Consider the following 57,671-nt stretch of genomic DNA (forward strand, 5'->3'; position numbering starts at 1 on the left):
CGGCCAGGGAGGGCCGATCCCCGAACGGTTCGTCGGCACGACGTCAAAGCCGAAGGTACCGCGAGAGCGGCGCGAGGACGGCCCGGCAGCAGCAGAGATGCGCTGGCACGCACTGCGGCTCGCTCGCCCATAAAAAAAGCTGCCACGTTTGACCGTGACAGCCTTTACAAATCTAATCTTAACTGACCAGCATTACCGCTGTGCGGGCCTTTCTTGTTTTATCTTTACCGCAGCGCCGGAACACTACTCTTTCTTCTCGTCGTCCTCATCCCGATCCTCTTTCACCGGTGTACTGGCGGTGAGCAGGAATGGCGACTGCTGCCAGCGGGTGCGGCGGTGGCGCAGCAGGGTGCGTGAGAGAATAATGCCGATAGCCAGCGCAAGCAGCATCATCAGACGCAGAATATTGGTGGTGTTATCGACCTGATGCGAGTCGGTGACCAGCACATGGGTATCCAGCGTCACGCGCAAAAAGCCCAGCGGACCCTCGTTTCCGGCCAGCGGCTGCACAATCTGATGGTTGAAATAGCTGCCCGCGCGCTGGCCGTCGAGCGCCAGCCGATCGCGTACATTGATGTTTTCACCGCTGTGCGCCACCAGGCTGCCGTCGCCGTCATAGACCGATGCATCCAGAATACGGCTGTTAGCCGTCATCTGATTAAGGATGGCTTCTATCTGAGTCCGGTTATTTTCACTGTTGTCCATCAACGGCTTAAGGCTGAACGCCACCTGGCTGGTCAGCGTATGCGCCAGCTCCTCGACCTGTTCAGAACGCGCCGCCTGATGACCGAGGCTGAACCAGGATGCGCCCTGCATCAGCACGACCAGCAGCGCCATCGAGATGAGAACGATCACGGTACGATGTAAGCGAAATTTCAGTGCGGTTTTAGCCATTAATCATCCGGGTCATATCACAACAGAAAGCCTGGAGATTATGTTGCCAGAAGCGGCGCAGACAAGGTAGCCTCTTGCGTGGTTTTGTTGTCCCTACAGGAGCTCTGATGCCAAATCGTTTAACCTGGTGCGATCTTCCCGCCGATGTCTCTCTCTGGCCGGGTTTGCCCCTTTCTCTTAGCGGTGATGAAGTGATGCCGCTGGATTATCGCGCTGGCCGTACCGGCTGGCTGCTGTATGGCCGCGGGCTGGATAAGCAGCGGCTGACCGATTACCAGCACCAGCTGGGTGCCGCCATGGTGATCGTCAGCGCCTGGAACGTCGATGAGTATCAGGTGATTCGTCTGGCGGGATCGCTGACGCCGTTTGCCAGCAAGCTGGCGCACGAGGCCGGACTGGATGTCGCGCCGCTGGGCAAAATCCCACATCTCAAGACGCCAGGCCTGCTGGTGATGGATATGGACTCCACCGCGATTCAGATCGAGTGCATTGATGAGATTGCAAAACTGGCGGGCTGCGGCGAGCAGGTGGCGGAAGTCACGGAACGCGCGATGCGCGGCGAACTCGACTTCACCGCCAGCCTGCGTCAGCGCGTGGCCACGCTGCAGGGGGCGGACGCCAATATTCTGAAACAGGTGCGTGATGCCCTGCCGCTGATGCCAGGCTTAACCACCCTGACGCAGAAGCTGCAGGCGCTGGGCTGGCAGGTTGCCATCGCGTCTGGCGGCTTTACCTACTACGCCGAATATCTGCGCGACAAGCTGCATCTGTCGGCGGTGGTCGCTAATGAACTCGAAATTCGCGACGGCAAACTGACCGGCAACGTGCTGGGACCGATTGTCGACGCACAATACAAAGCCGATACCCTGAAGAAGCTGGCGCAGCGTTTTGACATCGCGCCGGAACAGACGGTGGCGATCGGCGATGGTGCCAATGACCTGCTGATGATCAAAGCCTCAGCACTGGGCATTGCGTTCCATGCTAAACCTAAGGTGAATGAGCAGACTGCGGTCACCATTCGCCATGCCGATTTAATGGGGGTGTTCTGCATCCTCACCGGCAGCCTGATCCACGAAGAGCGTTAACTGAGGTATTGATTTGGCCAAAGCGGCAAAACGCGCATTTGTCTGTAACGAATGTGGCGCAGATTACCCACGCTGGCAGGGGCAGTGCAGCGCCTGTCACGCCTGGAACACCATCACTGAGGTGCGCATTGCCGCCTCGCCCGCGGCTGCGCGTAACGAGCGCCTGAGTGGCTATGCCGGCAGCGCCGGAACCAGCCGGGTGCAGAAGCTCTCTGAAATCAGTTTAGAGGCGTTACCGCGCTTCTCTACCAGCTTCAAAGAGTTTGACCGGGTGCTGGGCGGCGGGGTGGTGCCGGGCAGCGCCATTCTGATTGGCGGCAGCCCCGGCGCAGGCAAATCCACGCTGCTGCTGCAGGTGATGTGCCGGTTGTCAGAGGGCATGAAAACCCTGTATGTCACCGGTGAAGAGTCACTACAACAGGTGGCGATGCGCGCCCATCGTCTGGGATTACCTACCGAAAATGTGAATATGCTGTCGGAAACCAGCATTGAGCAGATCTGCCTGATCGCCGAACAGGAGCAGCCGCAACTGATGGTGATCGACTCGATCCAGGTGATGCACATGGCGGAGATCCAGTCATCGCCTGGCAGCGTCGCCCAGGTGCGTGAAACCGCCGCTTACCTGACGCGCTTCGCCAAAACGCGCGGTGTGGCGATCATCATGGTCGGTCACGTCACCAAAGATGGCTCCCTGGCCGGACCGAAAGTACTGGAGCACTGTATCGACTGTTCGGTACTGCTGGATGGCGATGCCGATTCCCGCTTCCGCACCCTGCGCAGTCATAAAAACCGCTTCGGCGCGGTCAATGAACTGGGTGTGTTTGCCATGACCGAGCAGGGCATGCGTGAAGTCAGCAACCCGTCAGCTATTTTCCTGTCGCGCGGCGAAGAGGTCACCTCGGGCAGTTCGGTGATGGTGCTGTGGGAAGGAACGCGACCGCTGCTGGTGGAGATTCAGGCGCTGGTCGATCACTCGATGATGGGCAATCCACGCCGCGTGGCAGTGGGTCTGGAGCAGAACCGTCTGGCGATTCTGCTGGCGGTGCTGCACCGGCACGGCGGATTGCAGATGGCGGATCAGGATGTGTTCGTTAACGTGGTCGGCGGCGTCAAAGTCACCGAAACCAGTGCAGACCTGGCGCTGATGCTGTCGATGGTGTCGAGCCTACGCGATCGTCCGTTGCCGCAGGATCTGGTGATCTTCGGCGAAGTGGGACTGGCGGGCGAAATCCGTCCGGTGCCCAGCGGTCAGGAGCGCATCGCTGAAGCGGCGAAGCATGGCTTCAAACGCGCTATTGTACCGGCAGGGAATGCACCGAAAAAACCGATTGCCGGGATGCAGGTTTTCAGCGCGAAGAAGCTGGCCGATGCGCTGGCGATTCTGGACGATCTGTAACGCGCCTGCGGCCGCCAGCGAAAAACCGCTGGCAGGCCGCTCCCACCTTAACCGCATTGATGCAGGAGGCACGACATGTCGTCGTTTGATTATCTGAAAACGGCCATTCGCCAGCAGGGCCACACGCTGCAACAGGTCGCTGATGCCAGCGGCATGACCAAAGGCTATCTGAGCCAGTTGCTCAATGCCAAAATCAAAAGCCCCAGCGCGCAAAAGCTGGAGGCGCTGCACCGTTTTCTGGGGCTGGAGTTTCCGCGCCGCGATAAAACGGTGGGCGTGGTGTTTGGTAAGTTCTATCCGCTGCACACCGGCCATATCTATCTGATTCAGCGCGCCTGTAGCCAGGTCGATGAGCTGCATATCATCATGGGCTACGACGAGCCACGTGACCGCGAGCTGTTTGAGAACAGCGCGATGTCACAACAGCCCACGGTCAGCGATCGCCTGCGCTGGCTGTTGCAGACCTTTAAGTATCAGAAAAATATCCGCATTCACGCCTTTGATGAGGAGGGGATTGAGCCCTATCCGCACGGCTGGGATGTCTGGAGTAAGGGCGTCAGCGCGTTTCTCAGCGAGCATGGTATTGCGCCGGACTGCATCTACACCAGCGAAGCGCCCGATGCGGAGATGTATCAGCAGCATCTTGGCATTCAGACCGTACTGGTCGATCCCAGCCGATCCTTTATGAGCATCAGCGGCGCGCAGATCCGTCAGGATCCGTTCCGCTTCTGGGATTATATCCCGACCGAAGTGAAACCCTTTTTTGTGCGCACCGTGGCGATCCTCGGCGGGGAATCGAGCGGTAAATCGACGCTGGTGAATAAACTCGCCAACATCTTCAACACCACCAGTGCCTGGGAATATGGCCGCGACTATGTCTTCTCCCACCTGGGCGGTGATGAAATGGCGCTGCAATATTCTGATTACGACAAGATCGCGCTGGGCCAGGCGCAGTACATCGATTTCGCGGTTAAATACGCCAATAAAGTAGCCTTTATCGACACCGACTTTGTGACCACGCAGGCGTTTTGTCTGAAGTATGAAGGGCGTGAACATCCGTTTGTGCAGGCGCTGATTGATGAATATCGCTTTGATCTGGTGATTCTGCTGGAGAACAACGTGCCGTGGGTTGCCGATGGCTTGCGCAGCCTGGGCAGTTCCGTTGATCGACGGGAGTTTCAGTCGATGCTGGTGACGATGCTGCGTGAAAACAACATCGAATTCCTGCACGTGCAGGAAGATGATTATGACACCCGGTTCCTGCGCTGCATTGAACTGGTGAAAGCGATGCTGGGCGAGAAAAACGCCCAGCCGTAGCGCATGCTGTGACCCGGTCTGCCGCAGGGCAGCCGGGTCAGCGCATTAATACACCATCACCACTTTGCCGCGCATGTGGCCTTCCAGCACGCGCTGATGGGCAGCGGTTAAGGTCTCAACGCTTAAGCCGTGCAGCGTCTCGCTCAGTGTGGTTTGCAGCTTCCCTTCATCCAGCAACGCCGAGACGGCATCCAGAATCTCACCCTGACGCGCCATATCCGGCGTGTTAAACATGCTGCGGGTGTACATCAGCTCGAAATGCAGTGCGGCACTCTTCAGCTTCAGCTGATCCATTGACAGCGGATGTTCGTTTTCCACAATGGTACAGATATGGCCCTGCGGGGCGATAAGCTTTGCCATGGTCTCCCAGTGGCCGTCGGTATCATTCAGGCAGAAGATATAGTCGACCTGCTTAATACCCTGTTTTTCCAGCTCTCCAATCATATCTTTGTAGTTGATCACCAGATCGGCGCCACGATCGCGGCACCACTGCGCGGAATCTTCACGCGAAGCGGTGGCAATGATCTTCACCTTGCTGCGCAGCTTCGCCAGCGGGATCGCCAGCGATCCGACGCCGCCTGCGCCGCCGACGATCAGCAGCGTCTGATCTTCCGTTGCTGACTCCAGGTTCAGTCGCTCAAACAATCCTTCCCAGGCGGTCAGGGCCGTCAGCGGGATCGCAGCGGACTGCGCCCAGTCCAGGCTCTCTGGCTTGTGACCGGTGATGCGTGAGTCAACCAGCTGCTCGGTGCTGTTACTGCCGGGACGGGTCAGGTCGCCCGCATAAAAAACTTTATCGCCTGGCTTAAAGTTGCTGACTTTGCTGCCCACTTCCAGCACCACACCGCTGGCATCCCAGCCGAGGATGCGAGGCTGCTGCAGGCCGTTCTTCATCGCCCCTTTGTGCACCTTGGTATCAACCGGATTGACCGACGCGGCTTTAACTTCGACCCGCAGGTCATACTCACCTGGCGCTGGGGTTTCAGGGAAAATGTCAGTGAAGTTTTCAGGACTTTCCGGATTAATTGCGATAGCGCGAATAGACATAAATTTTTCCTGTTTAGTCAGGCTGGAAGCCTGGATCTTGTGGTTGCCATTCTGGCCCTGGATAGTGCTCACATTCCGCAGGGGCTGTGCCACGCTGTTCGCGGCAGACTGGCTGATGATTCGGAACAGGCTTTAAGTGTAGAACCTGATTTTAGCGGTGATAAGATGGACAATCTTTCATAGAGTGTTCGTCTGAGGTGAACAATGGCGTTTCGTCAGTGGCAGGATATGGCACTGTTTGCGCTGGTGGCGGAGTGCGGCAGCTTTACCGGCGCGGCAGAACGCGCAGGGCTGCCAAAATCGAGCGTCAGTCAGCGCATCAGCCAGCTGGAGCAGCGGCTGGGGATTCGTCTGCTGAACCGTACCACCCGCCAGCTCAATCTGACCTTTGCCGGTGAGCGCTATCTGCTGCATTGTCAGGAGATGATGCAGGCCAGTGAACGCGCCGATCAGGCGATCGCCAGCCTGCGCGAAAACCCCAGCGGGCGTCTGCGCATCACCAGCCCGGCGGGGATTGGTGCCACGCTGCTGGCGCGCTGTAACGCGGCGTTTTTACGTCTCTATCCCGATGTGACGCTGGATGTCTCGATCTCCGATGAGATGCGTGATCTGGTGCAGGAGGGCTTTGATGTGGCGCTGCGCACCGGTCAGCCGCAGGAGTCCTCGCTGATTGGCCGCCGGATAGGCAACTGCCCGCGACTGCTGGTCGCTTCACAGCGCTATCTTGATCAGCATCCGCCGCTGGTTCATCCACAGCAGTTGTCGGCCCACCGCTGTATTGCGCATCGCGCCTGGAATGAATGGGTGTTGCAGCGCGATGACGAGTTCTATCGCTGGCTGCTGCCGCCGGGCCATCTCACCGACAATTTGCTCTATGCGCGCGAATCTGCGTTGGGCGATGCGGGCATTACGCTGCTGCCGCACTTTCTGACCGATGGGGCGATGGCGGATCCCCGGCTGGTGCCGGTACTGCCGGAATGGGAAATCGAGGGGAATGAGCTCTGGCTGGTCTATCCGGGCCGTAAACTGAATTCACCTGCGCTGGCGCGGTTTATTGAGTTCGCGCTGCAGTCACCGGTGTTCAGGGAGTTTTATCGCTGACCGGCACAATGTGGCGCAGGAAGAGCGCCGCCATTTTTTCCGGGCCACTCTGATAACCCGCGATATTTGCCGCTAACCAGTCGCTGGGGCTCACGCCTTCCCAGTTCACCTGATAGCCTGCATGAAGAATGATATGTTCGAACAGAATGCGTAATGCCCGACCGTTTCCTTCCCGAAAGGGATGCAGAATATTGAACTCGCAGTAATACCAGGAAACCTGATGACAAAAAGCTTCATGGTCAGCCTGCTCCAGCCATCTTTCGCACGCCAGTTTTGCAAATAATTTCTCCGCTTCACGCAGAATACAAGCGGGCTGGCAAAAGCGGGTCTCTCCTTTGCTGATAGAGATATCGCGTATCTGGCCCGCCCAGCTATAAAGCTCGTTAAACAGGCAGTAATGAATGTGACACAGTGACTGGAGGGTAAAAGGAGGATGAGAGAGCTTAATGTGGTGAATTGTCAGCGCGGTAACATCACGCTCAGCCTGATCCAGCAGTGTTTGTTCGCGGATATCATAACGATTGATCAGCACATCGGAATCGGGATAACAGTAGTGATCTCGCCAGACAAGATAACGATTCACGTTGGCTTCCTGTTACTGCTTATAGCGGCGCCGAACCTGTTCCAGGGTCGATAATTCAGCATCTGCTGAAATACGTATCCCCTCCAGCAGGGAACTTGCGGCAAAGTTTGCGACTTTAGTGGCTTCATAAATCGCTTCAGCTTTTTTAGCCACTGGCCGCTCAGCTTTTTTCTTCATTGCGTTCAGCCCTTAAAACGTCACTGGTGAAGCAGGAGGAGGCCTGAGCCTCCCCCTGACATCGTTACTTCGTCATACGCTTGTACTTGATGCGCTTCGGCTCCAGCGCTTCGGCGCCGAGAGTACGCTTCTTGTACTCTTCATATTCGGTAAAGTTACCTTCGAAGAATTCGATGTTGCCCTCATCCTGATAATCCAGAATGTGCGTGGCGATACGGTCCAGGAACCAGCGGTCATGCGAGATCACCATGGCACAACCCGGGAACTCCAGCAGGGCGTTTTCCAGCGCGCGCAGGGTTTCAATGTCCAGGTCGTTGGTTGGTTCATCGAGCAGCAGCATGTTGCCGCCAACCTGCAGCAGCTTCGCGAGATGCAGACGACCACGCTCACCACCCGACAGTTCGCCTACGCGTTTGCCCTGATCGACACCTTTAAAGTTAAAGCGGCCGACATAGGCGCGGCTTGGCATCTCGGTGTTACCGATGCGCATGATGTCCTGACCGCCGGAAACCTCTTCCCACACGGTTTTGGCGTTATCCATGCTGTCGCGGAACTGATCCACGGACGCCAGCTTCACGGTTTCACCCAGTACAATCTCGCCCGAATCAGGTTGTTCCTGACCAGACATCATGCGGAACAGCGTCGATTTACCCGCGCCGTTCGGACCGATAATGCCGACAATCGCGCCTTTCGGGACCGAGAACGAAAGATCGTCAATCAGCACACGGTCGCCATAGGACTTACGCAGATTGCTGACTTCCAGCACTTTGTCACCCAGACGGGCACCTGGCGGAATGAACAGTTCGTTGGTTTCGTTACGTTTCTGATAGTCGGTGTTGTTCAGCTCTTCAAAGCGTGCCAGACGGGCTTTGCCTTTAGACTGCTGGCCTTTTGGCCCTTTGCGCACCCACTCCAGCTCTTTCTCAATCGACTTACGACGAGCGGCTTCAGAAGAGGCTTCCTGCGCCAGACGCGCATCTTTCTGCTCCAGCCAGGAGGAGTAGTTACCTTCCCACGGAATCCCTTCACCGCGGTCAAGTTCCAGAATCCAGCCTGCAACGTTATCCAGGAAGTAACGGTCATGCGTAATCGCGACGACGGTGCCTTCGAAGTCGTGCAGGAAGCGCTCCAGCCAGGCGACAGATTCGGCGTCCAGGTGGTTCGTCGGTTCGTCCAGCAGCAGCATGTCTGGTTTTTCCAGCAGCAGGCGGCAGAGGGCGACGCGACGACGTTCACCACCGGAAAGGGTGGCGATTTTCGCGTCCCAGTCAGGCAGGCGCAGCGCATCGGCAGCACGTTCCAGCTGGGTATTCAGGTTGTGACCATCGTGAGCCTGGATGATCTCTTCCAGACGGCCCTGTTCAGCGGCCAGTTTGTCGAAGTCTGCATCTTCTTCAGCATAGAGCGCATAGACTTCGTCGAGACGCTTCAGTGCGCCAACGACTTCTGACAGCGCTTCTTCTACCGACTCACGCACGGTGTGTTCAAGGTTAAGCTGCGGTTCCTGCGGCAGGTAGCCAATCTTGAGGCCTGGCTGCGGACGCGCTTCCCCTTCGATATCTTTATCGATGCCGGCCATGATGCGCAGCAGGGTAGATTTACCCGCGCCGTTCAGGCCGAGTACGCCAATTTTTGCGCCAGGGAAGAAGCTGAGCGAGATGTTTTTCAGGATATGTCGCTTCGGCGGAACCACTTTGCCGACGCGATGCATGCTATAGACGAATTGAGCCACGTTGGTTTGAGCCTCTGGGTCTGTTGGTCGTTGGAATGATGTCGAAGTTTAGCCTTTTTCACCGTTTAATCCCAGCCGGGGGGCGGCGAATATTAGCGTGGCGGAGCCGATGCCGGGCGATGCCAGGCATAACTGACTGATTTCCACACTCAATCGCTGACAGAGTCAGGAGAGGATGTCAGAAAGAGGCGTCAGGGCAGACGCAGCGGGATCGCCTGCTGGGCCAGCCAGTTTTGCAACGCCTGATCGGGCGCGCTGTCACTCACCAGCAGATCAAAACGCTGCAGCTCGGCGATGCGGGCAGGCAGCACCTTGCCATATTTACTGCTGTCAGCCACCAGCACCGATTTTCGGGCGCGCAGCATGGCGTGATGCTTCATCATCAGCTCATTGGTGTTGTAGCAGGTCGCGCCCTGATCTTTGTCGATGCCTGCCGCGGAGATAAAGGCCAGCGTCGGGCAGAGATCGTCAAGGATGGTATGCACGCCAATCGGCGTAAACAGGGCGTTGTCGGCATGAAATTCACCGCCGCTGAGAATCACGTTACAGGCCGGTTTCTCTTTCAGCGTCAGAAAGGTATTCATGGCGCAGCAGATGGCAGTAAACGACAGGGTGTCGGGAATCGCATCCACGATGTAGGGCAGGGTGGTGCCGCAGTCAAAAAAGACCGTATCGTTCTCGTTGATCAGGCTGGCGGCCGCCTGTGCCAGTCGCTGCTTTCTGGCGGCATTCTGGCCATGCTGGTCGCTGACAAAATAGTGGCTGGCATGACTTTTCGGATCGCTGACGATATAGCCGCCCAGCAGGACCACGCTGGAGCCCGGCTCGGTTAAATCGCGGCGAACCGTCATCTCTGAGACGCCAAGCAGCTGGGCCGCATCTTTCAGATGCAGTTTGTCGGTGCGTTTCAGCGCCTGCGTCAGCTTGTGAATGCGTTCGTCGCGCCGGGTTTCCATGGTCATCTCTCTGTTCCCTATCCTGCAGTGCGGAGGAAAGACGCCGGGATCGACGTCAATACGCTACAAACCTCACAGATTTGAATGAGTTGCGTCTCATCCGCCAGGCTGGCAGTCAATCTTACCCGCAATCCGTGAGGGCCGCAAACCTCCGCCATGCTGTCAGCGCGTGGTGATATCGGTACGTCACCGCGGGCGGTTGTGGCTTTCACCATCCGCGTTCAATGATGTTAGATTGTTATAATAATAACACTGAAAGTCCCATTGCATGCCGTTATTCGCCCATCACCACCGTGTCAGGATGTGGTTTTTGTCACATATTTAACCTTTAAGAATTGTTATTGTTACTTTAATAACATTTTAAGTTTAAAAAACATCCGGGAGAAAAGGTCATGACAATTGCGGTCATCGGCTCAAACATGGTCGATCTGATTACCTATACCAACAGCCTGCCGAAAGCGGGTGAAACCCTTGAAGCGCCCGACTTTGCCATTGGCTGCGGCGGTAAAGGGGCCAACCAGGCGGTCGCGGCGGCAAAAATGGGCGGCAACGTGATGATGGTCAGCAAGGTCGGTGACGATCTCTTTGCTCCGAACACCGTTGCAAACCTTCAACAGCAGGGCGTGGACACGCGCTTCGTCACCACGGCGGCGGGCACCTCCAGCGGCGTGGCACCGATTTTTGTCGATGACCAGTCGCAGAACCGCATTCTGATTATCAAGGGCGCAAACCAGCAGCTGAAACCGGCCGATATCGACGACGCGGCAGAGGCGCTGAAAGCCTGCCAGCTGATCATTCTGCAGCTGGAGATCCCGCTGGAGACGGTCTATTACGCCATCGATTTTGCCCGCCAGCATCAGATCAAAGTGATCCTTAATCCGGCGCCGGCCGTCGCCACGCTTGATATTGATTACGCCTGCAAATGCGACTTCTTTATGCCCAACGAAACCGAGCTGGAGATCCTAACCGGCCTGCCGGTCAGCAGCGATGAAGAGGTGATCGTCGCCGGACAGTCGCTGCTGAAGCGCGGCCTTAAAAATCTGATCATCACCCTGGGCAGCCGGGGATCGGTCTGGATGAGCGGCGAAGAGGTCCATCGCGTGGCTGCCACACCGGTTCAGGCGGTCGACACCAGCGGCGCGGGCGATGCCTTTATCGGCTGCTTTGCTTATCTGCTGGTGAAAACCGGTGATGTGGCCGCCGCCATGACCCAGGCGTCTGCCTATGCCGCCTGCAGCGTCACCGGGCGCGGCACCCAGCGCGCCTATCCCGACGCAGAGAGTTTCCAGCGTTTTCTCAACCGTAACTGAGGTTCTGCCATGCAACAGAAAATTGTTCAGCAATCTGATGGCTATCTGAATAAAACGCCGCTGTTCCAGTTCATTCTGCTGTCGTGCCTCTTTCCGCTCTGGGGCTGTGCGGCGAGTCTTAACGATATCCTGATCACCCAGTTTAAAAGCGTATTTGCCCTGAGCGACTTTGCCAGTGCGCTGGTGCAGAGTGCCTTTTATGGCGGCTATTTTCTGATTGCGATCCCCGCGTCGCTGGTGATCCGCAAGACCAGTTACAAGATGGCGATCATGATCGGCCTGGCGCTCTACATTGCCGGCTGTATCGCCTTCTATCCCGCCTCGCACATGGCGACCTACACCATGTTCCTGGCGGCGATATTTGCCATCGCCATCGGCCTGAGTTTCCTGGAAACCGCCGCCAACACTTACAGTTCGATGATTGGCCATCGTGATCACGCCACGCTGCGCCTCAACGTCAGTCAGACCTTCTATCCGATCGGGGCGCTGATGGGGATCGTGCTGGGCAAATATCTGGTGTTTCAGGAGGGTGAAAGCCTGGAGAGTCAGATGGCGACTATGACGGCAGAGCAGGCACATGCGTTCCGCCTGACGATGCTGGAACACACGCTGGAGCCCTACAAATATCTGGTGATGGTGCTGGTGGTGGTGATGCTGCTGTTTATGTTCACCCGCTATCCGCGCTGTAAACCCGAAAGCAGCGAGAGATCGCGCCCTTCGCTGGGCGAGACGTTCCGCTATCTGGCTGGCAACCGACACTTTAAACGTGGAATTGTGACCCAGTTTCTCTATGTCGGCATGCAGGTCGCGGTCTGGTCGTTTACCATTCGTCTGGCGCTGACGCTGGGGGCAACTAATGAACGTCACGCCTCGAACTTTATGATCTACAGCTTCATCTGCTTCTTTATCGGCAAGTTCGTGGCGAACTTCCTGATGACCCGTTTCCGCGCCGGGAAGGTGCTGATTGCCTATTCGGTGCTGGGCGTGCTGACGCTGGCTTATGTGATGCTGGTGCCGAACTTTACCGCCGTCTACGCCGCCGTCTTTGTCAGCGTGCTGTTTGGTCCCTGCTGGGCGACGATCTACGCGGGAACGCTGGCGAAGGTCGATAATAAATACACCGAAGTCGCGGGCGCGTTTATCGTGATGGCGATTGTCGGTGCGGCCTTTGTCCCGGCGCTGCAGGGCCTGGTTTCGGACTCACTGGGTTCAATGCAGCTGGCATTTGGCGTCTCGCTGCTCTGTTTCGCCTGGGTCGGATTCTACTTCTATGGCGAACTGCGCCATAAAAAACAGCCGGTTGCGACCGGTCGTCTGGCGGAGGAGTTACCATGAAAACCCGTTTACCCTTAGCGCGTGAACAGTTTCACACCACACCCTGGGTGCTGCTGGAGAGCGATGATTTCCGGGTTGAGCTGTTTCGCTATCCGGCGGGCATTGAGGCGGTACGCATTCATAACCGGCGCGGCAACGTGACCGTGCTGCCGTTTCTCGGGCAGATGATCTGGGACGCAGAGTTCGACGATCATAACCTGACCATGGGCCACAGTTTTAAGCAGCCGCTGCCCGCAAATTCGATCATCGACACCTATGGCTGTTTCGCGTTTCATGCAGGGCTGCTGGCCAACGGCTGTCCCGCACCAGAGGACGATCATCCGCTGCATGGTGAGATGGCCTGCGCCCGTATGGACAGCGCCTGGCTGGTGCTGGAGGATCAGACGCTGTCGCTGGAAGGGGAGTGTGAATATGTCAAAGGCTTCGGCCATCACTACCTGGCCGCACCCGCCGTCCGCATCGCGGCCGACCAGCCTCGGCTGACGATCGAGATGACGGTCACTAATCTGGCTGGCGCGCCGATGCCGCTGCAGTATATGTGTCACCTCAACAGTGCGTGGATCGATCAGGGCCGCTTTCGGCAGTCGATCCCCGAACAGGCATTCCAGCTGCGTCGCTCGATCCCGGCGCATCTGCGACCAACGCCCGCCTGGCGGGATTACACCGATCGGCTGGCGCGCGACCCGCAGGCGTTACAGCAGCTCGATCAGCCGCAGCTCTGCGATCCGGAGATCGTCTTTTTCGCGGACGATCTGCCGCAGTATGGCGATGAGGTGCAGTTTGAGCTGCATGCGCCGCAGGGCTATGCGCTGATGACGCGCTTCTCTACCGCGCAGTTCCCGCATGCCACTCGCTGGCTGCTGCACAACCACGATCAGCAGGTGGCGGCCTATATTCTGCCCGCCACCTGCCGGCCAGAGGGCTTTCTTGCCGCGCAGCAGGCTGGCACGCTGATCACCCTGGCGCACGGTGAACAGCGCCACTTTTCTGTCGAGACCGGCTTACTCTGAGCCGGATTTAAATCGCCACCAGGCCGCGCACACCCTCTGCTTCCATGGTGTCGCCGCGGCCACGCTGCACAATTTCTCCGCGCGACATCACCAGATAGCTGTCCGCCAGCTCCGCCGCGAAGTCATAAAACTGCTCTACCAGCAGGATCGCCATATCTCCCCGCTGTGCCAGCTGGCGGATCACCGCGCCGATCTCTTTGATCACCGAAGGCTGGATCCCTTCGGTCGGCTCATCAAGGATCAACAGCTGGGGCCGACAGGCCAGCGCCCGGCCAATCGCCAGCTGCTGCTGCTGACCGCCAGAGAGGTCGCCGCCCCGGCGTGACTTCATCGCCAGCAGCACCGGAAAGAGCTGGTAGATCTCCTCCGGCACTTCACGCGCCTGGGCAGCCGGAAAGCGTGACAGCCCCATCAGCAGATTCTCTTCCACCGTCAGACGCGGAAAGATTTCCCGCCCCTGGGGCACCCAGGCGATGCCAGCCTGCACCCGCTGGTGCGGCTTGCGGCCATTCATGCGCTGCTGCTGCCAGTGAATCTCGCCCGATTTCGCCGGGATCAGCCCCATCAGGCATTTCAGCAGCGTGGTCTTCCCAACGCCATTGCGCCCCAGCAGACAGGTAATTTCGCCAATCTTTACCTCAAACGACAGGCCCCGCAGAATATGACTGCCGCCATAATATTGATTCAGTTCAGTAACCTGTAACATTTCAGCGCCCCAGATAAACGTCGATAACCTGCTCATTGGCCTGCACGTCACGCAGCGAACCCTCAGCCAGCACCTGACCCTGATGCAGCACCGTCACGTGGTCGGCAATGGTTTCGACAAAGCCCATATCATGCTCCACCACCATCAGCGAATGCTTGCCCGCCAGGCTGCGGAACAGCTCGGCGGTGTAGTCCGTTTCGGCATCGGTCATGCCCGCGGCCGGTTCATCCAGCAGCAGCAGATGCGGCTCCTGCACCAGCAGCATGCCGATCTCCAGAAACTGCTTCTGGCCATGCGACAGCAGGCCCGCGCGACGCTGGCGTTCGCCGCCCAGCCGCAGCAGTTTCAGCACCTCATCAATGCGATCACGCTGTTCGCCGCTGAGGCGGGCGCGCAGGCTGGCCCAGACCGATTTATCGGCTTTGAGCGCGATCTCCAGATTTTCGAACACGGTTAACGCCTCAAACACCGTGGGCTTCTGGAACTTGCGGCCGATCCCGGCGCGGGCGATCTCCACCGGTGAGAGACGGGTCAGATCGCTGTCCTGGTCGTAGATCACCCGGCCGGTATCGGGCCGGGTTTTGCCGGTGATCACATCCATCAGCGTGGTTTTGCCCGCGCCGTTGGGGCCGATCACGCAGCGCAGTTCCCCGACGCCAATCTGCAGCGAAAGATCGGTCAGCGCCCGGAAGCCTTCAAACGACACGCTGATCTTCTCCAGTTGCAGCACCGGATCGCGCTGCACCCGATGGCGATCCGCCAGCTGAGTTTGGGTAAACAGGACATCACTCATTTTTTCCTCCGGCGCAACAGGCCAATCACGCCGTGCGGCAGAAACAGCGTGACCAGGATAAACATCAGCCCCAGGAAAAAGAGCCAGTATTCGGGAAAGGCGACGGTGAAGAAGCTGCGTGCGCCGTTAACAATCGCCGCGCCCAGCAGCGGGCCAATCAGCGTGCCGCGTCCGCCCAGCGCCACCCAGATCGCCGCTTCAATCGAGTTGGCCGGTGACATCTCGCCCGGATTGATAATGCCGACCTGCGGCACATAGAGCGCCCCGGCCAGGCCGCACAGCACGGCGGAGAGCGTCCAGACAAACAGCTTGAAACCGCGCGGGTCGTAACCACAGAACATCAGGCGGTTCTCCGCATCCCGCACCGCAGTCAGCACCCGGCCAAATTTGCTGCGCGCCAGGGCGAAGCCGATCGCCAGGCTCAGCAGCAGCAGCAGCACCGTGGCGATAAACAGCCCGATACGGGTGGGGGTTGCCGTCACCGAAAAGCCGAGCAGGGTGGTAAAGCCGGTAAAGCCATTGTTGCCGCCAAAACCGGTTTCGTTACGGAAGAACAGCAGCATCCCGGCGTAGGTCAGCGCCTGGGTCATGATGGAGAAGTAGACGCCTTTGATCTTCGAGCGAAAGGCAAAAAAGCCAAAAATCAGCGCCAGCAGGCCCGGCACCAGCATGCTCAGGCAGAGCGCCCAGACGAAATAGTCGGTGCCGGTCCAGAACCAGGGCAGTTCACGCCAGGAGAGAAAGGACATAAAGGCGGGTAAACCCTCGCCTGCGGCCTGGCGCATCAGATACATGCCCATGGCATATCCACCCAGGGCGAAAAAGAGGCCGTGGCCCAGCGACAGCAATCCGGCGTAGCCCCACACCAGATCCAGCGCCACCGCGACCACCGCGTAGCAGAGGATTTTGCCGACCAGCGTCAGGGTATAGGTGGAGATCGCCAGCGGATGCGTGGCGGGCAGCAGCGCCAGAAACGGCATCACCAGGAGCGCCACGGTAATTGCCAGGCCAATGCTGATGGTCAGGCGCGGCGCGGTGCGCGCCACGCGAAGCGTGATGGGTTGCGTCATCAGTCAGTCACCCTTCCTTTTACCGCAAACAGCCCCTGCGGACGTTTCTGAATAAACAGCACGATAATCACCAGAATCAGGATCTTGCCCAGCACGGCGCCAATCTGCGGCTCCAGCACTTTGTTGATAATGCCCAGGCTGAACGCGGCAACCACGGTGCCCGCCAGCTGGCCGACGCCACCCAGCACCACCACCAGGAACGAGTCGATAATGTAGCCCTGGCCCAGCTCCGGTCCGACGTTACCGAGCTGCGATAGCGCCACGCCGCCCAGCCCGGCAATCCCCGAGCCAAGGCCAAAAGCCAGCATATCGACGCGACCAGTCGGCACGCCGCAGCAATCCGCCATGGCGCGGTTCTGGGTCACGGCGCGCACGTTCATGCCAAGGCGGGTCCGGTTCAGCAGCAGCCAGGTGAGCGCCAGCACAAACACCACAAACAGGATCACCGCGATGCGGTTCCACGGCAGCACCAGATTGGGCAGCAGCTGCAAGCCACCCGAAAGCCACGCCGGATTCGCCACCTCCAGGTTTTGTGCCCCGAACAGCACCCGCACCAGCTGGATCAGCATCAGGCTGATCCCCCAGGTGGCGAGCAGCGTCTCCAGCGGACGGCCATAGAGATGGCGGATCACCGTGCGTTCCAGCGCCATGCCGATGGCGGCGGTAACCAGAAAGGCGACCGGCAGCGCCAGCAGCGGATACCAGGCTAAATAGTGCGGCGCAAACTGCTGAAACAGGCTCTGTACCCACCAGGTGGCGTAAGCGCCGAGCATCAGCATTTCACCGTGCGCCATGTTGATCACCCCGAGCAGGCCATAGGTGATCGCCAGGCCCAGCGCGGCCAGCAGCAGGATGGAACCCAGCGACAGGCCGCTGAAGGCCTGCCCCAGCAGATCGCCCCACATCAGCCGTTTCTGAATCTGTTGCAGACTTTCCGCCGCGGCGGCCCGCACCGTGGCGTCCGGTTCATTCGCGGGCTGAGTCAGGCGTTGCAGGCTGGCCTGCGTATTGGGATCGCTGGACTCACCCAGCAGTTTCACCGCCCGCAGACGCACCATCGGCTCGCCATCTGCCAGTTGCAGGTTCGCCAGCGCCAGCGCCAGTGCGGCATGGACCCGGCTGTCCTGCTCGGCGGCAAAACGCTGCTCCAGCAGCGGCAGCTGGTCGGCAACGCCCTCACTTTGCAGCTGCTGCGCTGCGCGCAGACGCAGGGTCGTATCAGTGCTGACAAGCTGGTGGGCGGCCAGCGCATTGTTAACCAGCACGCGCAGACGATTGTTCATAAACAGCTTTTTCAGGTTTCCCGTGGGCTGCGCTACCGCATCCAGCGGCTGCAGCGTGGATCCCTGCTGGCTGAACGGCTGTTTATTCTGGTCGATGACCACCGTTTCGGCATGCAGCGCTTCCAGCAGCGGCAGGCGAGGACTATCCGGTGCGGCGGCCCACTGTTGCAGCAGCGTGGCCTGCTGACTGCGGCTGGCGGCGGCAAAGTCAGCCGCCGTTCCGGCACTGGCCAACAGCGGCAGCAGCAGCAGCAGGCTGAAAAAGCAGCGACATAGATTCATAAAAGGAGCCTCGTCAGGGGAGGGCAGCACGGCCGGGTGCCGTGCTGCCGCTTCACAGCGGGTGACGCTGCGTATCTATCAGCAACCCGCGATTACTGTGCGGTTTTCACCGGGTGATCGGGTTTTTTGTCGTTACCGGCAATGTACGGGCTCCACGGCTGCGCACGTACCGGCTGATCGGTCTGCCACACCACGCTGAACTGGCCGTTCTCTTCCACTTCGCCAATCATGACCGGCTTATGCAGATGATGGTTGGTCTGATCCATGGTCAGGGTAAAGCCATCCGGCGCTTTAAAGGTCTGACCGGCCATCGCCGCCCGCACTTTGTCCACATCCGTGGTGCCCGCTTTTTCCACCGCCTGCGCCCACATATGAATGCCAACATAGGTCGCTTCCATCGGGTCGTTGGTGACGACGGTGGCGGCGTTCGGCAGGTTATGTGCTTTGGCATATGCGCGGTAGTCGGCGACAAACTTCGCGTTGGTCGGATTATCGATCGACTCGAAATAGTTCCAGGCGGCTAACTGACCCACCAGCGGTTTGGTATCGATGCCGCGCAGCTCCTCTTCGCCCACCGAGAAGGCGACCACCGGAATGTCAGTGGCTTTGATCCCCTGGTTCGCCAGCTCTTTGTAGAACGGCACGTTGGAGTCGCCGTTGATCGTGGAAACCACTGCCGTTTTGCCGCCAGCCGCAAACTTTTTGATGTTGGAGACAATGGTCTGGTAGTCGCTGTAACCAAACGGCGTGTAGACCTCTTCGATATCTTTATCCGCCACGCCTTTGCTGTGCAGGAAGGCGCGCAGGATCTTGTTGGTAGTACGCGGATAGACATAGTCGGTGCCGAGCAGGAAGAAGCGTTTCGCGCTGCCGCCATCTTCGCTCATGAGATACTCCACAGCCGGAATCGCCTGCTGGTTAGGCGCAGCGCCGGTATAGAAGACGTTGGGGGACATCTCTTCCCCTTCATACTGCACCGGGTAGAACAGCAGGCCGTTCAGCTCTTCAAATACCGGCAGCACCGATTTGCGCGACACCGAGGTCCAGCAGCCAAACACCACCGCCGCCTTATCCTGAGTCAGCAGCTGCCGCGCCTTCTCGGCAAACAGCGGCCAGTTAGAGGCGGGATCGACCACCACCGGCTCCAGCTTTTTCCCCAGCACGCCCCCTTTGGCGTTGATCTCATCGATGGTCATCAGCGCCACATCCTTCAGCGGCGTTTCTGAAATCGCCATAGTGCCGGAGAGCGAATGCATGATCCCCACTTTGATGGTGTCAGCCGCCTGCGCACTCCAGGCGAACCCCATGCTGACAACGGTGGCGGAGAGGGCGAAAGCCTTGATCAACGAACGTCTTTTCATCATCTGAAACCCCTGAGTAGTTGTTGTGTTATTCGGTGAGCTGGAGCCGGGCCTGCTGAAGGCGGTGCAGCGTGATCTTTCTGACCTCCGCCTTACTCACGGCGATGTGATCGGTCAGGATGCGTTGCGCCTCGGCGGTCTGCTGCTGAAAAATCGCCTGTAAAATCTGTGCATGTTCCTGCCAGGTGGCAAAGATGCGATCGTCACGAGTGAAGTCGAGCCGGCGGATAATGCGGATCTTCTCGGTGAGTTCGGCGTGAATGCGTGCCATCTCCGGATTACCTGCTGCTGCCACCAGCGTCATGTGAAACGCTTCGTCATGCTGCGACACCACCAGCCCTTCGGTAAGCGGCTCCGCCTCGCACCAGAACTGGTTCAGTTCGTTTAACAGCGCGGCACACTGCGGCGCAGGCAGGGCGCAGAGGCGTTTGACCGCCTCGCACTCCAGCACGGTGCGCAGGTCATACAGCGATTCGAACCAGGCGAAATCGAAGTTCTTAATCTGCCAGCCGCTGCGAAACCAGACTTCGACAAAGCCTTCGCGTTCCAGCCGGAACAGCGCCTGACGGACCGGGGTGCGGCTGACCGCCATCCGTCCGGCGATTTCGCTTTCGCTGAAGCGATCGCCGGGCATCAGGCGAAAGGCGAAGATATCGTCCTTCAGCGCCTGATAAACCCGTTCCGCCAGCGCTTCCGGGCGGGCTTTAGGGGAGTGGGGTTGCGTTGTCATTACCGCTCCTTATTCCAGCCACAGCAGGTTATCGCCAGGACTGACCGGACGGCCCGCCTGGCAGGCAATCCGCGTCACACGACCGGCCTGCGGGGCTACTATCGCCAGCTCCATCTTCATCGCCTCTACGATAATCAGCGTCTGCCCGGCGCTGACCTCGTCGCCCGGCTGCACCAGCACTTTCCAGATGTTGCCATTGAGATCCGCCTGCACCGCCAGCCCGTTCTCCTCCTCTTCGCTGACGCTGGCGCGCGTTTCATCTTCCGGCGGCGCGTTCTGCTCCTCCTGCGCCCATAGCTGCACTTCCTGTTCAAAGGCGGCGGCCTGGCGCTGGCGGAACGCTGCAATTTCAGCGGCGTGGTCGGCGAGGAACTGCTGGTGGGCGGCAAAATCAAACTGCGTCTCTTCAATACGCAGGCTGGCGCGGCCTTCGCGGAAATCTTCGCGCAGCTGGGTCAGTTCGGTTTCACTCACCGGATAGAAGCGCACCTGATCGAAGAAGCGCAGCAGCCACGGCGCATCGGTAGCGAACTGCGGGTTTTTCAGGAAGGTATTCCAGATGGGCAGCGTGCGGCCCACCAGCTGATAGCCGCCGGGCGAATCCATGCCGTAGATGCACATGTACATGCCGCCGATCCCTACGGTGCCTTCGGCGGTGAAGGTGCGCGCCGGACTGTATTTGGAACTCAGCAGGCGATGGCGTGGATCGATCGGAACAGCACAGGGTGCGCCAAGGTAGACGTCGCCCAGCCCCAGCACCAGATAGCTGGCGTTGAACAGGGTGTCGCGCACCTCATCGCGGCTGCTTAAGCCATTAATCCGCTGGATAAAGTCCACGTTGTCAGGCAGCCAGGGGGCGCTGGCACGCACCGTCTCCTGATAGCGGCTGACGGCACCCAGCGTGGCGCTGTCTTCAAATGCCATCGGCATCCACACCACGCGGGAGGGCACTTTCAGCGTGCTGACGTCGCCCAGCGTCGCTTCCAGCGCCAGCAGCAGCGACATCAGCCCGGACTGGTTAATGATGCGGCTGTCGTAGCGCACCTGCAGCGAACGCACGCCAGGCGACAGCTCTTCTACGCCAGGCTCCGCCTGCGCCGTCAGCGCATTCATCAGCAGATGGACACGCAGACGCAGCGCCAGATCCAGTACGTTGTCGCCATACTCAATCAGCACATATTTGTCGCCCGCCTGGCGATAGACCACTTTCGGCGTGCTGGCGGTGGCCTCCAGAGCGGCCAGAATCGTGGCGGAGCCGTGGGCAGTTTCGGCCAGTGACGGCACGGCAAACGTGGGCGGATGCTCAGGCCGCAATGTCTCAATCAGATGCATCTGCGCTTTTTCCCGCGCCAGCGCATCGTCTGCGGTGATGGGGTGGAAGCGGATGGTGTCGCCAGGTTTAACCTGGCCCACTTTCCACAGCTCGGCTTTGGCGATAGTCACCGGACAGACAAAGCCGCCGAGGCTTGGGCCGTCGTGCGTCAGGATCACCGGGAAGTCGCCGGTAAAATTGACCGCGCCAATGGCATATTCACAGTCGTGAACGTTGGAGGGATGCAGGCCCGCTTCGCCGCCGTTGGCGCGGGTCCAGGTCGGTTTCGGGCCGACCAGCCGTACGCCGAGACGGTTGGAGTTGTAGTGCACCTGCCAGTCGCTGGCAAAGAACGCATCGATGGCGGCCTGGGTGAAGAAATCCGGTGCGCCGTGCGGGCCGTAGAGCACGCCGATGCGCCACTCGCTGCCGTAGTGCGGAATCAGCGCCGCATCGAGCGGCTGCGGATCGCTGACCGGGGCAGGCGTGGTGCAGGCTGCCCGCTCAGGCTGGGAGATCGCCAGCATATCTGCAACCCGCAGGGTGCGTCCGGCGTGACCGCCAAACTGGCCCAGCGAAAAGGTGCTGCGGCTGCCAAGATACTCCGGCACGTCGAAGCCGTTACGCACTGCCAGATAGCTGCGGCAGCCCGTCCGGGCGCGTCCCAGCGCCAGAGTCTGTCCCGCTTTCACCGCCAGCGGCTGCCAGTAGCTGACCGGTTCGCCCTCCAGCGTGGCATCGCAGTCAGCACCGGTCAGCGCCACGATGGCATCACAATGGAAACGCAGCGTCGGCCCCTGCAGGGTAAATTCCAGCCCCGCCGCCGCGTCATGATTACCGACGATGCGGTTAGCCAGCCGGAAAGCGAAGTCATCCATCGGGCCGGAAGGTGGCACGCCGATATCCCAGTAGCCGAGGCGGCCAGGATAGTCCTGAACCGAACTGAAGGTACCGGGTTGCAACACTTCCACCACGGAGGAGGCAGGCACCACGCTGTCAAGGTAACGCGTCCAGACGTTGCCGCTGCGAAACGCGTCGCTGGTGGTAATCTGGCGCAGATAGTCGAGGTTGGTGGCGATACCGTGCAGCTGAGTGGCATCCAGCGCATGGTGAAGTTTTTCCAGAGCAGCATCGCGGGTGTCGGCATGCACGATCAGTTTGGCGATCATCGGATCGTAGAAGCTGGAGACCTCGCTGCCGGTTTCGATGCCGCTGTCGACCCGCACGCCGTCAGGGAAAGTTACGCCGGTTAGCAGGCCGGGGCTGGGCTGAAAGTTCTTCAGTGGATCTTCCGCATAGAGCCGCACTTCAATGGCTGCGCCCTGCGGCGACTGCTGCAGACGTGACCAGTCAACCGCATCGCCCGCCGCCACCTGCAACATGCACTCCACCAGATCGAGTCCGGTGACGCACTCAGTGACCGGATGCTCCACCTGCAGGCGGGTGTTCACTTCCAGAAAGTAAAAGGCCTGCTGGTCGACGTCGTAGATATACTCCACGGTGCCTGCGCTGCGGTAGTTGACCCGCTCGCCGAGTCGCACCGCCGAGGCGAGCAGGGCGTCACGCGTCGCCGGAGACAGACCGGGCGCGGGCGTCTCTTCCACCACCTTTTGATTGCGGCGCTGCAGTGAGCAGTCGCGTTCACCCAGCGCGACCACAGTGCCGTTACCGTCACCAAAAATCTGCACTTCTACGTGGCGGGCGCGATCGATGCAGCGCTCCAGAAACACGCCCGCATCACTGAAGAATTGCTCGCCAAGACGGCGTACGCTCTCCCAGGCGCTGGCGAGCGCGCTGGCGTCGGCGCAGCGCGTCAGGCCAATGCCGCCGCCGCCCGCCGTGCTTTTCAGCATCACCGGATAGCCGATCTTATCGGCCGCCTGCATCGCCTCCTCCAGCGACGCAAGCAGCGGTGTGCCTGGCGTCATCGGTACACCTGCACTGGCTGCCAGCTCACGGGCACGGTGTTTAAGGCCGAACTCACCAATCTGCTGCGCGGTGGGGCCGACAAAGGCGATGCCCGCCGCTTCGCAGGCTTCGGCAAACGGCTGGCTTTCTGAAAGAAAACCGTAGCCCGGCCAGATAGCCTGCGCGCCGCTCTGCTGAGCCGCCGCCAGAATTTTGTCGATGCGCAGATAGCTGTCGCTGGCCTTATCGCCGCCCAGCGCGATAGCGATATCCGCCTGCTTAACGTGCTGCGCGTTGCGGTCAGCATCTGAATAGACCGCGACACTTTTGACGCCCAGGCGCTTCAGCGTCCGAATGGCGCGACAGGCAATTTCGCCGCGGTTGGCAATCAGTACGGTGGTGAACATAATCAGTGACTCCCCTGTGATGCCAGCCAGTTGCGCCAGCCGCCCGTCTCAGTAATCTCCAGCGCGTTGTTCAGCGCCGCGCCTTCGCAGATAAAGCCTTTCACCACCCGGCCATCCGCCAGCGTCAGGCTGCCGATGCCCAGCGGTGCGGGAATCTCCGCCACAAACTCACCAAAGCGCGCCAGCGGGATATCCCACAGCTCCACGGTGATAGCGGCGCCCTGTTCGTCACGCATCAGGCCGGGTTTTTTGATCGCGCCCTCCAGCAGGGCAAACAGGCGATAGTGTGGCGCGGTCTTCGTCTCTTCCACCCAGACGGCATGGCGATCGGTGAGCTGGAAATTAAGCGGCATTCCGGTGAGATGCGCGCCCACTACCGCCAGCCGGACATGGTCGGCGGAGGCGGGCAGGCTGGTACGCCAGGCAGGGCAAGGCTGACCGGTCGCGCCCAGCGGCAGGGCGAGCTGCTGCTGCCAGCGAATGCCAAATTCAGCCAGCGCCCGATCGTGCCAGGCGGGCGCAATCAGCGTGATGCCTGCCGGGAGATCGTCATTGCGGAACGGTGCGGGCAGCGCCAGCGCGGCGAGGTCGGCAAGGTTGGTAAAGTTGGTATAGGTGCCGAACTGCGAGTTGTAGTGAATCGGCTCCTGCTTCATCTCCTCCAGGGTATGAATCGTGGGCGAGGTCGGCACCACCAGCGCGTCAAACTGTGCCAGCGTCTGCTGAATCTGGCGCGTCAGTTCGGCTCGCAGATACTCCGCCTTATAGGCATCGACTGCGCTGTATTTCAGGCCGCTGGCGATAATCTCGTGTACCACCGGATCCATCTCCGCCGGGCGATCGAGCATCCCGCCCACCGCCGCCGTGCGTTCAGCGACCCAGGCACCGTAGTAAAGCTGTTCAGCCAGCTTCCGGAACGGGGTGAAGTCGATGGGGTGCAGCGTCACGCCACCCGCCTGCAACGCCTCCAGTGCCTGGTCCCAGGCGGCTTCGGCGGCGGCATCATCAAAAAACTCCGGGTTCAAAGGTACAGCAAAATGGGGATGGACGGGCAGGCTGGCCGGGGCGGTGCGCGGATTAATGCGCGAATAGGCGTCACCGGCATCATAGCCACCCATGACGCTGGCGACGCTAAAGGCATCTTCTGCCGTCAGCGCAAACACGGAAATCGTGTCGTTGAGGCGGCAGGCGGGCACCACGCCGCGTGCAGAGAACCAGCCCTTGGTCGGTTTCAGTCCGACAATGTTGTTAAAGCCCGCCGGAACGCGGCCCGATCCCGCAGTATCGGTGCCCAGTGAAAAGGCGACCAGCCCGCGCGCCAGCACCGACGCGGAGCCGGAGCTGGAGCCGCCACTGACGTAATCGGCATCAAAGGTGTTACTGACCGCGCCAAACGGGGAGCGGGTGCCCACCAGGCCGGTAGCGAACTGATCGAGGTTGGTTTTGCCGATGACTATCGCGCCGGCGGCTTTAAGCCGGGCGACCGCTACCGCGTCTTCGCTGGCGGTATAGGTAAAGGCGGGGCAGGCGGCGCTGGTCGGCCAGCCCGCCACATCAATGTTGTCTTTGACGGCGAAGGGAACACCAAACAGCGGCAGCGAGCCGGGATCGCGCTGATAGTGCGCCAGCAGGGGCTCAATCTGTGCCGCTAACTGCTCCGGTGTCGCCAGATAAATCCAGGCATTATCCTGAGGATCGAGTGCCGCCAGGTGTGCGCTCAGTAGCGAAGTAATCTGTTGCGGCGCCTGCTGATAGCGCTGCTGCCAGGCGTGAAGCGTCAGGCCAAAGGTTGAAGTCATACGAAGAATTCCAGCTGGTATACAAGATGGAATTCAACAGAGCAAAGGCTGTGCCACTTTTTTAACGCAATGATTCAACAGTTTAATGCGTGCAGTGATAAGATTTTCTGATGATAATTTGCACAATTACGGCGCGCACGCTGAGCGATGACGGTGCGTTTACCTTTCGTGTGCGTAAATTTTGTGAAGAACATGGCAAGAGTCCGGTGGCCTGGTTAGCATGAAGACTGTCTGGCAACTCGCCGGCCCCAGCAACAGAGGAGATTTACGTGGTGAAGTGGCGTAACTGGATAATAGGGATCTGCATGGCCGGCACGGCCAGCAGCGCATGGGCCGATTCGCTTGATCAACAACGGCAACGTTATCAACAAATTAAACAGGCCTGGGACAGCAATCAGATGGCCACCGTGGATCAGCTGTTGCCCACGCTACAGGATTATCCGCTCTATCCTTATCTGCAATATCGCCTGCTGGCACAGGATCTCGATCAGGAGACCACCCTGGCGGTACAGAACTTTATTCGCCAGTATCCAACGTTGCCACCCGCGCGTTCGCTCAGCACACGCTTTATTAATGTGCTGGCTTACCGACAGGACTGGCAGGGTGTGCTGAACTTCAGTCCGACCGAACCTAAGCCGGTGCAGGCACGCTGTAACTGGTATTACGCCAAATGGGCTACCGGTCAGCAGCAGGCCGCGTTTGACGGCGCGAAGCAGATCTGGCTGCGCGGCACGGCGCTGCCCGCGGACTGCGATAAGCTCTTTTCGGTCTGGCAGGCGTCCGGTCAGATTTCGCCGATTACGATCCTGGAGCGTATCCGGCTGGCGATGAAAGCAGGCAACGACAGTCTGGTGAGCTATCTGGCGAAAACGTTGCCTACTGACTATCAGACCATGTCTGACGCGATACAGGCTCTGCAGCAGGATCCGTTAACGGTCAGCACCTTCGCCAGCGCCGTCGGGCCAACCGACTTTACCCGCCAGGCGACGATTTACGCCTTTACGCGTGTGGCGCGGCAGGACATGGAAAATGCCCGCAGCCTGATTCCGATCCTGGTCCGGGCGCAGAAGATGGGACCGGAAGATGAGCAGGCGCTGAAGGAGATTGTGGTCTGGCGCATGATGGGCAGCGATCTCACCTCTGAGCAGGCACGCTGGCGCGATGCGGTGGTGATGAACAGCGAGTCCACCGCGCTGGTAGAACGCCGGGTACGACTGGCACTCTCTCAGCATGACCGACGCGGCCTCAACACCTGGATCGCCCGTCTGCCGCTGGAAGCCAAAGAGAAAGATGAGTGGCAGTACTGGCAGGCCGATCTGCTGTTTGAGAAAGATCGCAAAGAGGAAGCGGAAGAGATCCTGCGCAAACTGATGCAGGCGCGTGGCTTCTATCCAATGGTGGCCGCGCAGCGGCTGGGCGTTGACTACCCGTTGCAGGTGGATGAAGCGCCGAAGCCTGACAGTGCCACGGTGCAGGGACCGGAGCTGGCCCGCGTTCGCGAGCTGATGTACTGGGGTCTGGATAACCTGGCGCGCAGCGAGTGGAGCAATCTGATCGGCAGCCGCACGCACACGCAGCAGCAGATGCTGGCGCGCTACGCCAATGAGCAGGACTGGTGGGATCTCAGCGTACAGGCGACCATCACTGCCAAAATGTGGGACAGCCTGAAAGAGCGTTTCCCGCTGGCGTGGCAGAGCGTCTATGAGCGCAACACCGCGGTGAAGCAGATCCCGCCGAGCTATGCGATGGCGATTTCGCGTCAGGAGAGCGCCTGGAATCCGAAAGCGCGTTCACCGGTCGGCGCCAGCGGTCTGATGCAGATTATGCCTGCCACGGCGGCGCATACCGTGAAGATGTACAACATCCCTGGCTACAGCAACACCAGCCAGCTGCTCGATCCGGAAACCAATATTCAGATCGGCACCCAGTATCTGGAATATGTCTATCAGCAGTTCAACCAGAACCGGATATTCGCCTCGGCGGCCTACAATGCCGGGCCGGGCCGGGTGCGAAGCTGGCAGAAAACCAGTGCAGGCAATCTTGATGCCGTCGCGTTTATCGAGACCATCCCGTTCTCTGAAACGCGTGGCTATGTGAAGAATGTGCTGGCGTACGACGCCTACTATCGTCACTTCATGGGCAAGCCTGACAAGATCCTGTCAGATGCTGAGTGGAATCGCCGTTACTAGCTGTGCTAAGCTTCCGTACTCTTTAGCGAGTACGGAAGCCTCTTCATGACCCATTCTGATTCCCCCTCTACCGATGCGCATCCGGCAGAAGATAGCTGGCAGCGCTTTGTCGTGCTGATGCAGCAGGCCTTTGCTGATGGTCATGCGCTGCCACTGATGCAACTGATGATGACGCCCGACGAGCGGGAAGCGTTCGGCACCCGTCTGCGGATTATCGAAGAGTTAATGAACGGCAAGATGAGCCAGCGCGAGCTGAAAAATGAGCTCGGCGTTGGCATCGCGACCATTACCCGTGGCTCGAACAGCCTGAAAGAGGCGCCGCCGGAGCTGAAACGCTGGCTGGAAGCGCGTCTGGGACGCGCCTGATCACTGCTGGTAAAGCGGATGGATGAACGGGCAGAGCGCCAGAATCAGTGCCTGATGATAGACACTGGAGCGGCTGAGCAGGCCGTTTGTGAACGCCCCGATAGCGCCACCCTGGTGTTTGATATTTTCGATGCCGGTTAACCGCGCCATCTCGTCGCCCAGCTCCCGCCCTTCACGCAGACCCGCCAGCACCACCGGCGGCAGGGTGAAACTGGCCGAGCGCGATTCGCCGCGCTGCTTCTGATTTTCTACCACCATCCAGGCAAATGCGCTGTCATCTTCGATGCCCGCCTCAATCGCTACCCAGAACGCCGCTTCTGGCCGGACCTGCCGGGCATTCATTACGCGCTGACGTGCGCCAGTTCGCGTTTCGAGATGAGTTAACGGTTGTGCTGCTACGCCGCTATCGACCTCGACCCCTTCAATATGGCAGGATCCCTCGCCGAAAACGTCGTTGAATGCCTGAGCAATCGCATGAATTTTCGCTGGATTGGTGGTGGCTGCGACAACATGGTACATAATTGGTTGAACCCTCAGGTGATTAAGCGCCTGGCCCATCGGGCTGTTTGATTTGTCATTCTGAACCCGGGCAGTGCTCACAATCCTCACGTACTTCCTGTACGCGCCGGATGTTTCGCGCTCTCCGTGTGCAGACTGACTGCAACAATGACGCCTGATGGGGTAAGCTCTAAAGCGATTTTTGTCGCAGTATAACGGAAACTAACATGCTACAGGTCTATCTTGTTCGTCACGGTGAAACGGTATGGAATGCGGAGCGTCGCATTCAGGGTCAGTCCGACAGTCCGCTGACGGAAAAAGGTGAGCAGCAAGCCTGGCAGGTGGGTGAGCGCGTGAAACATCTGGGCATTACGCACATTATTGCCAGCGATCTGGGGCGTACGCGCCGCACTGCAGAGATTATTGCGGATGCCTGCGGCTGCTCAGTAACGCTTGATCCGCGGTTGCGTGAGCTGAATATGGGGGTGCTGGAGAAGCGTCCGCTGGATGGCTTAACCGCGGAAGAAGAGCAGTGGCGTGCCACGCTGGTCAACGGCACCGAAGGGGGCCGTATTCCTGAAGGGGAGTCGATGACTGAGATGGCGACGCGCATGCATGCCGCGCTGAATGCCTGTCTTGATCTTCCAGCCGGAAGCCGTCCACTGCTCGTCAGTCACGGTATGGCGCTGGGGGCGCTGGTCAGCACGATTCTCGGTCTGCCCGCCTATGCGGAACGTCGTCTGCGTCTGCGCAACTGCTCACTCTCACGTGTCGATTATCAGCAGAGCGCCTGGCTGGCAGAAGGCTGGATTGTCGAGACGGCGGGGGATATTTCCCATCTGGATGCGCCTGCACTCGACGAGCTTCAACGCTGATTTACCTGAGGCTGCCGTCGCGATGACGGCAGCCTTAACGTCAGCTGGCTACGGTCTGGCGGCGAATGGGAATCAGATATTCGCAACGGATCTCGGTCGGTGGCTCAGCGCGTTTTTTACCGCCATCGGTATAAAACCGTTCGATGTCCTGTCCCTGACGACGGGTCAGCCCCAGCGTTGGCATGCAGGTGCCATAGAGCAGTAGAATAAACTCCTGCAGATTAACGCGTGGGCCGGTATAGGTGAACTGCACGTAGTCGCCCGCTTCCAGAATTACGCTCTGGCCGGAGTGCAGATTGACCGCGCTGTCAGCAGGCACCGCCGTGGTGTAGAGGATCTCCTGCTCGTCATCTTTTTCCTGGCTGGCTCGCACCTGATGCAGGCCATACAGCACCGGCGGCACCGTGTCGGTTTCCAGCAGGAACTGCTTCCAGAAGTGCATACGCATCTCGTCGCGGTAGCTGGAAATCTGCTCCAGAATACAGGTGTAACTTTGGGTTTGTCCCACCAGCACCGTTTCCGGCAGGGTGACGTAAGCCGGTTCCGGCTGCGTCTCATCGTCCAGCCGAATAGGGGGACGGATACCGAACGAGTTCCATTCGGAAGAGCGGCGATACCACGCTGGTGTCTGAGCAAACTGTTTTTTGAATGCGCGAGTAAAAGTCTGTTGTGAATCAAAACGATACTGCAGTGCGATGTCCAGAATCGGGCGGCTGGTCAGGCGCAGCGCCACGGCGGCTTTAGACAGACGACGCGCACGAATATAGGCACCTATTGCGTGTCCGGTTACGTCTTTAAACATCCTCTGTAAATGCCATTTAGAGTAACCGGCTTTCTGGGCAACATTGTCCAGTGAAAGGGGTTGATCCAGATGGCTCTCCAGCCAGACAAGCAAATCGCGAATGATACCGGCTTGGTCCATAAAACATCCTCATACTCTGGTGGTACAGCTAAACGCATTCGAAGAATATTAGCACTCATTGCTCAAAAGACGTGGGCCGTTTTCCGGGGAAGGTTGTGCTAAATCAGTACGGGCTTAAACCCGTTTTGGTTTGGTCATTAACTCGATTAACAGTACATTACATTCTCATCTATTCCATTTGCAATGGTAACTCCATGACAATATTCCGACTTATGATCGCTGCGCTGACCACGCTGACCTTTTCCAGCCCGCTGTTTGCCGAACAGATTGGCTCTGTTGATACGGTATTCAAGATATTCGGGCCTGACCACAAGATTGTCGTTGAGGCTTTCGATGACCCGGACGTTAAAAATGTAACCTGTTATATCAGCCGGGCGAAAACCGGGGGTATTAAAGGCGGACTGGGTCTGGCAGAAGATACCTCTGATGCCGCGATTTCCTGTCAGCAGGTGGGTCCGGTCGAACTGAGTGATAAAATCGCGCAGGGCAAAGCAGAAGGTGAAGTGGTATTCCGCCAGCGCACCTCATTGATCTTCAAGAAGCTGCAGGTTGTACGCTTCTTCGACAAAAAGCGCAACGCCCTGGTCTATCTGACCTATTCCGATAAAGTGGTTGATGGCTCACCGAAAAATGCGATCAGCGCCGTGCCGATTATGCCGTGGCACTGATTATGCCGTCACACTAAGGACAAAAAAAACGCCCGCAGGGGCGTTTTTAATTTGCCGCGTCTGACAGGGGCTTAATCCTGCAGGTCGCCACAGAAGCGATAACCTTCACCATGAATGGTGGCGATGATCTCTGGCGTGTCCGGCGTTGATTCGAAATGCTTACGAATACGACGGATGGTGACATCGACGGTGCGATCGTGTGGCTTGAGGTCGCGGCCGGTCATTTTTTTCAGCAGATCGGCACGGGTCTGAATCTTGCCCGGGTTTTCGCAGAAGTGCAGCATGGCGCGGAACTCACTGCGTGGCAGTTTGTAGTGCTCGCCGTTCGGGTTGATCAGTGAGCGGCTGTTGATATCCAGCTCCCAACCGTTGAACTTGTAGCTCTCTACCTGACGACGCTCTTCGCCTGGCATGGCCAGATTCATGGTGCGCGACAGCAGGTTGCGGGCACGAATAGTCAGCTCACGCGGATTAAACGGTTTGGTGATGTAGTCGTCAGCGCCAATTTCCAGACCAAGAATTTTATCGACTTCGTTGTCACGGCCGGTCAGGAACATCAGAGCGACATTGGCCTGCTCACGCAGTTCACGGGCCAGCAACAGGCCGTTTTTACCGGGCAGGTTGATGTCCATGATGACCAGGTTAACGTCATTGTCGGTCAGCACCTGATGCATTTCAGCACCATCAGTCGCCTCATACACCACATAACCTTCCGCCTCAAAAATACTCTTGAGGGTATTACGCGTGACCAGTTCGTCTTCAACGATAAGAATGTGCGGGGTCTGCATGTTTAGCTACCTAAAATTTGCCAACAAATTGAAAACAGGGCGTACAGCGGTATGGCGTTCTCCATCATCGAGAGCGGCGGGCCGCGCTGAACCGTTGTGCGAAATCATATTTTGATAAGCCATCTATCAACGTCAACAACAGTATTAGCTCAGCCAGTCAGGATGAAAATTGCATGCCCCGGGCGTTAATGATAATGGCGCATATCCTAACTGTATTAACAGCAACCTAACAGCACCAACTACAACCGATAAGCATAAAAACAACGCTTCGTTGACTTATATCAAATGCAATTGTAGCACGTTAACACTTTTGTGAAAAACTTCTCGCAGATTGCCTGTTTAGCTCACAAAAAGCATCATTTCCGTTACATTTTTTACGCAGCAGGACCAAAATAAAACCCGCCGGAAATCACATTCTATCTCTTTGAAGTTAAATGGATTAATAATGTTTTCTTTAATAAGGCTGGTTTCAGTGATAAAAAGATTCAGGCCATCACTTTTAACCAGTTTTAACATGGTTAACACTGGATTTTCTTATTACCTTCTGGCGACTGAATCATTAACAGCCATGTTAATATGGCGTTATGTTAATGGACCAATGGAATAAATATGCTTTTTCCCCTGATTCTCGTCTCGCCCGCGCGGCCAGAAAATATCGGCGCTGCGGCCCGTGCCATGAAAACCATGGGATTCAGCCAGCTGCGCATCGTTGCCAGTGACGCATGGCAGGATCCCGCCGCGCGCCGGGTAGCACATGGTGCTGGCGAAATTCTCGACAACGTTCAGACCTTTGCAACCCTGGCCGACGCGTTAGCGGACATCGATTTTTCGGTCGCGACCACCGCGCGCAGCCGGGCAAAGTTTCGTTATTACGCCACACCGGAGCAGGTTGAAACGCAACTGCTGGAGAAACGCCAGTGGGTAAACAGTATGGCGCTGGTGTTTGGCCGCGAAGATAGCGGGCTGACCAACGAGGAGCTGGAGCAGGTAGACCTGCTGACCGGCATCCCGATGGCGAATGACTACCCTTCACTCAATCTCGGACAGGCGGTGATGGTCTACTGCTATCAGCTGTCGAAGCTGAATCAGGTTGAGGCACCAAAAGCCTCTGCGGCGGATGGGCAGCAGTTGCAGGCGCTGCGTCAGCGTTTCCATCAGCTGCTGGCGCAACTGGAGGTCAGTGATGATGAGAAGCTGTCAGACTGGATCGATCAGCGGGTGGGTCTGCTGGAACAGCGCGACAGTGCGATGCTGCATCGTCTGCTGCACGATATTGAAAAAAAACTCACAGATAAATCCTCGGCAAAAAGCTGATTTTACAGCAACAGATCGCAGAGAATTTCTGCATCGCAAACGATCGAACAGCGTTTTACGGTTTCACCGGTGGCTGTGCGCAGTGGTGGAAATCTGTCCGCCGGACAAATCGGGTTGACTTAATGTGCGCTTTGCTTTACTTCTGGAAGCAAGACGGACAGACAAAAACAGACAGAAAATAAATCTAAATGCGTAAAATCAGCCTGAACACCACAATTATTACCACCACCATTACCACAGGTAACGGTGCGGGCTGACGCATACAGGAAAAACAGAAAATAAGCCCGCACCTAAACAGTGCGGGCTTTTTTTTCGGCTTAAATTCAGGAGAGTTTATATTATGCGAGTGCTGAAATTCGGCGGGACCTCGGTAGCGAATGCGGAGCGGTTTCTTCGCGTCGCTGACATTCTGGAAAGTAATGCGCAACAAGGACAGGTTGCAACCGTGCTCTCTGCGCCAGCAAAGATCACTAACCATCTGGTGGCGATGATTGAAAAAACCATCAGTGGTCAGGATGCTTTGCCGAATATCAGCGACGCCGAACGCATCTTCAGCGAGCTGTTGCTGGGACTGGCTGACGCGCAGCCGGGCTTTGAGTACGATCGACTGAAAACCCGCGTTGACCTGGAGTTTGCGCAGCTGAAGCAGGTTCTGCACGGTATCAGCCTGCTGGGACAGTGCCCGGACAGCGTCAACGCGGCGATTATCTGCCGCGGTGAAAAACTCTCGATTGCGATCATGGAAGCGCTGCTGCAGGCGCGCGGCCATGAGGTCAGCGTGATCGATCCGGTAGAGAAATTGCTGGCGGTTGGCCACTACCTTGAATCTACTGTCGATATCGCTGAATCAACCCGCCGTATTGAAGCGAGTCAGATTCCGCCGCAGAACATGATCCTGATGGCGGGCTTCACGGCCGGTAACGAGCGAGGCGAGCTGGTCGTACTGGGCCGTAACGGTTCTGACTATTCAGCCGCTGTGCTGGCCGCCTGTCTGCGCGCCGACTGCTGTGAAATCTGGACTGATGTGGATGGCGTCTATACCTGCGATCCGCGTCAGGTGCCGGATGCGCGCCTGCTGAAGTCGATGTCCTATCAGGAGGCGATGGAGCTCTCCTATTTCGGCGCCAAAGTGCTGCATCCCCGCACCATCGCGCCCATTGCCCAGTTCCAGATCCCCTGTCTGATCAAAAACACGGCCAATCCGCAGGCACCCGGCACCCTGATTGGAGCAGAAGGCGAACAGGATGAGAACCCGGTAAAAGGCATCACCAACCTGAATAATATGGCGATGGTCAACGTCTCTGGTCCTGGCATGAAAGGGATGGTCGGGATGGCGGCCAGAGTCTTTGCGGCGATGTCGCGCACCGGCATCTCGGTAGTGCTGATTACCCAATCCTCTTCCGAATACAGCATCAGTTTCTGCGTGCCGCAGAGCGAGTTGGCGCGCGCGCGTCAGGTGCTGGAGGAGGAATTCTATCTGGAGCTGAAAGATGGCCTGCTGGATCCGCTGGATATCATTGAAAACCTGGCGGTGATTTCGGTGGTGGGCGACGGCATGCGCACGCTGCGCGGCATTTCAGCCAAATTCTTCTCGGCGCTGGCGCGCGCCAATATCAATATCGTGGCGATTGCTCAGGGCTCCTCCGAGCGTTCAATCTCGGTGGTGGTGAACAATGATGAAGTGATCACCGGGGTTCGCGTGGTGCATCAGATGCTGTTCGCCACCGATCAGGTGATCGAAGTGTTTGTGGTCGGCGTCGGCGGCGTCGGCGGCGCGCTGCTGGATCAGTTACATCGCCAGCAGGCGTGGCTGAAGAAAAAGCATATCGACCTGCGCGTCTGCGGCATCGCTAACTCCCGTGCGCTGTTAACCCACGTCCACGGCATCGATTTAAGCAACTGGCAGTCGGCATTAGGCGAAGCGAAAGAGCCGTTCAATCTCGGTCGTCTGACCCGTCTGGTGAAAGAGTATCATCTGCTCAATCCGGTGATTGTGGATTGTACTTCCAGCCAGGCGGTCGCCGATCAGTATGCTGATTTTCTCAGCGAAGGTTTCCATGTGGTGACGCCAAACAAAAAGGCCAACACCTCATCCTGGAATTACTATCAGCAGATGCGTGCCGCCGCTGCCAAATCGCGGCGTAAATTCCTTTATGATACCAACGTCGGCGCCGGACTGCCGGTGATCGAAAACCTGCAGAACCTGATGAACGCCGGTGATGAGCTGCTGCGCTTCTCCGGTATCCTCTCTGGTTCGTTGTCCTACATCTTCGGCCAGCTGGATGACGGAATGTCACTGTCGCAGGCGACAACCATGGCGCGTGAAATGGGCTTTACCGAGCCCGATCCGCGTGACGATCTCTCCGGCACCGATGTGGCGCGTAAACTGCTGATCCTGGCCCGTGAAGCGGGTCATCAGCTGGAGCTGAGCGACATTGAGATTGAGCCGCTGCTGCCCGCCAGCCTGACTGAAATCCAGGACATTGAGCAGTTTATGCAGCGTCTGCCTGAGCTGGATAACGCCTTTGCCGCCCGGGTTGCGCAGGCGCAGGATGAAGGCAAAGTATTGCGCTACGTTGGCGTAATTGAAGAGGGTGGCATCTGCAAAGTGAAGATCGACGCCGTCGACGGCAACGATCCACTCTTTAAGGTGAAAAACGGCGAGAATGCGCTGGCGTTTTACAGCCGCTATTATCAACCGATTCCGCTGGTGCTGCGCGGATACGGTGCAGGAAATGATGTCACAGCGGCTGGTGTTTTTGCCGACCTGCTGCGGACGCTGTCATGGAAGTTGGGAGTTTAATCATGGTAAAAATTTACGCACCAGCCTCGATTGGTAACGTCAGCGTCGGCTTCGATGTGCTGGGCGCGGCGGTTTCGCCGGTAGATGGCTCCCTGCTGGGTGACTGCGTCTCCGTGGAAGCGGCAGAGCAGTTTTCACTGACCAACGCCGGACGTTTTGTTAGTAAGCTGCCCACCGATCCAAAAGAGAATATTGTTTACCAGTGCTGGCAGCGTTTCTGCGAGGAACTGGGCAAAGAGATCCCGGTGGCGATGACGCTGGAGAAGAACATGCCCATCGGCTCCGGGCTGGGTTCCAGCGCCTGCTCGGTGGTGGCCGGTTTAATGGCGATGAACGAGTTTTGCGGCAAGCCACTCAGCGACAGCACGTTACTGACCCTGATGGGCGAGCTGGAAGGGCGAATCTCCGGCAGCGTGCACTATGATAATGTCGCCCCTTGCTTCCTCGGCGGCATTCAGCTGATGCTGCAGGAGAATGACATTATCAGCCAGGCGGTGCCGGGCTTTGATGACTGGCTGTGGGTAATGGCCTATCCGGGCATTAAAGTCTCAACCGCAGAAGCGCGCGCCATTTTACCGGCACAGTACCGCAAAGAGGACTGCATCAGGCATGGCCGTTTGCTGGCCGGTTTCATTCACGCCTGCCATACGCGTCAGCCGCAGCTGGCAGCTAAACTTATGCAGGATGTGATTGCCGAACCTTACCGGACCCGGCTGCTGCCAGGCTTCACCGAGGCGCGGCAGGCCGCGAAAGATATTGGCGCACTGGCGTGCGGTATCTCAGGCTCTGGTCCGACACTTTTCGCCGTTTGCAATCAGATGGAAACGGCACAGCGGATGGCTGACTGGCTGAGCCAGCACTATCTGCAGAATGATGAAGGCTTCGTCCATATCTGCCGTCTCGACACGGCTGGCGCACGACAATTGGGATAACGCATGAAACTCTATAATCTTAAGGATCACAACGAGCAGGTCAGCTTCGCCCAGGCGGTGAAACAGGGTCTGGGTTCGCAGCAGGGTCTGTTCTTTCCGCTGGAACTGCCGGAGTTTGAACTGACCGACATCGATGCGATGCTGGAGATGGATTTTGTCAGCCGCAGCAGCAAAATTCTCTCGGCTTTCATTGGTGACGAGATTCCGGCCCAGCAGCTGCATGAGCGTGTTAAAGCCGCTTTTGCTTTTCCGGCCCCGGTGAAAGCCGTCAGCGAAGATATCGCCTGTCTGGAGCTGTTCCACGGCCCGACGCTGGCGTTTAAAGATTTCGGCGGCCGTTTTATGGCGCAGATGCTGTCGTATGTCTCAGGCTCAGATGAGCAGATCACGATCCTCACCGCCACCTCCGGTGATACCGGTGCGGCCGTGGCGCACGCCTTTTACGGCATGAAGAACGTGCGCGTGGTGATCCTCTATCCGCAGGGCAAAATCAGTCCGCTGCAGGAGAAACTCTTCTGTACCCTGGGCGGCAACATCGAAACCATCGCTATCGACGGCGATTTCGATGCCTGCCAGTCGCTGGTGAAACAGGCGTTTGATGATGAAGAGCTGAAGCGGGCGATTGGCCTGAACTCGGCTAACTCCATCAACATCAGCCGCCTGCTGGCGCAGATCTGCTACTACTTTGAAGCAGTCGCACAGCTGCCACAGGAAAAACGTAATCAGCTGGTGGTGTCAGTGCCGAGCGGCAACTTTGGTGATTTGACCGCCGGTCTGCTGGCGAAATCGCTGGGCCTGCCGATCAAACGCTTTATCGCCGCCACCAACGCCAACGACACGGTGCCACGCTTCCTGGGCAACGGCGAGTGGCAGCCCAACCAGACGGTCTCTACGCTGTCGAATGCCATGGATGTCAGCCAGCCTAATAACTGGCCGCGTGTGGAAGAGCTGTTCCGCCGTAAAACCTGGCGCTTAACCGATCTGGCCTGTGGTGCGGTCTCGGATGAGACCACGCGTGCCGCCATGCGTGAACTGGCTGAGATGGGCTACATTTCCGAGCCGCATGCCGCCATCGCCTGGCGTCTGCTGCGCGATCAGCTGCAGGAAGGGGAGTATGGTGTGTTCCTGGGAACCGCGCATCCGGCGAAATTCCGCGAAAGCGTGGAAGCGATCCTTGAGCAGACCCTGACGCTGCCGCCGGAGTTAGCGGAGCGCGCCGACCTGCCGCTGCTGTCGCATCAGATGAAGGGTGATTTCGCCTCGCTGCGGGCGTTCCTGCTGAAGTAAAGCTGTGAAAGGCTTCCCGGTTGCGGGAAGCCTGTTTGTGGAAAGCAGAGTGCGCCGGGGTGTTACTGCTCCGCGCGCTTAAAGACCAGCTCGCTCTCGCTGCTGCTGGCCGCATCAAAACGATAGCCATCCAGATCAAACGCCTTAAGCTGTTCCGGCTTTGTCAGGCGCTGCTGAATCACATAGCGACTCATTAATCCACGCGCCTTTTTGGCATAGAAGCTAATCACTTTGTAACTGCCATTCTTCTCATCGAGGAACACCGGCTTAATCATCTGTGCCTGCAGCGTCTTCGGCTTAACCGCCCGGAAATATTCGTCCGAGGCGAGATTGATCAGCACCTCATCACCCTGTTCCGCCAGCGCGGCATTCAGCGTTTCAGTGATGAGATCGCCCCAGAAGGTGTAGAGATCTTTGCCCGCCGGATTCGCCAGGCGAATGCCCATCTCCAGACGGTAAGGCTGCATTAAATCGAGTGGACGCAGCATGCCATACAGGCCCGATAACATGCGCAGATGCTGCTGAGCAAAATCGAAATCCTGATCGCTGAAGGTCTCTGCCTGTAAACCGGTGTAGACATCACCTTTGAACGCCAGAATTGCCTGACGGGCATTCTGAGGGGAAAAATCGGGCTGCCAGCTGTTAAAGCGCTCGGCATTCAGGTGCGCCAGTTTGTCGCTGATGCCCATTAACGAGGCGATGCTGGCGGGTGACAGCTCGCGCGCAATTTCAATCAGCTGTTGTGACTTTTCTAACAGCGCAGGCTGGGTGAAACGCGATGTCGCCAGCGGGCTTTCATAATCCAGCGTCTTGGCGGGAGAGATCACCATCAACATAGTTGCTTCCTCGGTTAATGCCTGGTTTAACAGGGCATTGGCTGCTTATCAGGCTTCGCAGTGTATCAAAAAAGCCGCAAAGAATGACGAATCACACCTATTTGTTCGCGCTATCGTAAACGGCATTCCCTGACCTTGCGCCACCGTTGCCGCGTGATATTATCGCAACAGCCTTTTTTCACACTGACAGTTAACTAAGAGAAAAGAACATGACGGACAAACTTACCTCCCTGCGTCAGCTCACCACCGTAGTAGCCGACACCGGTGATATTGCAGCCATGAAGCTGTATCAGCCACAAGACGCCACCACCAACCCTTCTCTGATTCTCAACGCCGCGCAAATTCCTGAATACCGTAAACTGATCGATGAAGCGATCGGCTGGGCGCGTGAGCAGAGCAGCAACAAAGAAGAGCAGCTGCAGCTGGTTTCTGACAAGCTGGCCGTGAACATTGGTCTGGAAATTCTCAAACTGATCCCAGGCCGCATCTCGACGGAAGTGGATGCGCGTCTCTCTTACGACACTGAAGGCAGCATCGCCAAAGCCCGCAGCCTGATCAAACTCTACAATGATGCCGGTATCAGCAACGACCGCATCCTGATCAAACTGGCCTCTACCTGGCAGGGCATCCGTGCTGCAGAGCAGCTGGAAAAAGAGGGTATCAACTGTAACCTGACGCTGCTGTTCTCCTTTGCTCAGGCGCGTGCCTGTGCTGAAGCGGGCGTGTTCCTGATCTCTCCGTTTGTTGGCCGTATCCTCGACTGGTACAAAGCCAACACCGACAAGAAAGAGTATGCCGCGCACGAAGATCCAGGCGTGGTTTCAGTTTCTGAAATCTACAACTACTACAAGCAGCACGGCTATGAAACCGTGGTGATGGGCGCCAGCTTCCGTAACGTCGGCGAAATCATCGAGCTGGCTGGCTGTGACCGTCTGACCATTTCTCCTGCCCTGCTGAAAGAGCTGGCGGAGAGCGAAGGCACCCTGGAGCGTAAACTGAGCTACAGCGGCGAAGTGAAAGCGCGTCCGGCGCGCATGACCGAGTCTGAGTTCCTTTGGCAGCACAACCAGGATCCGATGGCGGTTGCGAAGCTGGCAGAAGGTATCCGCAATTTTGCCGTTGATCAGGGCAAACTTGAGAAGATGCTGGCAGAACTGCTGTAATCCGTTGACCGTGGCGGCGCAGGCTGCCACGGTTTTCCCTTTTCCGACCCTTTCACTTTATATTATCCTCTCGGCTATTCCTCTTTTACTCCAACCGCACCGCGGTAAATCACAGCGAAGCTAATCATGAATACATTACGCATTGGCCTGATCTCGGTCTCCGATCGCGCCGCGAACGGCATTTATCAGGATCAGGGTATTCCCGCGCTGGAGAGCTGGCTCGGCAGCGCAATCAGCAGCCCGTTTGAGATTGAGTCCCGACTGGTGCCCGACGAGCAGCCGATGATTGAGCAGGCGATTTGCGAACTGGTCGATGAACGTTTTTGCCATCTGGTGTTAACCACCGGCGGCACCGGTCCGGCCCGACGGGATGTCACGCCCGATGCCACCTTAGCCGTTGCCGATCGGGAAATGCCTGGTTTTGGTGAGCAGATGCGCCAGATCAGCCTGCAGTTCGTGCCGACCGCGATTCTGTCGCGTCAGGTCGGGGTGATCCGCAAGCAGTCGCTGATCCTCAATCTGCCTGGTCAGCCGAAGTCGATCAAAGAGACGCTGGAAGGGCTGAAGGATGCGCAGGGCAACGTAAAAGTTCACGGCATCTTCGCGTCTGTACCTTATTGTTTACAGTTGCTGGAAGGGCCTTACGTCGAAACGCATTCCGGCGTAGTAGCAGCATTTCGGCCTAAAAGCGCGATACGTGAGATAAATAACTAAATATTCCCCATTTCAGGCATAAGCTATAGCCTTGCTGGTGTGGCAAAAGATTGACGGTATAGTAATAAGATCTTTACAACCTTATCTCTTTTGCCTCTGGAATATTATGAATCCGACTCACACTCAGCGTCTGACCAGTAAGGATTACAAGACCCTGGCGCTGGCCGCGCTGGGCGGCGCGCTGGAATTCTACGACTTCATCATCTTCGTCTTCTTCGCCACCGTGATTGGCGAACTCTTTTTCCCTTCGGATATCCCGGAATGGCTGCGTCAGCTGCAGACGTTTGCCATTTTTGCCGCAGGCTATCTGGCTCGTCCGCTGGGCGGCATCGTGATGGCGCATTTTGGCGATAAGCTCGGGCGCAAAAAGATGTTCAGCCTGAGCATTCTGCTGATGGCGCTGCCGACCCTGATGATGGGCGCTTTACCCACCTGGCAGACGATTGGCATTGCTGCGCCACTGCTGATGCTGCTGATGCGGATGTTACAGGGCGCGGCGATTGGCGGTGAAGTGCCGGGCGCCTGGGTGTTTGTCGCGGAACACGTGCCCTATAAACGTATCGGTATCGCCTGCGGCACGCTGACGGCCGGGCTGACCATCGGCATTTTACTGGGTTCGCTGGTGGCCACGCTGATCAATACCTCAATGTCGCAGCAGGCGATCCATGATGGCGGCTGGCGCATCCCGTTCTTCCTCGGCGGCGTGTTCGGGCTGGTCGCGATGTACCTGCGTCGCTGGCTGCATGAGACGCCGGTGTTTATTGAGATGCAGCAGCGTAAAGCGCTGGCTGAAACTCTGCCGCTGAAAACCGTGCTGGCAGAGCATAAAAAGTCGATTGTCATCTCTATGCTGCTGACCTGGCTGCTCTCCGCCTGCATCGTGGTGGTGATCCTGATGTCGCCGGTCTGGCTGCAAAAACAGCAGGGCATCGCGCCCGCGCTGACCCTGCAGGCCAACAGCATCGCTACCGTGATGCTCTGCATTGGCTGCATTATTGCCGGACTCGCTGCCGATCGCTTTGGTGCCAGTCGTACGCTGTGTGCCGGCAGCCTGCTGCTGGCGATCTGTAGCTGGCAGTTTTATCACCTGACCGCCCTCTATCCACAGCAGCTCTTCCTGCTTTATGGCGTGGCGGGACTCAGCGTCGGTATCGTCGGTGTCGTGCCCTTTGTGATGGTGCGCGCCTTTCCGGCAGAAGTGCGTTTTACCGGACTCTCATTTTCCTACAACCTCTCCTATGCGATCTTCGGCGGTCTGACACCCATCTTTGTGTCGCTGCTGATGAACGTCTCAGTGATGGCACCGTGCTGGTATGTGATGGCGCTGGCGGTGGTGGGATTGCTGACGGGGATCTGGCTGCGGCGTGATGTCAGCCACGAGCCTGGCCTGCAGCAGGGGATTAACTCTTTGTAATGCGGGGACGCGGAGCCAGGCTCCGCGTCTTTTTTTATGCGTAAAAGCAGGCTTAAAGCGATTTCGCGCCAATCGGCAGAATGTTGCGGCCAAAGGTTTCGTTCAGCACTTCACCCATCGCCAGATAGCAGGCGCTGGCACCACAGAGTATCCCGACCCAGCCCGCGGACACCACCAGCGCTGGCAGGTGCATAAGATGGGCCACGGCCAGCAGCAGAAACAGCAGCGTGAGCGAGCCGAAAACAAACTGCAGCATCCGCGAACCTTTCAGCGTACCGACGAACATAAACAGCGTGAAGATGCCCCACAGGGCCAGCCAGGCCCCCAGGAAACGTTCGTCAGGCGCTTTCGCCAGTCCCATTTCAGGTAACAGCAGGATCGCCACAAAGCTTAACCAGAACATGCCGTAAGAGGTAAAAGCGGTCAGCCCGAAAGTGTTGTTCTTTTTAAACTCCAGCAGACCGGCCAGCACCTGCGCGATCCCGCCATAAAAAATGCCCATCGCTAAAATCGCCACGTCCATGGCAAACAGGCCCGTGTTATGCAGGTTCAGCAAAATGGTCGTCATGCCAAATCCCATTAATCCCAGCGGGGCAGGGTTAGCCAGCGTTGAATTTGCCATAGTTCCTCGGCAGTAAGATGATCGTTGATGTAATAAACGGATTCCGTCCTGCTCCCTGAGGGGAACAAGGCGACGCATCATATTCAGCGCTGTGGCAGCGTTCTTTGATCCTGACAGGGCCAAAGGTAAAAATTTTTTTTTGGTTTAGCCCTTGATGCGCATCGAAGCGGCCCCATTTACTTGTCATCGAGCGTTGTGAACGTTGGAAAAAAAGCATGTGCTGGCAGTTGAATGCAAACAACCCGCCCACATAAAAGGTTCACAACCCAAATTGGCAACGAATTTAAGTGGGAGATGTTTAGATGGGTAAGATTATTGGTATTGACCTGGGTACAACCAACTCTTGTGTTGCGATCATGGATGGCACTAAAGCACGCGTGCTGGAAAATGCCGAGGGCGATCGCACCACGCCTTCAATTATTGCGTATACACAGGATGGCGAAATTCTGGTCGGTCAACCGGCTAAACGTCAGGCAGTGACCAACCCGCAGAATACCCTGTTCGCAATTAAGCGTCTGATTGGTCGTCGCTTCCAGGACGAAGAAGTACAGCGTGATATTAAAATCATGCCGTACAAAATCACCGGCGCTGACAACGGCGACGCATGGCTGGAAGTGAAAGGTCAGAGAATGGCACCACCGCAGATCTCTGCTGAAGTGCTGAAGAAAATGAAAAAGACCGCCGAAGATTACCTCGGTGAGCCAGTGACTGAAGCCGTGATCACCGTACCGGCTTACTTCAACGATGCGCAGCGTCAGGCGACCAAAGACGCCGGCCGTATCGCGGGTCTGGAAGTCAAACGTATCATTAACGAACCGACTGCTGCTGCACTGGCATACGGTCTGGATAAAGGTCAGGGCAACCGTACCATCGCGGTTTATGACCTGGGTGGCGGTACCTTCGATATCTCAATCATTGAGATCGACGAAGTTGACGGCGAAAAAACCTTTGAAGTTCTGGCGACCAACGGTGACACCCACCTGGGTGGTGAAGACTTCGATAGCCGCCTGATTAACTATCTGGTTGCTGAATTCAAGAAAGACCAGGGCATCGATCTGCACAACGATCCACTGGCGATGCAGCGTCTGAAAGAAGCGGCAGAGAAAGCGAAAATCGAACTTTCTTCTGCACAGCAGACCGACGTTAACCTGCCATACATCACGGCAGATGCGACCGGTCCTAAACACCTGAACATCAAAGTGACCCGCTCTAAACTGGAGTCACTGGTTGAAGATCTGGTTGCTCGCTCAATCGCGCCACTGAAAGTTGCGCTGCAGGATGCCGGTCTGTCTGTTTCAGACATCAACGACGTTATCCTGGTGGGTGGTCAGACTCGTATGCCACTGGTTCAGGCCAAAGTGACTGAGTTCTTCGGTAAAGAGCCACGTAAAGACGTGAACCCGGACGAAGCGGTCGCGGTCGGTGCTGCGGTTCAGGGTGGTGTACTGGGTGGCGACGTGAAAGACGTGCTGCTGCTGGACGTTACCCCGCTGTCACTGGGTATCGAAACCATGGGTGGCGTGATGACTTCGCTGATCAGCAAGAACACCACCATCCCAACCAAGCACAGCCAGGTCTTCTCGACTGCTGAAGATAACCAGTCAGCCGTGACCATTCACGTGCTGCAGGGTGAGCGTAAGCGCGCCAATGACAACAAGTCACTGGGCCAGTTCAACCTCGACGGTATCCAGAACGCGCCACGCGGTCTGCCGCAGATCGAAGTGACCTTCGACATCGATGCGGATGGTATCCTGCACGTGTCGGCGAAAGATAAGAACAGCGGTAAAGAGCAGAAAATCACCATCAAAGCCTCTTCAGGTCTGAGCGATGAAGAGATCCAGAAAATGGTGCGTGATGCGGAAGCGAACGCTGAATCTGACCGCAAGTTCGAAGAGCTGGTACAGACGCGTAACCAGGGTGATCAGATTGCCCACAGCACGCGTAAGCAGCTGGACGAAGCGGGCGACAAACTGTCAGCTGATGACAAAGCGCCAATCGAAGCCGCTCTGGCCGCGCTGGAAACTGCGCTGAGAGGCGAAGACAAAGCGGAAATCGACGCCAAAATGCAGGCGCTGATGGAAGTGTCCGGCAAACTGATAGAAGCAGCACAGCAGTCTCAGGCGGGTGCAGCGGATGCCGGTGACGCGTCAGCGAAGAAAGATGACGACGTTGTCGATGCTGAATTCGAAGAAGTAAAAGACAACAAGAAATAATTGCCCCTGACCGGGCGCGACGGTTGGCCTGACAGCCGTTGAAACCAGCACGGGCGTAGGAGATCTCTCCACGCCCGTGCGATCATGTTAAGGGCTAAATAAACATGGCGAAGAGTGATTACTACGAGATTTTAGGCGTCGCCAAATCCGCGGACGAGCGTGAAATCAAAAAGGCTTACAAACGCCTGGCAATGAAATTTCACCCGGACCGTAATCCCGGTGACAAAGAAGCCGAAGCCAAATTCAAAGAGGTCAAGGAAGCGTACGAAATCCTGACCGATGCGCAGAAGCGTGCGGCCTACGATCAATATGGTCATGCAGCCTTTGAACAGGGCGGTATGGGTGGCGGTGGATACGGCGGCGGCGGCTTTGGTGGCGGCGGCGCAGACTTCAGCGATATCTTTGGCGACGTGTTCGGTGACATCTTTGGTGGTGGACGCCGTCAGCGCGCATCCCGTGGCGCCGATTTACGCTACAACATGGAGCTGTCGCTGGAAGAAGCGGTACGCGGCGTGACCAAAGAGATCCGCATTCCAACGCTGGAAGAGTGTGACGTCTGCCACGGCAGCGGCGCGAAAGCGGGAACGCAGCCACAAACCTGTTCAACCTGTCACGGTGCAGGCCAGGTGCAGATGCGCCAGGGCTTCTTCACCGTTCAGCAGGCCTGTCCGACCTGTCATGGTCGCGGCTCGGTGATTAAAGATCCGTGCAACGCCTGTCATGGTCATGGCCGCGTTGAGAAGTCGAAAACGCTGTCAGTGAAAATCCCGGCAGGGGTCGACACCGGCGATCGCATTCGTCTGAGCGGCGAAGGCGAAGCGGGCGAGCAGGGGGCACCAGCAGGCGATCTCTACGTTCAGGTCTCGGTGAAGAAACACCCGATCTTCGAACGTGAAGAGAACAATCTCTACTGTGAAGTGCCGATCAACTTTGCGATGGCAGCGCTGGGCGGTGAGATTGAAGTACCGACCCTGGATGGTCGCGTGAAGCTGAAAGTGCCGTCAGAAACTCAGACCGGCAAGCTGTTCCGCATGCGCGGACGTGGCGTGAAATCTGTGCGTGGCGGCGCGGTCGGCGATCTGCTGTGTCGTGTCGTGGTGGAAACACCGGTCAGCCTGAATGAGAAACAGAAAGCGCTGTTGCGTGAACTGGAAGAGAGTTTTGGCGGTCCGAGCGGCGAGCATAACAGCCCACGCTCCAAGAGCTTTTTCGATGGCGTGAAAAAATTCTTTGATGATCTGACTCGTTAAGTCTGCCTGATAAAAAGCGGAGCCCCGGCTCTGATGCTGAGCAGCTAAGATTAGATTTGTAAAAGCTGTCACGGTCAAACGTGGCAGCTTTTTTTTGGGCGAGCGAGCCGCAGTGCGGGCCAGCGCACCTCTGCTGCTGCCGGGCCGTCCTCGCGCCGCTCACGCGGTACCTTCGGCTTTGAGCCTCAACTCTCGTGCCCTTCTTAACAATACACACTGAAGTTTCAGAGCAGGCCCGGTACCAGACTGCGTTATCACCTGTCGCTTAACTGACCAGCATTAGAGTCCCGGCTCCGCTTTTTTTTACTTTAAATCCCCTGCCTGTAATGGCTGCATTATCTCTCCCTCACCGCAGCATTCATAAAAAAGCCGACGTTTACTGCCGCTACCGCTCGGCTAAACCGAGCATATAGCGCGGTATAAGCTGCTTTTAACGAACTATATGAATCGTTACACTGTTTAATATTCTGTCTCTGCTCAGGAAGATGAACGTTGAACAAGCCGCGCAAATTAAAGAATCTGCTAAAAAGTTTTATTGAAAGTGATGCCAGCAATGGCGTGATGTTGATCGTGGCGGCGGTCGCGGCGATGATCCTCGCCAATACGGCCGCTACCGCCCAGGGTTACCAGGCGTTGCTGAATGAACCGGTACAAATCCGCTTCGGGGCGCTGGATATCAGCAAAAACTTGCTGTTGTGGATCAACGATGCACTGATGGCGCTTTTCTTTCTGGTTATTGGCCTGGAAGTAAAGCGGGAGTTGATGGTCGGCGAACTTGCCAGCCGTGACAAGGCGATCTTCCCGGTCATCGCGGCAATAGGCGGCATGGCGTTACCCGCTCTGATCTTCCTGTTTTTCAACCATGGTGATGAGATTGCACGCAACGGCTGGGCCATTCCCACCGCAACCGATATCGCTTTTGCGCTGGGTGTGCTGGCCCTTCTGGGCAGCCGTGTTCCCGTTGCGCTGAAAGTCTTTCTGATGGCACTGGCGATTATTGATGACCTGGGTGCCATTGTGATTATCGCTTTGTTCTATACCAGTGACCTCTCAGTGCTCTCCCTGTGCGTGGCTGCTGGCGCCATTGTCGTGCTGGCACTCCTGAACCGCTTTAACGTCCGTAAAATCTCAATTTATATACTGGTGGGCATCGTGCTCTGGACCGCCGTGCTGAAGTCGGGCGTCCACGCAACCCTGGCTGGCGTCATTGTGGGCTTCTTCGTGCCTCTGGAGAAGAAAGAGGGGCACTCTCCAGCGGAACATCTGGCGCATGGTCTGATGCCGTGGGTGAACTGGATGATTCTGCCGCTGTTTGCCTTTGCTAATGCCGGTATCTCACTTGCTGGCATTACGCTGAGTGATGTCCTCTCGCCTGAACCGTCAGGCATCATCCTCGGCCTGCTAATCGGTAAGCCACTAGGCATTACCCTGTTCTGCTGGCTGGCGGTAAAATTGCGGCTGGCGGTATTACCCAACGGCACAACCATACGCGATATTATGGCGATTGGCGTGCTGTGCGGCATTGGCTTCACTATGTCAATTTTTATCAGTTCGCTGGCCTTTGATGCCGCGCATGAACAGCTGGTGACCTTTTCAAAACTGGGCATTCTGACCGGCTCTCTGCTTTCAGCTGTCATCGGCTATACGCTGCTGCGAATTAAACTGCGTTAATGGAGAGGAGGCGAAAGCCTCCTTTTTGCTATGAATCAGCTCAATTTCAATCATCTCTACTACTTCTGGCACGCCTGCCGTGCGGGATCAATTACGGCGGCAGCAGAGGCACTCTCCCTGACGCCACAGACCATTACCGGGCAGATTAAGGCACTGGAGGAGCGCCTGCAGGGCAAGCTGTTCCGGCGTCAGGGACGGGGCCTGGTACCGACTGAACTGGGGCAGCTGGTTTTTCGCTATGCTGACCGCATGTTTATGCTGGGTCAGGAGATGCTGGATATTGTGAATTACCGCAAAGAGTCCCATCTGCTGCTGGATGTAGGGGTGGCAGATGCGCTCTCAAAGCAGCTGGTCAGCAAGGTGCTGGAGACGGCGGTGGTCGCAGAGGAGAAAATTCATCTGCGCTGTTTTGAATCGACCCATGAAATGCTGCTGGAGCAGCTCAGTCAGCATAAGCTGGATATGATTATCTCTGACTGCTCCATCGACCCCACCCAACAGGAAGGACTGTTTTCGGTGAAGCTGGGGGAATGTGCGATCAGTTTCTGGTCAACCCAGCCGCTCAGCGATATCTCTTTTCCGGCCTGCCTTGAGATGCGTCCCCTGCTGATTCCGGGTCGCCGCTCCATGCTGGGGCGAAAAATCCTCAACTGGATCAGCACCCAGGGGCTGCAGGTGGAGATTCTGGGTGAGTTCGATGATGCGGCACTGATGACGGCGTTTGGTGCGCGACAGAATGCGATTTTTGTCGCGCCTTTGCTGGAGATGGGGCAGCGGGAGGGAATATATGAAGCCGGGCGGCTCGACGCGGTATCAGAGGAGTATCACATACTGTTTGCGGAGCGGATGATTCAGCATCCGGCGGTGCAGCGACTGTGTCACGCAGACTTCAGCGGACTCTTTCCCCGCCAGGGTACAGACGAAAAAAAACCGGCGTAAGCGCCGGCTTTTTTAACAAAGCGATTAACAACAGGCGATTAAGCCAGTTTGTTGATCTGTGCAGTCAGGTTAGACTTATAACGTGCAGCTTTGTTCTTGTGGATCAGACCTTTAGCAGCCTGACGGTCCACGAGTGGTTGCATTTCATTGAATGCGTTCTGCGCAGCAGCTTTGTCGCCTGAAGCGATCGCCGCGTATACTTTCTTAACGAAGGTACGCATCATAGAGCGGCGGCTAGCGTTATGCTTACGGCGTTTCTCAGATGTTACGGCGCGTTTCTTAGCTGATTTGATATTAGCCAAGGTACAACTCCCAAATGTGTTCTATAGAGACAAATCAAAGGCCGAGGACTATGCCCTTCTAACCTGATTTTGTCAATGGATTTGTGCAAATAAGCGTCGCCCTGAGAGCGGCACTCGGTTACGTATTTGATGGCGCAGGATTCTACCAGCTTCCCCTCGCTGAATACAGTATTTCGCGACAAAATTCTTAACATGCGCTTCTGCAACAGGAAATGCAGCGCCTAAAGCATGAAAGGCGTGCTGACGGGTTAACCTGAGTCGCTTTCAAGGGTATAATCCGCCGATTTCCACCGGTTTGGGCCAGCCATGAAGTTTATCCGCGGTATTCATAATCTTAACGAGCAGCATCGCGGCTGCGTTCTGACCATTGGTAATTTCGATGGTGTACACCGTGGGCATCAGGCGCTGATGTCGCAGCTGTGTGAAGAGGGACGTAAGCGTAATCTGCCGGTAGTGGTCATGGTCTTTGAGCCACAGCCGCTGGAGCTGTTTGCCGGTGACAAAGCGCCGGCTCGTCTGACGCGTCTGCGTGAAAAATTGCGGTACATGGCGGAAGCCGGCGTCGATAAAGTGTTGTGCGTGCGGTTTGACCGTCGCTTTGCGGCCTTGTCCGCCCAGCGTTTTATCAGTGACCTGTTAGTCGAAAAGCTGGACGTAAAGTACCTTGCGGTAGGCGATGATTTCCGCTTCGGCGCTGGTCGCCAGGGTGATTTCCTGTTATTACAGAAAGCCGGTGCAGAGTACGGCTTTGAGGTCGTCAGCACCGAAACCTTCTGTGATGGCGGTAAGCGAATCAGCAGTACTGCCGTGCGTCAGGCGCTGGCCGTGGATGATTTAGCGCTGGCGCAGTCGCTGCTTGGTCACCCTTTCACTATTTCCGGCCGCGTTGTGCACGGTGATGCACTGGGACGCACGCTGGGTTTCCCCACGGCGAACCTCCCTTTACGCCGCAGCGTCTCGCCGGTGAAAGGGGTTTATGCAGTGGAGGTACGGGGTCTGACGCCCGAGCCACTGCCAGGTGTCGCCAATATCGGCACCCGTCCGACCGTAAAGGGTTTACGCCAGCAGCTTGAAGTTCACCTGCTCGACATCAATATGGATCTCTATGGTCGTCACATTGATGTGGTGCTGAAACAGAAAATACGAAACGAGCAGCGCTTTGCCTCACTGGAGGCGTTGAAAGAACAAATTGCGAACGATGTGGTAACGGCCCGGCAGTTCTTTGGGCTGCTTTAACCTGAGCGAAAAACGGAATCGAGAATCTGATGAGTGACTATAAATCTACCCTGAATTTGCCGGAAACGGGATTCCCGATGCGTGGCGATCTGGCCAAACGCGAACCGGGAATGTTGCAACGCTGGTATGCCGACAATCTGTACGGCATCATCCGCGAAGCCAAAAAAGGGAAAAAAACCTTTATCCTGCATGATGGCCCTCCATATGCGAACGGCAGCATTCATATTGGTCACTCCGTTAACAAGATTCTGAAAGACATTATCGTTAAGTCGAAAGGCATGGCGGGTTATGACTCGCCGTATGTGCCGGGCTGGGACTGTCACGGTCTGCCAATCGAACACAAAGTTGAGCAGATGATCGGCAAGCCAGGCGAGAAAGTCACCGCTGCTGAATTCCGCGAAGCGTGCCGCAAATACGCCGCGGAACAGGTTGAAGGCCAGAAGGCGGACTTTATCCGTCTGGGCGTGCTGGGCGACTGGGATCGTCCTTACCTGACCATGGATTTCGGTACCGAAGCCAACATCATTCGTGCGCTGAGTAAAATCATCGGCAACGGCCACCTGCACAAAGGCGCGAAGCCCGTGCACTGGTGCCTGGATTGCCGTTCTGCCTTAGCAGAAGCGGAAGTGGAGTATTACGACAAGACTTCGCCTTCAATCGACGTGATGTTCAACGCTATCGATGCCGACGCGGTGCGTCAGGCATTTGGTGTGGCACAGGTTAATGGCCCGATTTCAATGGTGATCTGGACGACGACACCGTGGACGCTGCCGGCTAACCGCGCCATCTCGTTAAACGCGGAATTTGAGTATCAGCTGCTGCAGATCGACGGTCGCGCGCTGATCCTGGCAAAAGATCTGGTCGAGAGCGTGATGAAGCGCGCGGGCGTCAGCGAATGGCAGGTACTGGGCGAATGCAAAGGCGCGGCGCTGGAGCTGCAGAAATTCCAGCATCCGTTCCTGGCGCTTGAGTCGCTGGTAGTGCTGGGCGATCACGTCACCCTGGAAGCGGGTACCGGAGCAGTCCACACGGCACCTGGCCACGGCCCGGATGACTATGTTATCGGTCAGAAATATGGCATCGAAACCGCCAATCCGGTCGGACCGGATGGCCGCTATCTGCCAGGCACCTATCCGACGCTGGATGGGGTCAACGTCTTTAAAGCCAACGACATGATCGTTGAGCTGCTGAAAGAGAAGGGCGCGCTGCTGCACGTTGAGAAACTGCTGCACAGCTACCCGCACTGCTGGCGCCATAAAACGCCGATCATCTTCCGCGCCACGCCGCAATGGTTCATCAGCATGGATCAGAAAGGATTGCGTGCGCAGTCGCTGAAGGAGATCAAAGGCGTGCAGTGGATCCCGGACTGGGGCCAGGCGCGTATCGAATCGATGGTGGCGAACCGTCCTGACTGGTGTATCTCTCGTCAGCGTACCTGGGGCGTACCGATGGCGCTGTTCGTTCATAAAGAGAGCGAAGAGCTGCATCCGGACACGCTGGCGCTGATGGAGAAAGTGGCGCAGCGCGTTGAGCAGGAGGGGATTCAGGCCTGGTGGGATCTCGATCCGCGCGAACTGATGGGAGACGATGCCGATCATTACGTAAAAGTGCCGGATACGCTGGATGTCTGGTTTGACTCCGGTTCAACCAGCTATTCCGTGGTTGATGCGCGTCCGGAATTTGGCGGACATGCGCCTGACCTCTATCTGGAAGGGTCCGATCAGCATCGCGGCTGGTTTATGTCCTCGCTGATGATCTCCACGGCGATGAAGGGCAAAGCGCCTTATCGTCAGGTACTGACGCACGGTTTCACCGTGGATGGTCAGGGCCGCAAGATGTCGAAATCGATCGGTAATACGGTTGCGCCGCAGGATGTGATGAACAAACTGGGCGCCGATATTCTGCGCCTGTGGGTGGCATCAACCGACTACTCGGGCGAAATGGCGGTCTCCGATGAGATCCTCAAGCGCTCTGCCGATGCCTATCGCCGCATCCGTAACACCGCGCGTTTCCTGCTGGCTAACCTCAGCGGCTTTAACCCGGCTACCGATCTGGTGAAACCGGAAGAGATGGTGGTGGTGGATCGCTGGGCCGTCGGTCGCGCTCAGGCGGCACAGGCCGATATCGTTGCCTCTTACGAGAACTACGATTTCCACGAAGTGATCCAGCGTCTGATGCAGTTCTGCTCAATTGAGATGGGCAGTTTCTATCTCGACATCATCAAGGATCGTCAGTACACCGCGAAAGGCGATGGCCTGGCGCGTCGCAGTTGCCAGACCGCACTGTGGCATATCGTCGAAGCGCTGGTACGCTGGATGGCACCGATCATGTCCTTTACGGCAGATGAGATCTGGGGCTACCTGCCAGGCGAACGTGCGCAGTATGTCTTCACCGAAGAGTGGTATCAGGGGCTGTTTGGCCTGGCTGAAGATGAAGCACTGAATGACGCCTACTGGGCTGAGCTGCTGAAAGTGCGTGGCGAAGTGAACAAGGTGATCGAGCAGGCGCGTGCGGATAAACGTATCGGTGGCGCACTGGAAGCAACGGTCACGCTCTATGCCGATCCGGAGCTGGCGGCTAAACTGCAGGCGCTGGGTAATGAGCTGCGCTTTGTGCTGCTGACTTCTGGCGCACAGGTGGCTGATTACGCCCTGGCGAACGATGAAGCGCAGCAGAGTGAACTGCTGAAAGGTCTGAAAATCGCGCTGCACAAGGCGGAAGGCGAGAAATGTCAGCGCTGCTGGCATTACACTACCGACGTCGGACAGAATCCTGAGCATGCTGAGGTCTGTGGTCGTTGTTACACTAACGTAGCCGGTGACGGCGAACAGCGTGAATTCGCCTGATGCGTAAACCTATTTTATCAACCGGATTGCGCTGGCTGTGGCTGGTGCTGGTGGTGATTGTTGTCGACTTCGCCAGTAAGCAGTGGGTGATGAACAACATGATGCTCCATGAAACCCAGCCACTGATGCCCTACCTGAACCTGTTCTACGCCCACAACTACGGCGCGGCGTTCAGTTTCCTGGCGGACAAAGGCGGCTGGCAGCGCTGGTTCTTTGCCGGTATTGCGCTGGCTATCGTGATCTCACTGGTAGTGATGATGTATCGTAATCATGCCAGTCAGAAGATCGCTAACATCGCGTATGCCCTGATCATCGGCGGCGCAATAGGCAATCTGTTTGATCGCTCATACCATGGCTTTGTGGTCGATTTTATCGATTTCTATGTCGGTAACTGGCACTTCGCTACATTTAATATCGCTGACTGCGGCATCTGTATCGGTGCTGCATTGGTGGTGCTGGAGGGCTTTTTCAGCCCGAACGGCAAACAGGCTAAACAGAAAGGGTAAGTGATGACTGAGTCCGTACAGCGCGAAAGCGCGGTGTTGGTGCATTTTACGCTGAAGCTGGAAGATGGCTCGACGGCGGATTCGACCCGTGCAAACGGCAAGCCCGCGCTGTTCCGTCTCGGTGATGGCAGCCTCTCTGCGGCACTTGAGCAGGCACTGCTGGGGCTGAAAGCGGGTGAAACTAAACAGTTTACCCTGGAACCGGACGACGCCTTTGGCGGCGTCAGCCCTGACCTGATCCAGTATTTCTCGCGTCGGGACTTTATCGATGCGGGTGAGCCGGAAGTGGGAGCCATCATGCTGTTCAGCGGTATGGGCGGTAGTGAAATGCCTGGCGTGATCCGTGAAATCTCCGGTGACTCTATCACCGTGGATTTCAACCATCCGCTGGCAGGTCGTCGTATTCAGTTTGATGTAGAGGTGCTGGAAATCGATCCGGGACTGGAGGCCAACGATGCAAATCCTGTTAGCTAATCCGCGCGGCTTCTGCGCTGGCGTTGATCGTGCCATCAGTATTGTTGAGCGCGCGCTGGAGATGTATGGCGCGCCAATCTATGTCCGTCACGAAGTGGTGCATAACCGTTACGTGGTAAACAGCCTGCGTGAGCGCGGTGCCATCTTCATTGAAGAGATCAGTGAAGTGCCGGATAACGCGATTCTGATCTTCTCCGCGCACGGTGTTTCACAGGCGGTGCGTGCCGAAGCCAAAGCGCGCAATCTGACCATGCTGTTTGACGCCACCTGTCCGCTGGTGACCAAAGTGCATATGGAAGTGGCACGCGCCAGCCGTAAAGGCGTTGAGGCAATACTGATTGGTCATGCAGGCCATCCGGAAGTCGAAGGCACCATGGGGCAGTACAACAACCCTAATGGCGGCATGTATCTGGTGGAGTCACCGGAAGATGTCTCCAGGCTGACCGTCAAAGACGAAAACAATCTGAGCTTCATGACGCAGACCACGCTGTCGGTGGATGACACCTCTGACATCATTGATGCCCTGCGTCAGCGTTTCCCGGCGATCATCGGGCCGCGTAAAGATGATATCTGCTATGCCACCACCAACCGTCAGGAAGCGGTTCGTACCCTGGCGAAAGATGCGGAAGTGGTGCTGGTGGTGGGGTCGAAGAACTCCTCCAACTCTAACCGTCTGGCTGAGCTGGCTCAGCGTGCCGGTAAGCTGGCGAAGCTGATCGACTCTGCGGATGATATTCAGGAAGAGTGGGTTAAAGGCGTGGCCTGCATCGGCGTCACGGCAGGCGCGTCAGCGCCCGATATTCTGGTGCAGCAGGTGATCCAGCGGCTGCGTGAACTGGGCGGCGAAGCGGCAATTGAGCTGATTGGCCGTGAAGAGAATATTGTCTTTGAAGTGCCCAAAGAGCTGCGTGTCGAAGTGCGTAACGTGCAGTAACTCATTGATATTACTGATAAAAAGGCCGACTCTGTTCGGCCTTTTTTGTTTTTTAATCTGACAAAAAAAACCGTTATTTGCTGCGGTGATTGCTTTTACTGATAATCGCGGGCGGCTGGCATAAAATTCTTATTATCACGGATTAATAGTGGCGTGACTGTTAACTCATCGTTAACCTGATGACGCTTTGGATGCATAGTTTTGTTTTAGGAATGAATAAATATGAACACAATCCGCATTGCTATTGTGGGTGCGCCGGGCCGTATGGGCCGTAATCTGATTCAGGCGACGCAGCAGGCAGAAGGCGCAGAACTGGGTGCGGCACTGGCTCGCCCAGGCTCATCGCTGACCGGCAGCGACGCTGGTGAATTAGCGGGCATCGGGAAAAATGGCATCATCATCGCTGACGATTTACGCGCGGTGATTAACGATTTTGATGTGCTGGTCGACTTCACCCGCCCGGAAGGCACGCTGGAGTATATGGCGATCTGCCGTCAGCAGGGCAAAGCGATGGTGATCGGCACCACCGGTTTTGATGAAGCAGGCAAAGCGGCCATTCGCGCCGCGGCGGAAGATATCCCCATTGTGTTCGCCGCTAACTTCAGCGTGGGGGTTAACCTGGTGCTGAAGCTGCTGGAGAAGGCTGCCAAAGTGATGGGGGAGTACGCGGATATTGAGATCGTTGAAGCGCATCACCGCCATAAAGTCGATGCGCCCTCCGGGACCGCGCTGGCGATGGGTGAGGCAATTGCCGATGCGATGCAGTGGAAACTGGATGAGCATGCGGTCTATACGCGTGAGGGCCACACCGGCGAACGCCAGCCGCAGAGCATCGGTTTTGCGACAGTACGCGCGGGTGATATCGTCGGTGAGCATACTGCAATGTTTGCAGATATCGGCGAGCGCGTAGAGATAACCCACAAGGCTTCAAGCCGTATGACCTTTGCAAATGGCGCCGTTAAGTCCGCTTTGTGGTTGAAAGACAAAAAATCTGGCCTGTTTGATATGCGTGATGTGCTGGATTTGTCGATGTTGTGAGTGTTGTGAACCATCGTGATGTGGTTGTTTCAATCGATAATCGCTTGATTGAAAAAGGGCAATGTTTTCATTGCCCTTAATTTTATCTGAAATATGCCTTCACGGCATAAAATCCAGCTCTGACTCGTGTTTTCGCCTGTTTTATTCATTTATTTGCACTGCCGGATGCTGTTTTTGACCATTTGGTCAAAAATAAAGGCCGCGCTGCTTCTGTTTTGCTTTTATGCTGCCTGGCAAACGATTATTCCGCCGAGTTTTCCTCTCTTTTTGCTGCTTATGCCCGTTATTTTCCTCAGAAGGCAGATAAGGGTGAAAAAATCCCGCCGCAGGGTAGACAATGGCCAGGGCGATCATTAGAATGCGCGCAATTTGCCAAAAATCGACAATTCAGGCGGTTTTTGCATTGATTCAGGCGGCTATTTTGAATTAATATGCAGATATTGTGACTGTTTATTCCCTGGAGGATGTTTTGATTAAGTCAGCGCTCTTGGTTCTGGAAGACGGAACCCAATTCCACGGTCGGGCCATCGGGGCAACAGGGTCGGCAGTGGGAGAAGTCGTTTTCAATACCTCAATGACCGGTTATCAAGAAATCCTCACTGATCCTTCCTATTCCCGCCAAATCGTTACTCTCACTTATCCCCATATCGGTAATGTCGGAACCAATGCCGCCGACGAAGAATCCAGCCAGATTCATGCGCAGGGCCTGGTTATCCGTGACCTGCCGCTGATTGCCAGCAACTTCCGTAGTGAAGAGGGCTTATCCGCCTACCTGCAGCGCAACAACATCGTGGCGATTGCCGATATCGATACCCGCAAGCTGACGCGTTTGCTGCGTGAGAAAGGTGCGCAAAACGGCTGCATCATTGCGGGCGATAATCCGGATGCCGCGCTGGCGCTGCAAAAAGCTCAGGCGTTCCCGGGACTGAAAGGGATGGATTTGGCGAAAGAGGTCTGCACCACTGAGACCTACAGCTGGCAGCAGGGCAGCTGGACACTGGAGGGAGGGCTGCCAGAGCAGGCCGACGCTGAATCACTGCCTTACCATGTGGTGGCTTACGATTACGGCGCCAAGCGCAACATTCTGCGGATGCTGGTCGATCGCGGCTGTCGTCTGACCGTCGTTCCGGCACAGACGTCTGCCGAAGAAGTACTGAAGCTTAATCCGGATGGCATCTTCCTCTCTAACGGTCCTGGCGACCCGGAGCCGTGCGACTACGCCATCAGCGCGATTCAGGCCTTCCTGAAAACAGAGATCCCGGTGTTCGGAATCTGTC

General features: G+C 57.1%; 50 protein-coding genes and 1 other annotated feature (1 of these 51 running past the window's edge). Of the genes, 30 read left to right on the plus strand and 20 right to left on the minus strand.

The window, feature by feature from the left end; translation table 11 throughout:
* Nucleotides 1-243: 243 nt before the first annotated feature.
* Nucleotides 244-894 carry a YtjB family periplasmic protein gene (locus tag EPG66_RS21375; RefSeq protein WP_010253606.1) on the minus strand — a complete coding sequence of 217 codons (651 nt, stop codon included), beginning with the start codon at nt 892-894 and terminating at the stop codon, nt 244-246.
* A gap of 107 nt (nt 895-1,001) precedes the next feature.
* Here EPG66_RS21375 and serB point away from each other — a divergent pair, with 107 nt between their 5' ends.
* From serB to nadR, 3 genes are all read left to right on the plus strand, one after another.
* Nucleotides 1,002-1,979, plus strand: coding sequence for a phosphoserine phosphatase (gene serB, locus EPG66_RS21380; protein WP_031593286.1), 978 nt, complete (start codon nt 1,002-1,004; stop codon nt 1,977-1,979).
* A 13-nt stretch (nt 1,980-1,992) separates the two neighbouring features.
* Nucleotides 1,993-3,375, plus strand: coding sequence for a DNA repair protein RadA (gene radA, locus EPG66_RS21385; protein WP_031593287.1), 1,383 nt, complete (start codon nt 1,993-1,995; stop codon nt 3,373-3,375).
* 75 nt (nt 3,376-3,450) lie between these two features.
* The gene (nadR, locus tag EPG66_RS21390) at nt 3,451-4,692 is read left to right on the plus strand and encodes a multifunctional transcriptional regulator/nicotinamide-nucleotide adenylyltransferase/ribosylnicotinamide kinase NadR (protein WP_010253612.1); all 1,242 of its coding nucleotides are present in this window, start codon (nt 3,451-3,453) and stop codon (nt 4,690-4,692) included.
* A 45-nt stretch (nt 4,693-4,737) separates the two neighbouring features.
* Here nadR and EPG66_RS21395 read toward each other — a convergent pair whose 3' ends face one another.
* Entirely contained in the window at nt 4,738-5,739 is a 1,002-nt protein-coding gene (locus tag EPG66_RS21395) for a zinc-binding alcohol dehydrogenase family protein (RefSeq protein ID WP_182688045.1), read from the minus strand.
* A gap of 204 nt (nt 5,740-5,943) precedes the next feature.
* Between EPG66_RS21395 and EPG66_RS21400 the strand changes: the two genes are divergently transcribed.
* Nucleotides 5,944-6,840, plus strand: coding sequence for a LysR family transcriptional regulator (locus EPG66_RS21400; protein ID WP_010253616.1), 897 nt, complete (start codon nt 5,944-5,946; stop codon nt 6,838-6,840).
* Here the strand turns inward: EPG66_RS21400 and EPG66_RS21405 are convergent.
* From EPG66_RS21405 to deoR, 4 genes are all read right to left on the minus strand, one after another.
* On the minus strand, nt 6,821-7,423 hold the full coding sequence (locus tag EPG66_RS21405; protein ID WP_182688047.1) for a Fic family protein: 603 nt from the start codon (nt 7,421-7,423) through the stop codon (nt 6,821-6,823). The two genes, EPG66_RS21400 and EPG66_RS21405, sit on opposite strands and share 20 nt — an antisense overlap.
* 12 nt (nt 7,424-7,435) lie before the next feature.
* On the minus strand, nt 7,436-7,600 hold the full coding sequence (locus tag EPG66_RS21410; RefSeq protein ID WP_109652447.1) for a YhfG family protein: 165 nt from the start codon (nt 7,598-7,600) through the stop codon (nt 7,436-7,438).
* Between the two features lie 64 nt (nt 7,601-7,664).
* Nucleotides 7,665-9,332, minus strand: a complete 1,668-nt coding sequence (gene ettA / locus EPG66_RS21415) for an energy-dependent translational throttle protein EttA (RefSeq protein WP_031593292.1) — start codon at nt 9,330-9,332, stop codon at nt 7,665-7,667.
* 191 nt (nt 9,333-9,523) lie between these two features.
* Nucleotides 9,524-10,288 carry a DNA-binding transcriptional repressor DeoR gene (gene deoR / locus EPG66_RS21420; protein ID WP_010253621.1) on the minus strand — a complete coding sequence of 255 codons (765 nt, stop codon included), beginning with the start codon at nt 10,286-10,288 and terminating at the stop codon, nt 9,524-9,526.
* Nucleotides 10,289-10,680: 392 nt separating this feature from the next.
* Between deoR and rbsK the strand changes: the two genes are divergently transcribed.
* Genes rbsK through EPG66_RS21435 form a run of 3 tightly spaced genes read left to right on the plus strand, consistent with a single transcriptional unit; the run spans nt 10,681 to nt 13,943 of the window.
* Entirely contained in the window at nt 10,681-11,598 is a 918-nt protein-coding gene (gene rbsK / locus EPG66_RS21425; RefSeq protein ID WP_182688049.1) for a ribokinase, read from the plus strand.
* A 9-nt stretch (nt 11,599-11,607) separates the two neighbouring features.
* Nucleotides 11,608-12,933: an L-fucose:H+ symporter permease gene (gene fucP, locus EPG66_RS21430; protein WP_182688051.1), complete on the plus strand. Its 1,326-nt coding sequence runs from the start codon at nt 11,608-11,610 to the stop codon at nt 12,931-12,933.
* Nucleotides 12,930-13,943 (plus strand): aldose 1-epimerase family protein, encoded by a 1,014-nt coding sequence (locus tag EPG66_RS21435; protein ID WP_182688053.1) that lies wholly within the window; start codon nt 12,930-12,932, stop codon nt 13,941-13,943. Before fucP ends, EPG66_RS21435 begins: the two co-directional genes overlap by 4 nt.
* Before the next feature lie 7 nt (nt 13,944-13,950).
* Here EPG66_RS21435 and urtE read toward each other — a convergent pair whose 3' ends face one another.
* The 8 genes from urtE to atzF form a co-directional block, all read right to left on the minus strand.
* The gene (gene urtE, locus EPG66_RS21440) at nt 13,951-14,649 is read right to left on the minus strand and encodes an urea ABC transporter ATP-binding subunit UrtE (RefSeq protein WP_010253632.1); all 699 of its coding nucleotides are present in this window, start codon (nt 14,647-14,649) and stop codon (nt 13,951-13,953) included.
* A 1-nt stretch (nt 14,650) separates the two neighbouring features.
* Nucleotides 14,651-15,442, minus strand: coding sequence for an urea ABC transporter ATP-binding protein UrtD (urtD, locus tag EPG66_RS21445; protein WP_163638379.1), 792 nt, complete (start codon nt 15,440-15,442; stop codon nt 14,651-14,653).
* Nucleotides 15,439-16,512, minus strand: coding sequence for an urea ABC transporter permease subunit UrtC (urtC, locus tag EPG66_RS21450; RefSeq protein WP_033769609.1), 1,074 nt, complete (start codon nt 16,510-16,512; stop codon nt 15,439-15,441). The genes urtD and urtC overlap by 4 nt, the downstream gene beginning before the upstream one ends.
* Nucleotides 16,512-18,077: an urea ABC transporter permease subunit UrtB gene (gene urtB / locus EPG66_RS21455; protein WP_083070572.1), complete on the minus strand. Its 1,566-nt coding sequence runs from the start codon at nt 18,075-18,077 to the stop codon at nt 16,512-16,514. The genes urtC and urtB overlap by 1 nt, the downstream gene beginning before the upstream one ends.
* A 92-nt stretch (nt 18,078-18,169) precedes the next feature.
* Complete coding sequence (gene urtA / locus EPG66_RS21460) at nt 18,170-19,438, minus strand: urea ABC transporter substrate-binding protein (protein WP_031292851.1); 1,269 nt, start codon at nt 19,436-19,438, stop codon at nt 18,170-18,172.
* 28 nt (nt 19,439-19,466) lie between these two features.
* Nucleotides 19,467-20,168 (minus strand): GntR family transcriptional regulator, encoded by a 702-nt coding sequence (locus EPG66_RS21465; RefSeq protein ID WP_031593301.1) that lies wholly within the window; start codon nt 20,166-20,168, stop codon nt 19,467-19,469.
* 9 nt (nt 20,169-20,177) lie between these two features.
* The gene (gene uca / locus EPG66_RS21470; protein WP_182688055.1) at nt 20,178-23,795 is read right to left on the minus strand and encodes an urea carboxylase; all 3,618 of its coding nucleotides are present in this window, start codon (nt 23,793-23,795) and stop codon (nt 20,178-20,180) included.
* A 2-nt stretch (nt 23,796-23,797) separates the two neighbouring features.
* On the minus strand, nt 23,798-25,594 hold the full coding sequence (gene atzF, locus EPG66_RS21475; RefSeq protein WP_031594481.1) for an allophanate hydrolase: 1,797 nt from the start codon (nt 25,592-25,594) through the stop codon (nt 23,798-23,800).
* A 269-nt stretch (nt 25,595-25,863) separates the two neighbouring features.
* Between atzF and sltY the strand changes: the two genes are divergently transcribed.
* Together sltY and trpR are read left to right on the plus strand one after the other, a co-directional pair.
* Nucleotides 25,864-27,783, plus strand: a complete 1,920-nt coding sequence (gene sltY, locus EPG66_RS21480) for a murein transglycosylase (RefSeq protein WP_033756501.1) — start codon at nt 25,864-25,866, stop codon at nt 27,781-27,783.
* Nucleotides 27,784-27,828: 45 nt separating this feature from the next.
* Nucleotides 27,829-28,149 carry a trp operon repressor gene (trpR, locus tag EPG66_RS21485; RefSeq protein ID WP_031594483.1) on the plus strand — a complete coding sequence of 107 codons (321 nt, stop codon included), beginning with the start codon at nt 27,829-27,831 and terminating at the stop codon, nt 28,147-28,149.
* Here trpR and yjjX read toward each other — a convergent pair whose 3' ends face one another.
* Nucleotides 28,150-28,668: an inosine/xanthosine triphosphatase gene (gene yjjX, locus EPG66_RS21490; protein ID WP_010671697.1), complete on the minus strand. Its 519-nt coding sequence runs from the start codon at nt 28,666-28,668 to the stop codon at nt 28,150-28,152.
* 206 nt (nt 28,669-28,874) lie between these two features.
* Here yjjX and gpmB point away from each other — a divergent pair, with 206 nt between their 5' ends.
* Nucleotides 28,875-29,522, plus strand: coding sequence for a 2,3-diphosphoglycerate-dependent phosphoglycerate mutase GpmB (gene gpmB, locus EPG66_RS21495; protein ID WP_010253664.1), 648 nt, complete (start codon nt 28,875-28,877; stop codon nt 29,520-29,522).
* Between the two features lie 40 nt (nt 29,523-29,562).
* On the opposite strand, the gene robA is transcribed toward gpmB, so the two are convergent.
* Nucleotides 29,563-30,444: an MDR efflux pump AcrAB transcriptional activator RobA gene (gene robA / locus EPG66_RS21500; protein ID WP_031594485.1), complete on the minus strand. Its 882-nt coding sequence runs from the start codon at nt 30,442-30,444 to the stop codon at nt 29,563-29,565.
* A 194-nt stretch (nt 30,445-30,638) separates the two neighbouring features.
* Here robA and creA point away from each other — a divergent pair, with 194 nt between their 5' ends.
* A complete protein-coding gene (gene creA / locus EPG66_RS21505; protein ID WP_010253671.1) occupies nt 30,639-31,112 on the plus strand; it encodes a protein CreA in 474 nt (157 codons plus the stop codon).
* Between the two features lie 71 nt (nt 31,113-31,183).
* On the opposite strand, the gene arcA is transcribed toward creA, so the two are convergent.
* Nucleotides 31,184-31,900, minus strand: coding sequence for a two-component system response regulator ArcA (gene arcA / locus EPG66_RS21510; RefSeq protein WP_010253677.1), 717 nt, complete (start codon nt 31,898-31,900; stop codon nt 31,184-31,186).
* Nucleotides 31,901-32,509: 609 nt separating this feature from the next.
* On the opposite strand from arcA, the gene EPG66_RS21515 reads away from it, so the two are divergent.
* The 5 genes from EPG66_RS21515 to thrC all read left to right on the plus strand — a co-directional run bounded on the left by EPG66_RS21515 (nt 32,510) and on the right by thrC (nt 38,236).
* A complete protein-coding gene (locus EPG66_RS21515) occupies nt 32,510-33,214 on the plus strand; it encodes a tRNA/rRNA methyltransferase (RefSeq protein ID WP_069025805.1) in 705 nt (234 codons plus the stop codon).
* A gap of 188 nt (nt 33,215-33,402) precedes the next feature.
* Nucleotides 33,403-33,471, plus strand: a complete 69-nt coding sequence (gene thrL, locus EPG66_RS21520; RefSeq protein ID WP_071591720.1) for a thr operon leader peptide — start codon at nt 33,403-33,405, stop codon at nt 33,469-33,471.
* Nucleotides 33,410-33,528 (plus strand) — a sequence feature (Thr leader region). It overlaps the preceding gene by 62 nt.
* Before the next feature lie 26 nt (nt 33,529-33,554).
* On the plus strand, nt 33,555-36,017 hold the full coding sequence (gene thrA / locus EPG66_RS21525; protein WP_069025806.1) for a bifunctional aspartate kinase/homoserine dehydrogenase I: 2,463 nt from the start codon (nt 33,555-33,557) through the stop codon (nt 36,015-36,017).
* 2 nt (nt 36,018-36,019) lie between these two features.
* Nucleotides 36,020-36,949: a homoserine kinase gene (thrB, locus tag EPG66_RS21530; protein WP_182688057.1), complete on the plus strand. Its 930-nt coding sequence runs from the start codon at nt 36,020-36,022 to the stop codon at nt 36,947-36,949.
* 3 nt (nt 36,950-36,952) lie between these two features.
* Complete coding sequence (thrC, locus tag EPG66_RS21535; RefSeq protein ID WP_069025808.1) at nt 36,953-38,236, plus strand: threonine synthase; 1,284 nt, start codon at nt 36,953-36,955, stop codon at nt 38,234-38,236.
* Nucleotides 38,237-38,298: 62 nt separating this feature from the next.
* On the opposite strand, the gene yaaA is transcribed toward thrC, so the two are convergent.
* The gene (yaaA, locus tag EPG66_RS21540) at nt 38,299-39,072 is read right to left on the minus strand and encodes a peroxide stress protein YaaA (RefSeq protein ID WP_182688059.1); all 774 of its coding nucleotides are present in this window, start codon (nt 39,070-39,072) and stop codon (nt 38,299-38,301) included.
* Nucleotides 39,073-39,281: 209 nt separating this feature from the next.
* On the opposite strand from yaaA, the gene tal reads away from it, so the two are divergent.
* The 3 genes from tal (at nt 39,282) to EPG66_RS21555 (ending at nt 42,363) form a co-directional block, all read left to right on the plus strand.
* Nucleotides 39,282-40,235, plus strand: coding sequence for a transaldolase (gene tal, locus EPG66_RS21545; RefSeq protein WP_013356716.1), 954 nt, complete (start codon nt 39,282-39,284; stop codon nt 40,233-40,235).
* A 126-nt stretch (nt 40,236-40,361) separates the two neighbouring features.
* The gene (gene mog, locus EPG66_RS21550) at nt 40,362-40,949 is read left to right on the plus strand and encodes a molybdopterin adenylyltransferase (RefSeq protein WP_031593942.1); all 588 of its coding nucleotides are present in this window, start codon (nt 40,362-40,364) and stop codon (nt 40,947-40,949) included.
* A gap of 106 nt (nt 40,950-41,055) precedes the next feature.
* A complete protein-coding gene (locus EPG66_RS21555) occupies nt 41,056-42,363 on the plus strand; it encodes an MFS transporter (RefSeq protein ID WP_182688060.1) in 1,308 nt (435 codons plus the stop codon).
* 52 nt (nt 42,364-42,415) lie between these two features.
* On the opposite strand, the gene satP is transcribed toward EPG66_RS21555, so the two are convergent.
* Nucleotides 42,416-42,985 (minus strand): acetate uptake transporter, encoded by a 570-nt coding sequence (gene satP, locus EPG66_RS21560; protein WP_143789936.1) that lies wholly within the window; start codon nt 42,983-42,985, stop codon nt 42,416-42,418.
* A gap of 302 nt (nt 42,986-43,287) precedes the next feature.
* On the opposite strand from satP, the gene dnaK reads away from it, so the two are divergent.
* The 4 genes from dnaK to nhaR all read left to right on the plus strand — a co-directional run bounded on the left by dnaK (nt 43,288) and on the right by nhaR (nt 49,058).
* Complete coding sequence (gene dnaK, locus EPG66_RS21565; protein WP_182688071.1) at nt 43,288-45,198, plus strand: molecular chaperone DnaK; 1,911 nt, start codon at nt 43,288-43,290, stop codon at nt 45,196-45,198.
* Between the two features lie 104 nt (nt 45,199-45,302).
* On the plus strand, nt 45,303-46,448 hold the full coding sequence (dnaJ, locus tag EPG66_RS21570; protein ID WP_010253699.1) for a molecular chaperone DnaJ: 1,146 nt from the start codon (nt 45,303-45,305) through the stop codon (nt 46,446-46,448).
* A gap of 492 nt (nt 46,449-46,940) precedes the next feature.
* Nucleotides 46,941-48,119 carry a Na+/H+ antiporter NhaA gene (gene nhaA, locus EPG66_RS21575; RefSeq protein ID WP_031593937.1) on the plus strand — a complete coding sequence of 393 codons (1,179 nt, stop codon included), beginning with the start codon at nt 46,941-46,943 and terminating at the stop codon, nt 48,117-48,119.
* A 30-nt stretch (nt 48,120-48,149) separates the two neighbouring features.
* Nucleotides 48,150-49,058: a transcriptional activator NhaR gene (nhaR, locus tag EPG66_RS21580; protein WP_182688073.1), complete on the plus strand. Its 909-nt coding sequence runs from the start codon at nt 48,150-48,152 to the stop codon at nt 49,056-49,058.
* A gap of 38 nt (nt 49,059-49,096) precedes the next feature.
* Here nhaR and rpsT read toward each other — a convergent pair whose 3' ends face one another.
* On the minus strand, nt 49,097-49,360 hold the full coding sequence (gene rpsT / locus EPG66_RS21585) for a 30S ribosomal protein S20 (protein ID WP_008925553.1): 264 nt from the start codon (nt 49,358-49,360) through the stop codon (nt 49,097-49,099).
* A 306-nt stretch (nt 49,361-49,666) separates the two neighbouring features.
* Between rpsT and ribF the strand changes: the two genes are divergently transcribed.
* The 7 genes from ribF to carA form a co-directional block, all read left to right on the plus strand.
* Entirely contained in the window at nt 49,667-50,596 is a 930-nt protein-coding gene (gene ribF / locus EPG66_RS21590; RefSeq protein ID WP_182688075.1) for a bifunctional riboflavin kinase/FAD synthetase, read from the plus strand.
* Nucleotides 50,597-50,625: 29 nt separating this feature from the next.
* Complete coding sequence (gene ileS, locus EPG66_RS21595) at nt 50,626-53,442, plus strand: isoleucine--tRNA ligase (RefSeq protein WP_031593935.1); 2,817 nt, start codon at nt 50,626-50,628, stop codon at nt 53,440-53,442.
* Nucleotides 53,442-53,948, plus strand: coding sequence for a signal peptidase II (gene lspA / locus EPG66_RS21600; RefSeq protein ID WP_010253719.1), 507 nt, complete (start codon nt 53,442-53,444; stop codon nt 53,946-53,948). The genes ileS and lspA overlap by 1 nt, the downstream gene beginning before the upstream one ends.
* 3 nt (nt 53,949-53,951) lie before the next feature.
* A complete protein-coding gene (gene fkpB / locus EPG66_RS21605; RefSeq protein WP_083070578.1) occupies nt 53,952-54,422 on the plus strand; it encodes an FKBP-type peptidyl-prolyl cis-trans isomerase in 471 nt (156 codons plus the stop codon).
* On the plus strand, nt 54,403-55,356 hold the full coding sequence (gene ispH, locus EPG66_RS21610) for a 4-hydroxy-3-methylbut-2-enyl diphosphate reductase (RefSeq protein ID WP_182688077.1): 954 nt from the start codon (nt 54,403-54,405) through the stop codon (nt 55,354-55,356). Before fkpB ends, ispH begins: the two co-directional genes overlap by 20 nt.
* Before the next feature lie 222 nt (nt 55,357-55,578).
* The gene (gene dapB, locus EPG66_RS21615) at nt 55,579-56,394 is read left to right on the plus strand and encodes a 4-hydroxy-tetrahydrodipicolinate reductase (protein WP_069025815.1); all 816 of its coding nucleotides are present in this window, start codon (nt 55,579-55,581) and stop codon (nt 56,392-56,394) included.
* A gap of 469 nt (nt 56,395-56,863) precedes the next feature.
* Nucleotides 56,864-57,671: the 5' portion of a glutamine-hydrolyzing carbamoyl-phosphate synthase small subunit gene (gene carA / locus EPG66_RS21620; RefSeq protein WP_033764458.1), read on the plus strand. The gene runs 341 nt beyond the window's last position; 808 of the gene's 1,149 nt are visible here — the first part of the coding sequence; the start codon lies at nt 56,864-56,866; the stop codon falls past the right edge of the window.

Source organism: Pantoea pleuroti (genome assembly GCF_014156615.1).
In the GTDB taxonomy this organism is placed as follows: Bacteria; Pseudomonadota; Gammaproteobacteria; order Enterobacterales; family Enterobacteriaceae; genus Pantoea; species Pantoea agglomerans.

Bases quoted from the DNA above. Each gene is read 5' to 3' on its own strand.
- EPG66_RS21375 (WP_010253606.1), bottom strand. From the start codon at position 894: ATGGCTAAAACCGCACTGAAATTTCGCTTACATCGTACCGTGATCGTT.
- serB (WP_031593286.1), top strand. From the start codon at position 1,002: ATGCCAAATCGTTTAACCTGGTGCGATCTTCCCGCCGATGTCTCTCTC.
- nadR (WP_010253612.1), top strand. From the start codon at position 3,451: ATGTCGTCGTTTGATTATCTGAAAACGGCCATTCGCCAGCAGGGCCAC.
- EPG66_RS21395 (WP_182688045.1), bottom strand. From the start codon at position 5,739: ATGTCTATTCGCGCTATCGCAATTAATCCGGAAAGTCCTGAAAACTTC.
- EPG66_RS21400 (WP_010253616.1), top strand. From the start codon at position 5,944: ATGGCGTTTCGTCAGTGGCAGGATATGGCACTGTTTGCGCTGGTGGCG.
- EPG66_RS21410 (WP_109652447.1), bottom strand. From the start codon at position 7,600: ATGAAGAAAAAAGCTGAGCGGCCAGTGGCTAAAAAAGCTGAAGCGATT.
- deoR (WP_010253621.1), bottom strand. From the start codon at position 10,288: ATGGAAACCCGGCGCGACGAACGCATTCACAAGCTGACGCAGGCGCTG.
- rbsK (WP_182688049.1), top strand. From the start codon at position 10,681: ATGACAATTGCGGTCATCGGCTCAAACATGGTCGATCTGATTACCTAT.
- fucP (WP_182688051.1), top strand. From the start codon at position 11,608: ATGCAACAGAAAATTGTTCAGCAATCTGATGGCTATCTGAATAAAACG.
- EPG66_RS21435 (WP_182688053.1), top strand. From the start codon at position 12,930: ATGAAAACCCGTTTACCCTTAGCGCGTGAACAGTTTCACACCACACCC.
- urtE (WP_010253632.1), bottom strand. From the start codon at position 14,649: ATGTTACAGGTTACTGAACTGAATCAATATTATGGCGGCAGTCATATT.
- urtD (WP_163638379.1), bottom strand. From the start codon at position 15,442: ATGAGTGATGTCCTGTTTACCCAAACTCAGCTGGCGGATCGCCATCGG.
- urtC (WP_033769609.1), bottom strand. From the start codon at position 16,512: ATGACGCAACCCATCACGCTTCGCGTGGCGCGCACCGCGCCGCGCCTG.
- urtB (WP_083070572.1), bottom strand. From the start codon at position 18,077: ATGAATCTATGTCGCTGCTTTTTCAGCCTGCTGCTGCTGCTGCCGCTG.
- urtA (WP_031292851.1), bottom strand. From the start codon at position 19,438: ATGAAAAGACGTTCGTTGATCAAGGCTTTCGCCCTCTCCGCCACCGTT.
- EPG66_RS21465 (WP_031593301.1), bottom strand. From the start codon at position 20,168: ATGACAACGCAACCCCACTCCCCTAAAGCCCGCCCGGAAGCGCTGGCG.
- uca (WP_182688055.1), bottom strand. From the start codon at position 23,795: ATGTTCACCACCGTACTGATTGCCAACCGCGGCGAAATTGCCTGTCGC.
- atzF (WP_031594481.1), bottom strand. From the start codon at position 25,594: ATGACTTCAACCTTTGGCCTGACGCTTCACGCCTGGCAGCAGCGCTAT.
- trpR (WP_031594483.1), top strand. From the start codon at position 27,829: ATGACCCATTCTGATTCCCCCTCTACCGATGCGCATCCGGCAGAAGAT.
- yjjX (WP_010671697.1), bottom strand. From the start codon at position 28,668: ATGTACCATGTTGTCGCAGCCACCACCAATCCAGCGAAAATTCATGCG.
- gpmB (WP_010253664.1), top strand. From the start codon at position 28,875: ATGCTACAGGTCTATCTTGTTCGTCACGGTGAAACGGTATGGAATGCG.
- robA (WP_031594485.1), bottom strand. From the start codon at position 30,444: ATGGACCAAGCCGGTATCATTCGCGATTTGCTTGTCTGGCTGGAGAGC.
- creA (WP_010253671.1), top strand. From the start codon at position 30,639: ATGACAATATTCCGACTTATGATCGCTGCGCTGACCACGCTGACCTTT.
- arcA (WP_010253677.1), bottom strand. From the start codon at position 31,900: ATGCAGACCCCGCACATTCTTATCGTTGAAGACGAACTGGTCACGCGT.
- EPG66_RS21515 (WP_069025805.1), top strand. From the start codon at position 32,510: ATGCTTTTTCCCCTGATTCTCGTCTCGCCCGCGCGGCCAGAAAATATC.
- thrA (WP_069025806.1), top strand. From the start codon at position 33,555: ATGCGAGTGCTGAAATTCGGCGGGACCTCGGTAGCGAATGCGGAGCGG.
- thrB (WP_182688057.1), top strand. From the start codon at position 36,020: ATGGTAAAAATTTACGCACCAGCCTCGATTGGTAACGTCAGCGTCGGC.
- thrC (WP_069025808.1), top strand. From the start codon at position 36,953: ATGAAACTCTATAATCTTAAGGATCACAACGAGCAGGTCAGCTTCGCC.
- yaaA (WP_182688059.1), bottom strand. From the start codon at position 39,072: ATGTTGATGGTGATCTCTCCCGCCAAGACGCTGGATTATGAAAGCCCG.
- tal (WP_013356716.1), top strand. From the start codon at position 39,282: ATGACGGACAAACTTACCTCCCTGCGTCAGCTCACCACCGTAGTAGCC.
- mog (WP_031593942.1), top strand. From the start codon at position 40,362: ATGAATACATTACGCATTGGCCTGATCTCGGTCTCCGATCGCGCCGCG.
- EPG66_RS21555 (WP_182688060.1), top strand. From the start codon at position 41,056: ATGAATCCGACTCACACTCAGCGTCTGACCAGTAAGGATTACAAGACC.
- satP (WP_143789936.1), bottom strand. From the start codon at position 42,985: ATGGCAAATTCAACGCTGGCTAACCCTGCCCCGCTGGGATTAATGGGA.
- dnaK (WP_182688071.1), top strand. From the start codon at position 43,288: ATGGGTAAGATTATTGGTATTGACCTGGGTACAACCAACTCTTGTGTT.
- dnaJ (WP_010253699.1), top strand. From the start codon at position 45,303: ATGGCGAAGAGTGATTACTACGAGATTTTAGGCGTCGCCAAATCCGCG.
- nhaR (WP_182688073.1), top strand. From the start codon at position 48,150: ATGAATCAGCTCAATTTCAATCATCTCTACTACTTCTGGCACGCCTGC.
- ribF (WP_182688075.1), top strand. From the start codon at position 49,667: ATGAAGTTTATCCGCGGTATTCATAATCTTAACGAGCAGCATCGCGGC.
- ileS (WP_031593935.1), top strand. From the start codon at position 50,626: ATGAGTGACTATAAATCTACCCTGAATTTGCCGGAAACGGGATTCCCG.
- lspA (WP_010253719.1), top strand. From the start codon at position 53,442: ATGCGTAAACCTATTTTATCAACCGGATTGCGCTGGCTGTGGCTGGTG.
- fkpB (WP_083070578.1), top strand. From the start codon at position 53,952: ATGACTGAGTCCGTACAGCGCGAAAGCGCGGTGTTGGTGCATTTTACG.
- ispH (WP_182688077.1), top strand. From the start codon at position 54,403: ATGCAAATCCTGTTAGCTAATCCGCGCGGCTTCTGCGCTGGCGTTGAT.
- dapB (WP_069025815.1), top strand. From the start codon at position 55,579: ATGAACACAATCCGCATTGCTATTGTGGGTGCGCCGGGCCGTATGGGC.